The following is a 57,671-nucleotide window of genomic DNA, read 5'->3' on the forward strand; positions in this document are numbered from 1 at the left end:
TGCGCTGTTTGGCTGAACCGGATGGCGGCGGGGCCACCCGTCGCCAATGGGGCCGTACCGGAACCGAACCGACCGCGCGCCGTTCGTTACCCAAGCGATATCAATCGTCTGGAGGATACTCCTCCATCGCATCGGATCACCGGCGGGGACAGCGACATGACAGCAGATGACGTGGCGGGACGGTTGGTACGGCGCGGCGGACACCGTCGGTGACCGCCGCGCCGGTCGCGATCTGTATTCCGGCGCGCGACGAGGCGGAACGGCTGCCGCGCCTGTTCGCCGCGCTCGACCGGCTGATCGTACCGCCGGAGACGGCGTTGACGCTTTGCCTGCTGCTCGACGGCTGCACCGACGCCAGCATGGAACCGATCGCCGCCTATCGCGCGACCGGTCGCCATCCGCTGATCGTCGACAGGGTCGATCGCGCCGCCGCCAATGCCGGCCGCGCGCGCGACCGGGCGATGCGATTGGGGCTGGCGAGCCTGGGGCGGGGGGGTGCGATCCTGCTGACCACCGATGCCGACAGCCTGCCCGCCCCCGACTGGGTGACGGTCATGACGGCGGCGCTGGACCATGCGGACCTCGTCGTCGGCGATGTGGTCCGCAGCGGCCGGGGCGGCAATCCGGATCAGGACCGGATCGAACGCCATTATGCCAGCCTCTACGCGCTGCGCCGCCGGATCGATCCGGTCGCGTGGGAGGCGCCGGCCGTCCATCATCATGCCAGCGGTGCCAATATGGGCCTGCGCGCCACGACCTATGCCACGCTTGGTGGGTTCCTGCCCGTGATGCGGGGAGAAGATGCGCGACTGGTCGACGACGCGGCGCGCGCCGGGCTGCGCGTGCGGCGCGACGCGGCGAGTATCGTCCATACATCCGACCGGCGGGTCGGACGGGTGCGCGGCGGACTGGCGACGACGCTGTGCGATCTGGATCGCGATGGTCTGGGGTCGGTCAGCGTCGCGCATCCCGCCGACCAGCTATGGCAATATCGCCTGCACGCCGCCGCCCGCCGGGCCTTTGCCGGGAGCGATTTCGTCGCGTTGAGCGCGCAGGTCGGTCTCGATCACGACCATCTGCTCGGCGTCGCCCGCGACTGCCCGAATGCGGAGGCGTTCGCGATGCGCGTCGTGCCGGTGCCGCCGGGCGGCATGCGCCACATTCCGTTCGTCGCCGCCGAAGCCGCGCTGGCGGCGCTGACCGCCACGCCGGCGGCAGCGGCATGAGCGACCTGCGCGACCGGATCGCCGGACTGACCACCGAACTGGGCGACCCGGCCGATCCCGTTGATGCGCCGGCGCTGCTTACCCTGTTGCGGCGGCTCTACCGCGTCGGGCGCGCGGACCTGCCGCTCGGGCGGTTGTTCGAGGGGCATCTCGATGCCGCGCAGATCGTGTCGCGCTATGGCAGTGCGGCGCAACGCACCCGACTGACCGCGATCCTGCGCGACGGCGGGGCGCTGGGAGTCTGGAATGCCGACCTGCCGGGCGACGGGCTGCGGCTCGACGGCGACCGGCTCGATGGCGGCAAAAGTTTCGCGTCGGGGGCGGGGGTTCTCAGCCATGCGCTGGTCAGCGTCGATGCGCCGGGCGGGCGGCAATTGCTGCTCCTCGACCTCGCCCGCGTTCCGCCCGCCATCGACCGCAGCTTTTGGCGCGTGGTCGGGATGCAGCGTTCGGAGACGCATATCGTGCGCTGGGCCGGATCGCCGATCGCGCCCGACGACCGCATCGGCGCGCCCGGCGACTATGTCCGCGAACCATGGTTCAGCGGCGGTGCGCTGCGCTTTGCGGCAGTGCAGGCGGGCGGTGTCGCCGGCATCGTCGATGGCGTCCGCGATCATCTGGTGACGACCGGTCGCGCCGCCGATCCGCATCAGGCGGGCCGGCTCGCCCGGCTGTACGCGCTGGGTGAGGCGGCGGCCGGGGCGGTGCGAACGGCGGCGACGGCATGGTTCGCCGACGACGCCGCGCGCCTGCCCGCCGTGTCCGCCGCGCGCGCCGCCGTCTATGCGGCCGGGGGAGAAGCGATCGCGGTCGCGCAGGAGGCGGTCGGCGTCGCCGCGCTGTTCCACGACCATCCGCTTTCCGCGCGGATCACCGACCTTGCCATGTATCTGCGGCAGCCCGGCCCCGATGCGCAGCGGATGCTGGTCGGTGCGGCGGTTGCCGCCGGCACGCTGACGGTGGTGCTGTGATCCGGCCGGGCGGGCTGCTGATGGTCGCGCCGCATCCCGATGACGAGACGATCGGCGGCCATGCCCTGATGGCGCGGATGCGCCGGCGCGGCGTGCCGGTCCGCGTCCTGATCGTCAGCGACGGCGCCGGATCGCATCGCGGCAGCACGACATGGCCGCGCCAGCGACTGGTGCGCGAACGGCGGCGCGAGACGCGGATGGCCCTGCACCGCATCGGTGTGACCGCCCGTGCCATCGGCTTTCTCGACCTGCCCGATGGCGATGTCGCCGCGCATGGTGGCGCGATTTGCCGGGCCATCGCGCGCGCCCTTGCCACCCTGCCGGGACTGGTGCTGGCGCTGGCCCCGTCGCCGCGCGACGACCATCCCGACCACCGCGCCGTCGCCGCCGCCGCCCGCCCGGCGCACGGCGTACGCTGGCTGGCCTATCCGGTGTGGCCGACCGGACAGCGCCTGCCCGCCGCCCGCCCGATGCCGCTGACCGCACAGGAACGCCTTGCCAAGCGGCACGCCATCCGCCGCTATCGCACCCAGACGGGGCATATCACCGACGATCCGGCCGGCTTCGCCCTTACCGCCGCACAGATCGCCGCGTTCAGCCGTCCGAGCGAAGTCTTCGCGGCGATGTGGCGATGAGGGCGATCAGCCTCGACGGGTTCGAACGGACCTTCACCATCGATCCCGATCCGTGGCAGACCTTTCGCAACCGCGACGAGGCGGTGAAACGGCAGGCGATCCTGCACGCGATCGGGCCGGGGCCATGGGGCCGCGTCCTCGAACTGGCGGCGGGCAACGGGTCGAACAGCGTCGCCATCGCGCCGCGTGCGCTCCGCCTCGATGCGACCGAGGCGACGGCAGCGGGGACGAAGCTGGTGGCGAGGGCGCTGGCCGGGACAGGGCGCGCCCGCGCGATCCGTCTGGCGGTGCCAGCGCGACTGCCGCGATCGACCTATGACGGCGTGGTCGTCGCTGAGCTGCTCTACTATCTCGACCCCCACGCGATGCGGCGTACCGCGCGCGACGTCGCCCGCGCGCTGCGACCGGGCGGGACGCTGGTCCTGGCGCATCACCGGATCGACTTTCACGACTTCGCGCAACATGCCGCCCCGCTACACCGGCAGTTCCTGCACGCGACCGGTTGCGACTGGCGGGTACGCCCGGTGCACCGCAACCGCCGCTGGGTGGTGCTCGCCTGTACCCGGGCCTGACTGCTGCACCTGCCGCGGACGCGATGCCGGTGCACGGAGCGTTTACCGAAGTGCAACCCGGTCCGGCGTAAGCATACGGAAATCGTGCCGTTATTGCCGTTGCAGGACTTCGTATGATGCGTTCTTTATCTCCTGCCGGCTCTACTTCCCGTCGCCGGCGTATCCTTCGCCGGGTCGCGCCGTTGCTCCTGCTGGCGCTCGTTCCGGGCTGTGGCGGGGGTAGCACGTCCGGCAGTGGAACGATCGTCGCGCCCGCGGTCACCCCCGCTCCGACGCCCACGCCGACCCCGACGCCATCCCCCGTCGCAACGGTGCGCGAACCGGCCACCGGCGCGGATTTCGCGACCTCGGTCGAACAACTCTATGCCGCCGCTCCCAACATTCCCGCCTGTCAGACGGGGCAGTTGAAACCGGCGGTCGGGGCGCGGGTACTGGCGGTGGTGAATGATATCCGTGCCCGTCACGGCCTGCCCTCCGTCACCTATTCCACTGCCGAGGAAGCGGCGTCGATGCAGTCGGCGCTGATGATGGCCGCCAATGGCCAGCTCAGCCATACGCCGCCGGTCGACTGGAAATGCTATACCGGCGCGGGTGCGACCGCCGCGGGACAGAGCAACATCTATCTCGGCTATGGTTCCGGCCTGCGCTATTCGCAGGATGCCGACATCATGATCGGGTTCCTGACCGACGTCGACAACCTGATCGCGAACAATATCGGGCATCGCCGCTGGCTGCTGTATCCGTTCCTGTCGAGCATCGCCTATGGCCGCGTCGCCGGGGCCGAAGCCATTCGCGGGCGCTCCGACGGGGCATCGATCAAGGTCATCAACACGACCCAGAACACCGCCGGTCCCTTGCCCGATTTCGTGGCCTATCCGTATCAGGACTACCCCACCCGCTATTTCGCCAACGGCGCGCTGTTGTCGTTCAGCGTCATCGCCGACAAGACGCGCAATTTCGGCGCGAACGCGCAGGTCCGCTTCGCCAACGCGGCGATCGCGGTCCGGGCGCGCGACGGGGCGGCGCTGACCGTGGGCAATATCGCCTATGACAATGACGGATACGGGCTGTCGAACAATCTGCAATGGAGCGTGGCGGGTCTGGCGGCGAACACGACCTATGACGTGACGATCAGCAATGTCGTGGTGGCGGGTACGCCGCGAACCTACAGCTATTATTTCCGCCTGACGCCCTGACCCTTGCGGTGCCCACAGGGACACGGGTACGGCACGGCGGATACCGCTGGTGGAGCCGCCATGTCCCGGACGACGTCCCCTTTGCTCAAGGACCTGCTTGGCCCCGGCGCGATCGCGACGATCGCCGATGCCGGCGTCGCGGCCTCACCCCGCTTCGATCGGGGGGCGTTCGTCGCCGCTGCTTCGGCCGGGTTCGACGCGCTGTCGGTCATGGAACGGGTGCGCCATATCGCCGATGCGCTGCATCCCGCCCTGCCGGCAGAGTATGCGGCGGCACTCGACCTGTTGCGTGCCATGGCGCCGCGGCTGACCCATGCGTTTCAGGCGATGGCGATCACCGAATATGTGCCGCGATATGGTCTGGCCGATGTTGACCGGTCGCTGGCGGCGCTGGCTGACCTGACCCGGTACGGCAGCGCCGAATTCGCGATCCGGCCGTTCCTTGCGCAGGATGTCGACGGCACGCTGCGCACGATGCGTCGCTGGACGGTGCACGACGACCCGCATGTCCGGCGTCTGGCCAGCGAGGGGAGCCGGCCGCGCCTGCCATGGGGTACGCGCATCGCTGCGTTCCGGCAGGACCCGACGCTGGCCGCGCCGATCCTCGACGCGTTGCGTGCCGATCCCAGCGCCTATGTCCGCAAATCGGTCGCGAACCACCTGAACGACATCGGCAAGGATCGGCCGGACTGGCTGGTCGCGCATCTGTCGCGCTGGCCGGGCGACGATCCGCAGTCGGCGTGGATCATCCGCCATGCGCTGCGCACGCTGGTGAAACAGGGCGATCCGGCTGCACTGGAATTGATCGGGGCCAGCCACGCCGTCGAGGTCGCCGTCGATCGGTTCGCGATCGAACCGGCGATCATCCGCCTCGGCGAACCGATCACCATCGATGTCCGGCTGCAATCGACCGCGTCGATCGATCAGCGCGTGGTGGTCGACTACCGGGTCCAGTATGCTCGGCCAGGCGGCAAGGTCGCGAGCAAGGTCTTCAAGCTGAAGACGTTCGATCTGTCGGCGAAGGCAGTGGCGACGCTGACGACGCGGCAGATGATCCGTGATTTCAGCACCCGGCGGCATCATGCGGGACGGCATGTGGTCGAGTTGCTCGTCAACGGCCGGACCCGTGCCACCGCGTGGTTCGATCTGGTCGATCAGGGCTGAACGGTTGGTCCGGTAGCCGAACGCCATACCGCGTGCCGGTGGTTCCGACGCCGGATTGGGCGATTGTCCCGGGAAAGACGGGTTGCGACGCATCTTCCCGACCTGTCGCGCTTGCGCAACGGATGCCTGCCATGGTTGGAATGTGACAGGCACGACGAAAGGAAGCTGAATGACGAACCCCGAACTGCCGGCGATGCAGCCGGCCATCACCTTGTCACGGTTCCTGATCGAGCAGCAACGCCGCAACGCGGAAAGCTGTCCGGCCGAGTTGCGCCTGTTGATCGAAACGGTCGCGCGCGCGTGCAAGACGATCGGCCATGCGATTTCGAAGGGTGCCCTGGGCGATGTGCTCGGCGCGCTGGGCAGCGAGAATGTGCAGGGCGAGGTCCAGAAGAAGCTGGACGTGATCGCCAACGAACTGCTGCTCGACGCCAATGAATGGGGCGGCCATCTGGCGGGCATGGCGTCCGAAGAGATGGAGACGATCCATCGCATTCCCAATCGCTATCCCAAGGGCGAATATCTGCTGCTGTTCGATCCGATCGACGGGTCGAGCAACGTCGATGTCGACCTGTCGGTCGGCACGATCTTTTCGGTCCTGCGCGCGCCCGAGGATTGCGCCGGACGCGACGTGACCGAGGCCGATTTCCTGCAGGCCGGGCGCGAGCAGGTGGCGGCGGGCTATGCGATCTACGGGCCGCAGACGCTGCTGGTGCTGACCGTCGGCGACGGCGTCTTCGAATTCACGCTGGACCGCGAGGTCGGTTCGTGGCGGCTGACCGACGGGCGGATGCGTATTCCGGCCGGGACCCGCGAATTTGCGGTCAACATGGCGCGTCGCCGCCAATGGTCGCCCGACATCGCCCGCTATATCGAGGATCGCATTCAAGGGTCGGAAGGGCCGGGCGGCGTCGATTACAACATGCGCTGGACCGCATCGATGGTCGCGGACATCCACCGCATCCTGAAGCGTGGCGGCGTGTTCCTCTACCCTTCGGATCATCGCAACCCCGGCAAGGCACGGCTGCGGTTGCTGTACGAGGCGAATCCGATGGCGATGCTTATCGAGCAGGCCGGCGGCAAGGCGACCGATGGCTATCGATCGATCCTCGATATCGCGCCGGAAGGCCTGCACCAGCGGGTCGGGGTCGTCATCGGCGATGCGTATGAAGTGGATGTTGCCAGCGGCACCGATGCATAGGCGGTTGTACTGACGATTGTCGGAACGGTCCCGGTCCTGTCGTCAGCCGGGACCGGAGCACGGATCGGAAAATGTAGTAGCGGTCGGTTCGAACGGCGCAGATGGCGCATGTTCAACCGGACCCTGCCGCCACCAGATCGCGGGCGCGGCGCCGCGACAGGCAGTATTCGAGGAATGCGGCGACGACGGGCGACAACGACCGGTGTTTGAGATTGGCGATGCCGATCCTGCGCCCGACGCGACTAGGCCCCGCCGCGAAGGGCCGGGTTGATCGATCCGGGACTGTTCGACCAGTGGGTCGGTGCGGACTGGAATGTCGCCACGCGACGAATGTGGGTGCTGCCATTGCCGAGGACGATGCGTTCAACGTCGTGTAGCCCGGTTTGCCCGACTGGCCGCTATCTTCAGCCGCGTCGACGACCTGGGTCGCGATTCAATCCCTGACCCGGAAGGGTACGATCTTCGTTGGCGGCGATCTCGACGACAAGCGGGCATGACCGTTGCCGGCACCGCATACGGTTCTGCGAAAGTGGCCGCTTAGCCAAACACATGATGGCGTCCGGTGTTCGGGGCGACCTTCCCGGCTGTCACGATGCCCGGCACATCATCCCCAAAATTGCTTTTCGTCCTGGAGGCGGACGGGAAGGCAAGAGGCAATGCTACGTGGTTCGATAGCCACAGGAGGGTCGAGGCATCCCGGACCATCGGAGGGTGTATCCTGCCCATGGCTGATCTGTCGGGAAGCGCCATGCGGACGATCGCGCGGCATCCCATGCCCGACGCCGGATCACGTGCTGCTCCAACCCCGCTACACCGCCTTCTTCAGTGGCTCGGGCTTCTTCTCGTCGGGCAGGATCTTGCTGAGATGTTCGTGCACCATCCGCTGGTTGAAGGGCTTGGTGATGAAGGTCGCCCGTTCCGGCATGTCGCCATCCGCCGGGGAGACGTGACCGGACGCGATGACGATCTCGATCTGCGGCCACCGTGCCGCCACGTGCCGCGCAAGCGCGAAGCCGTTGATCGACCCCGGCATGTCGACGTCGGAGAACAGGAGTACGGTGCTTTCCCAGTGTTCGTCGAGCAGGACGACTGCTTCATCGCCGTCGAAGCTCTCCCGGACCCGGAAGCCGGCATCCTCGAGAATATACGTCGTCTCCATCATAATGATGGGATCGTCTTCGACGACGATGGCGTAGGGAACGGTGGACAGGGTCATGACGGCTCAACCGCTGTAGACCATTGGAGTTTCCACTGACGATGTCGTTTCCGGGCACGCCAGCTGTCGACCGCAGGAAAACGGGTACGAACTGGCAGAGGGTCGTCGAGGTTGCGAAGCGCCGGGACGTGTGAAATCGTCATCGCCATGGTTCTACACGGCGTTCACGACTCATACCTCGTTATGCTCTCGACGATCGTCGCGATCACCGCGGCTTTCACGGCGCTCAGCCTTGCCGGGCGAATTCGCGAGTCACGCCGAAGTGCCCGGCGCATATGGCTGGTTGCCGCCGCGACGGCGCTTGGCGGCGGTATCTGGTCGATGCACTTCGTCGCGATGCTGGCGTGCAGCATGCCGGGCGTGGCTGTGCGCTACGACCTCGTACCGACCCTCTTCTCGCTGGCGCTTGCGATCGGATTTACGGGCGGCGGCCTTGCGCTGATCGACTGGTCGGCACCGACGATGCGCCGGACCCTTGTCGCGGGCCTCCTTATCGGTGCGGGTGTCGCGACGATGCATTATGTCGGGATGGCTGCGATGCGGATGCCGGCCATCGTCCGCTACGATCCGCTGTGGGTCGCGATCTCCGTCATCGTTGCGATCGGTGCCGCCACCGGTGCGGTTTGGCTGGCGACGCAGGACCAGCAGGTCGGTCCCCGCGCCATCGCCGCCGTGGTGATGGGCACGGCGATCGCCGGCATGCACTATTCGGGCATGTATGCCGCGACGTTTACCCAGGCGTCCGTGCCCGGTGTCGCGGTTGGCGGCGTGGCAAGTTTCGACCAAGCGTTTCTGGCTACGGCGATCAGCCTGGTCACGCTGATCGTGCTCTTGCTGGCGCTGGCGGCGGTGCAACTGGAGCGCGTGCTGCAGGGCATTGCGCGCCGGGAAACGCGCGTTCGCTTTTTCAGCGATCTCAACGACCGGCTGTTCGTCGCCAGCGGCGCCATGGAAGCGATGACCATTGCCACGACCGCGCTCGGGACCCGGCTTGGTGCTTCGCGTTGCGCCTATGCCGATGTGTATGCCGATGGCGACCGCTTCTGGATCCGAAGCGATTATACGGCCCCCGGGCACGACAGTTCGGCTGGCGAGTATAGCCTCGATCGCTTCGGGCCGGGTGCGGCGGCGGCGTTGCGGTCTGGATCGCCCATCGTCCTGCGCGACATCGCCGCTGACATCGGTCCCGGCGAAGGGAGCGAAATGTTTCACGCGATCGGCATCAACGCGATCATCTGCTGCCCGCTCATCAAGGACGGCCGCCTCGCCGCGATGATGGCGATCCATCAGGATCGGGCGCGGCGGTGGACGGTCGAGGAGATCGACCTTGTCAAGGAGGTGGCCGATCGCTGCTGGGCGCATGTCGAGCGGATCGGCGCGGAGGCAAGACTCCGGACGAGCGAGGAGCGGCTTCGGCTCGCCGTCGATAACGCCGATATCGGCTTCTGGGACGTCGATCTGGTCGCGGACGAGCTGATCTGGCCACCGCGCACGAAAGCGATGTTCGGCATCGCGCCCGAAACGCCGGTGACCCTCAAGGACTTTTACGACGGCCTGCACCCCGACGACCGCGACGCCACGTCGCGGGCGTTCGCCGCCGCCATCGATCCCGCGCGACGGGCATTCTACGACGTGGAGTATCGGAGCATCGGCCGGGACGACGGTGTCGTCCGGTGGGTGGCCGCCAAGGGGCGCGGTATCTTCGACGATCGGGGCAACTGCATCCGGGTGGCCGGCACCGCGCTGGAGATCACGACGCGCAGGGAGGCGCAGGACGCGCTGCGTGAGCTGAATGCGACGCTGGAGGTGCGGGTCGACGCGGCGATCCGCGCGCGGGAAGAGGCACAGGCGGCACTGCGTCAAAGCCAGAAGATGGAGGCGATGGGCCAGTTGACCGGCGGTGTCGCGCACGACTTCAATAACCTGCTCACGCCGATCCTCGGCAGCCTCGACATGCTGCAACGCAAGGGCCTGGGGAACGAACGGGAGCGGCGACTGATCGACGGCGCGGTGCAATCGGCGGAGCGTGCGCGGACGCTGGTGCAACGGCTGCTGGCGTTCGCGCGGCGGCAACCGCTGCAACCCGTACCGGTCGATGTCGCGGCGCTGATCGAGGGCATGGGCGACCTCGTGTCGAGCACGAGCGGGCCGCAGATACGGGTGATCGTCGATGCTCCGGCCGATCTGCCGCCGGCCAAGGCGGACCCGAACCAGCTCGAAATGGCGATCCTCAACCTTGCGGTGAATGCGCGCGACGCCATGCCGGACGGCGGCACGCTGCGGATTTCGGCAAGCCGCGAGTCGATCCGTACGGCGCATCGTTCCAACCTGCGGACCGGACATTATCTGCGCCTGTCGGTCGCCGACACGGGGCAGGGGATGGACAGCGAAACGCAGGCAAGGGCGATCGAACCGTTCTTCTCGACGAAGGGGGTGGGGAAGGGGACCGGGCTTGGCCTGTCCATGGTCCATGGACTCGCATCCCAGCTGGGCGGGGCGCTCACCATCCAGAGCAGCCCGGGTCTGGGCACCAACGTCGAGCTCTGGCTGCCGCAGAGCGCAACGGCGGCCGAAGCCGGTCGGGTGCCGGACGTCGTCGCGTCGACGACGGCATCGGGTGTGGCGTTGCTGGTCGACGATGAAATACTGGTGCGGATGAGCACCGCCGCCATGCTGGCCGACTTCGGCTATGCCGTCGTCGAAGCCGATTCCGGTGAAGCGGCCATGCGGTTTATCGAGGACGGCCGGCACTTCGACCTGGTTGTCACCGACCATTTGATGCCAGGCATCAGCGGGACCGACCTTATCCGGCATATCCGGACGATGCGACCGGGCACGCCGACGCTTCTGGTGTCAGGCTATGCCGATATCGAGGGACTGGACCCGGCCTTGCCGCGGTTGAGCAAGCCGTTCCGCAAGGACGAACTGGCAGCAGGTCTTCGCGAAGCGCAGTCCGGCCGCGTGTCTGCGGAGGTACCTGCAGGCGTCTGATCCCGGTGCCTGCGCTGCGGTCCTGCCAACCCGCTTGCCATTCGCACAACGCCTTGCTGTCACGGCCCTTGTCGGCGATGAGTTCGGCGGATGGTGACCGCGCGGCGATGCAGGTACGGGCCGTCTGCCGCCGCGGATATTTCCCGGTGTCGGTCGGGGTGGCGAAATGCCGAGGAGAGTGTACGCAGATGTTCTACCTTGCCCTCAAGGCGCTGGTCTCCGGTATCCTGATCGCGGTCGCATCCGAAGTGGCGAAGCGGTTTCCGGGCTTCGGCGCGTTGATCGCCTCGCTACCGCTTGTCTCCGTGCTCGGCATGATATGGTTGTGGCGCGACAAGCCCGACGCCGAGAACATGGCCGCGCACGCTGGCGCAACCTTCTGGTACGTCATTCCGTCGCTGCCGATGTTCCTGCTCATTCCCGTGCTGTTGCGGGCCGGGTTGTCGTTCTGGCTGGCGCTGACGCTCGGGTGCATCCTGACGATCATGCTCTACTCGGCGATGACCGTGCTGGCCCCGCGGTTCGGGCTGCGCCTGTGATGTGGGATGCATCCCTCCAGCGGTTCGCCGTTCGGCGTCGTGCTGGCACCCTGCTCGGCGCGCAGGGGTAGCGGAAAAGGATCGTCCACAACGACGATCCGATGCGTGCTGCCTGCGATCCCGGTCGGGTTGCCGACGGCGGAGCGTCAGCGTCCGCTTGCCGTCATCGGCGGACGGATCACGAAGCCACCACGACGGAGCGGATAAGCCTCGTATCTGCAGCGGCGCACCTTCGCCGTTGCAGATATCGCCATTCGTTATGCTTCGCTCGCTGCCGCGCCGCGTGGCTTGCGACCGAGACCGATCGTCTTGGCCATTGCCCGACGGCTTTCGCTGTAGGTCGGCGCGACCATCGGATAGTCAGCCTTCAGATTGTAGCGCTTGCGGTATTCGTCCGCGGTCAGACCGTTGCTGGAGAGGTGGCGGCGCAGCGTACGATAGGGCTTTCCGTCGATCATCGACAGGATGTGGTCCGGCGATGCAAGCGATTTGCGCACCGATACCGCCGGCGTGTATTCTTCGTTCTCGCCCCCAGTTTCCACGACCGCGGTCTCCGGCGCGTCGAGCTTCGTCAACGTTTCATGCATTGCCTGGAGGAAAGCCGGTACGTCGGCCGTCGTCGCGCGCGTGTTGGAATTGCCGAGCCACGCTACCGTCAATTCGGTCGCAAGTTCAATTGTGTTCGTTATTTCAGTCATTCGCTTACATCCGGTACTATTGGTATCTTCTAGCTAGGCCAGAGATGATAACGATTCAATGTCTTCAGCCGTCAACAGGATAGATTAAAGACTGATCCCTCGTCTGATCATCTCGAACTTGGCGATCTCCTTGATCGGATTGTCCGCCTTTGCATCGAAGATATCGGCAAGGTCGAGAAGGTCGTCATTGTCGAGCGCCACGATCGCAGCTTCCATGGCGACGACACGCTGCTCGGTCCGTTCGCTTTTTTCAGCGAGCCGCTTCATTCTGGTTCTCAGCATATTGCAATCCTATGCGGCCGTTTTGGCATATCGTCCAGTGCAATACGAACTCCGTCGATCTCGTTACCGCTGCCGATCTTGATCCGCAGCGGACAACGCGATCGTTAGTCGGGAGTACGGCCGATTGATTGACACTTCATACTGATGCAGGCCGTTTCGGCGAATATCTGGCGTGATATTTTTCTGGCCGGATCGCGCCGACATTAACCGCGATCGGCGTTGCGTCGGTCATCGGCGACCAACAATGCTTCCCTTCGACCACAATGGTGTCGGCCAGTCGGACAGCGGAAGGCGGGACGGATGTTCTGTCGGGGGTTTTGCGGGATGGTCGTCGCCGCGAAGCGAGGCGCGCCGAACGCGATCTTGCCCGCATGGCCCCGTTCACCGATCGTCATCAGGTCGCGGGGCGATCATGCTGTGCGATACAGCGAACCGCCGAAGGATCGACGACACTATCGCTGCCGCCGCCATCCGCCGGTGTCGTGCTGCCGGTCGGTCGGTTCAGGGCTAACAATCCGGCTCCCGCCGTATAGAACAAGCATTGTCAGGAAGAGGATGACCGATATCGTGCAGCATTCGTGGGTTTCTATGCGTACAAGTTGGAACGCTGGCCTGGCCGTGTTCGCGATGGGGATCATCACCGGCTGTTCCGGTGCCGGCAACGCGTCGGGAAGCGTGTCGGCCACGCCAACCGCGACGGTCACGCCGGCACCGATACAGACACCGGCCACGACGCCGTCACCCACGATGACCGCGACGCAGTTCGCTGCGCAGATGGTGCCCGGCTGGAACCTCGGGAATTCGCTGGAGGCGATCGGCAACGCGCCCGCTCCGACCACCGTTTCGCAAGAGACGGCATGGGGTAATCCGGTCGTGTCGCAGGCGCTGTTGAACGCGGTCGCGGCGGCGGGTTTCAAGAGCATCCGCGTGCCCGTTTCGTGGAAGCAATATGCCGACGCCAACGACCGGATCGGGTCGGCATGGTTCGACCGCGTCGCGCAGGTGGTCGATCAGGCGCGACAGGCCGGACTGATCGTCATCATCAACGTCCATTGGGACGGGGGCTGGCTGCAGCCGACCTATGCCGATCAGGCGGCAGCGAACGCGCGGCTCAAGACCTTCTGGACGCAGATCGCGACCCGGTTTCGCGACCAGGACGACCGTCTGTTGTTCGCCGGCACCAACGAAGTCATGGTCAAGGACAATTACAACGCGCCAACCGCCGAGCATTGCGCCGTGCAGAACGGTTTCAACAAGGTATTCGTCGACGCGGTGCGCGCGACCGGCGGCGGTAACGCGAGCCGCTATCTGATCGTGCAGGGCTATAACACCAACATCGATCACACCATCGCGTGCAACGCCACGCTCCCGACCGACAGCGTTGTCGGACGGATGATGATGGAGGTGCATTATTACGACCCCTATGATTTCGCGCTGAACGAGAAGAGCGCGATCTGGCAATGGGGCGCGGGCGCGACCGACCCGAAGGCGGTGCAGGCATGGGGGAACGAAGAGGGGGTCGATGCGGCGTTCCGGAAGGTGAAGGTGACGTTCTCCGACCGGGGCATCCCCGTCATTCTGGGGGAATATGGCGCGATCGCCAAGACGGAGTATGATCCGGCCGGCAAGTACCGGACCGCATGGGACCGCTATGTCACCCGGTCGGCGGTGCAGCACGGCATGGTCCCGATCTATTGGGACAATGGTCCGACCGGCAATCACACCCTCGGCCTGTTCGATCGCGCTACCGCACGCGTGGTCCATGCGGATATCGTCAAGGCGATCGTAGACGCAGCGAAGTGATGAACCTTCCGATATGCGGTTGCGTGCGGCGCGCGATGCTCGCCCCGGCGATGGTGTTGGGCATGGTCCTGACGCCGGCGAGCATCGTTCCGGCGATGGCGCAACGTGCGGCGGCGCGCGAGATCGTCATCGACGTGCGCGGCGAAACCAGACCGCGCGATCGCATGGCGCAGATGTCGATAGGGTCCGACTTCCCCGGCACGCTGACCCGCGAGGACAGTCTGGCGCAGCTGGCGACGGTGCAGAAGGAACTGCGGTTCCGCTACATCCGCTTCCATCACGTCTTCGCCGACGAACTGGGTACCTATCGCGAGCAGAATGGCAGGCCGGTCTATGACTGGACCCGGCTGGACCATCTCTACGACCGGCTGCTCGGCATGGGGCTGAAACCGTTCGTCGAACTGGGCTTCACGCCCGATGCCATGAAACAGTCGGATCAGACCATCTTCTACTGGAAGGGCAACACCTCGCATCCGCAGCCCGAAAAGTGGACGGCGCTGGTCGATGCGTTCGTGCGGCATATGATCGCGCGCTACGGCCAACAGGAAGTCCGCAGCTGGTATTTCGAATTCTGGAACGAGCCCAATCTGGCCGGTTTCTGGGAAAAGGGCGATCAGCAGGCCTATTTCGACTATTATGGCCGCACCGCGCGGACGATCAAGGCGATCGACCCCGCGCTGCGCGTCGGCGGACCGTCGACCGCGGGTGCCGCGTGGGTGCCCGAATTCCTGCGCTATGTGGAGCGCGAGAAGCTCCCGATCGATTTCGTCACGACGCATACCTATGGCGTCGAAGGCGGCTTCCTCGATGAAAAGGGCGAAGGCGACAACAAGCTGTCGCGCAATCCCGACGCGATCGTCAACGACGTCCGCAAGGTGCGCGGGGAGATCGACGCGACGCGCTATGCCGGCCTGCCGCTGTTCTTCACCGAATGGAGCACCAGCTACAATCCACGCGATCCGATCCACGACGATTATCTGGGTGCCGCCTATATCCTGTCCAAGCTGCGCCGGACCGAGGGGCTGGCGCAGGGCATGAGCTACTGGACCTACAGCGATCTGTTCGAGGAGCCCGGGCCGCAGCGCAAGCCGTTCGAGGGCGGCTTCGGGCTGATGAATCCGCAGGGCATTCGCAAGGCGTCGTGGTTCGCGTACAAATATCTGGCGGAACTGGGCGACCGGGAACTCCCGACCGGCGACGATGCGAGCATCGCGACCTTGCGAGGCAATGCGTTGCAGGTGCTGGCATGGCGCGACGTGCTGCCCGACCAAAACGTCAGCAACCGGCCGTTCTTCACCAGGATCCGCCCGCCTGCCGCGGCACCGGACCTGAGGATTCAGGCGCGCGGGTTGAAGCCGGGGGCCTATCGCCTGTCGGTCCGGCGAACCGGATATGAACGCAACGACGCCTATACCCGCTACCTTCGGATGGGCAGCCCGGCGACGTTGACGTCGGCGCAACTCGGATCGCTGCAATCGCTGACGAAGGATGCCGCCGTCGTCCGTAGCATCGCCGTCGGCCGCGACGGCATCGCACGCGTCGATCTACCGATGCACGACCACGACGTCGTGATGATCGAACTGACCAGATCGTAACGCGCTTCGACGGGATGGCGGGCGTCGCGGGGCGTCCTGCCTTCCATTGCCCTTTCCTGCCGGGTGGACAGGATGACGTTCAGCGCAGGATGACGTCGGCGCCGTGTTTGTGCGCGCGAATTTCCGCTTCGCTCAGACCGTTGATCTCGTGCGGGAAGATCAGCCAGTCGTTGGTCTCGTGGACGTAGTAGTCGGGCTTCAGGTCGGTCACGTTGCGCGATGGTTTGAAATACACGGTCGCGACCTTCACTTCGTCCGGGATGTTGTTGCGGCAGCGTTCTTTCAGCTCCTTCAGCACCGCACGGATCGAGCGGCCGGAATCGAAGACGTCATCGATCAGCAGCAGGCGATCCTCGGGGTTGAGGACGTCGATCAGATAGCCGAGGCCGTAGATGCGGACTTGCGGGTCCTGCCGGTCGATGCCGGTGTAGGAGGTGGTGCGGATCGCGATGTGATCGCTCTGGATACCGCGATATTCCAGTAGTTCCTGCACCGCGATGCCCACCGGCGCGCCCCCGCGCCAGATGCCGACGATATGGGTCGGCCGGAACCCCGAATCGAAGACGAGATTGGCGAGGCGAAAGGAATCCTCGAGCAGGCGATCGGCGGACAGATAGACTTTGGTGACCACAAGACTTCCAGTATCGTTGCACGGTTGGCGCGCGCGAAAAATCCGTCCGAAACGCCGCGATCATATTGTCGGCCGTCCGCCGAAAGCGCAAGCAGCCCGACCCCTGCCGAGACGAAGGACGGAACCTGCCTAGTCGGCGGTCCGGGCAAAGGCATTAAGGCTGGCGAGGTGGCCGGCGATCGCGGCATCGTCCATGAACGACCCGAGAAAGCTGTTGCGCGCCAGCGTCACGAGGTCCGCACGGGAGAGTTGGCGGGACCGGGCGACGGCACGGTAGTTCGCCGCGACATAGCCGCCGAAATAGGCCGGATCATCCGAATTGATCGTTGCGCGCAGCCCGAGGGCGAGCATCCGGTCGATCGGATGATCCGCCATGTCCTGCACAACGCACAATTTGTGGTTGGATAGCGGACAGACGGTCAGCGTCATCGCTTCGCGGGCGAGGCGGGCGGTCAGCAACGGGTCTTCGAGCGCGCGGTTGCCATGGTCGAGACGGTCGATCCGCAACAGGTCGAGCGCTTCATGGACATAGGCGGGCGGCCCTTCCTCGCCGGCATGGGCCACGCGTTTGAGACCGGCATCGCCGGCGGCGGCGAACACCCGCGCGAATTTCGACGGCGGGTGGCCGACTTCCGAGGAATCGAGCCCGACGCCATCGATGCGGTCGAGCCACTTCTCCGCCTGCGCGAACGTGGCGAAGGCGGCGTCCTCGTCGAGGTGACGCAGGAAGCACAGGATCAGCCTCGACGTCAGGCCATGGCGTTGCTGCGCGTGGGTCATGCCGGCGAGCAGTCCCTCCATCACCACGTCGAACGGGATACCGCGATCGGTATGGGTTTGCGGATCGAAGAAGATTTCGGAATGCACCACGCCATCGGCCGCCGCCCGGTCGAAATAGGCCACCGCAAGGTCGTGGAAATCCTCGGCGGTGCGCAACACGTCGGCACCGGCATAATAGATGTCGAGAAAGTCCTGCAGGTTGGAGAAGGCATAGGCGGCGCGGACTTCGTCCACCGAACGGAACGGGATGTCGACGCGGTTCCGCCGGGCAAGGTCGAACATCAGTTCCGGTTCGAGACTGCCCTCGATATGCAGATGCAGTTCGGCCTTGGGCAGGGCGGTGATGAAATCGTCATCGGTCATGCTGGCAGGCTCCATCGATTGCGCATCGTGGCGCGATGCATGCCCACCATGCGCAATCGCCGCCGCCGGCGATAGCCTCCCGACCCGAGATTTTGCCGGTGATCGGCCGGATGCGGCATCCCGGCGGCGAGCGATGCCTTTTCTCGATCGCTTCGTGCCAGAAACGGCGCTGGTGGCAGGCGGTTCGATGCCGATACCATGACCGTCATCGATCAGTGGACGGAGACCCACCCCATGCAATCGGCGACGACGGAGTTGCCCCTCGCGGGGCGGGGGCTGGCCGATGCTGCGTTCGCACCGGCGGACGACCGGAAGGCGGACGGCGTCGATGCGGTGTTGCCCGCCCGGCGACTGGTACCGCTGGCGCTCCAGCATGTGCTGGTCATGTATGCCGGGGCGGTCGCCGTGCCGCTGGTGGTCGGCCGTGCGCTCGACCTGCGGCCCGCGCAATTGGGGCTGCTGATCAGCGCCGATCTGGTCGCCTGCGGCTTTGCCACGTTGATCCAGACGCTGGGCCTGCCCAAGGTCGGCATCCGCCTGCCGATCGTGATGGGCGTGACCTTCGCGTCGATCAGCCCGATGCTGGCGATGATCGCCACCGGCCATGCCGAAGGATCGCCGCCTGAGACGGTGCTGCGCGGCATTTACGGGGCGGTCATCATCGCCGGGCTGTTCGGGTTCCTGATCGCGCCGTTCGTCGGCCGGGTGTCGCGCCTGTTTCCGCCGGCGGTGACCGGAACGGTGATCCTGTCGATCGGATTGAGCTTGATGCGGGTCGGCATCAACTGGACGGCGGGTGGACAGCCGACCGATCCCGGATATGGCGCACCCGCCCATCTGCTGCTCGCGCTGCTGACGCTCGGCGTCGTGCTGTGCCTGATGCGGTTCGGGCATGGCCTGTTGCGCAGCGGTGCGGTGCTCGTCGGCACGGTCGCAGGGACGGTCGTCGCCGGGGCGATGGGGCATGTCGATCTGACGCCGGTCCGCGATGCGCCGTGGTTCGCGCTGGTGCGTCCGTTCCAGTTCGGATGGCCGACGTTCGAAGTGCCGGCGTCGATCGCAATGTGTCTCGTCATGATGACGGTGATGATTGAATCCTTCGGCATGTTCATGGCGGCGGGGCAGATGGTCGGCCGGCCGGTCGATCGCGGGCAGATGGTGCGCGGGCTGCGCGGCGACGCGGCGGGCACGCTGCTGGGCGGGGTGTTCAATACCTTCCCCTACACCTCGTTCGCGCAGAATATCGGGTTGTTGAGCATCACCGGCGTGCGGTCGCGCTTCGTCTGTGCAGGGGCGGGGGGCATCCTGCTTGCGCTCGGTCTCTGTCCGAAGCTGGCGGCGCTGGTCGCGGCGGTGCCGTTGCCGGTGCTGGGCGGCGCGGCATTGGTCATGTTCGGGATGATCGCGGCGACCGGCATTCGCATCCTGGGGTCGGTCGACCTGACCTTCGAACGGCTGGTGACCGTCGCGGTATCGATCGCCGTCGGGCTAATCCCGGTCCTGTCCGACCGGTTCTTTCAGGCGATGCCGAGCGCGCTCGCGCCGTTGCTTCATTCGGGCATCGTGCTGGCGTCGATCAGCGCGGTCGGACTCAATGCCTTTTTCAGCGGGCGGTCGAGTAGCGACGACCCAATGGCGTAAGGATCAGGGCGCTTGGAGCCGCGCGATCGACCGGCGGGCGTCGGCAAGGATCGCGGGCAGCGGCGCGCTGCGCAACGCGCCGCCGGCGACGATGGTCCGCCCCTCGACGAACAGGTCGCGGACGCCGGCGGGCGGGCAGAGCACCAGCCCGGCCACCACGTCCCACGCGCCGGTATTCGACGCGGTCGCCACGTCCCATACCGCCAGATCGGCGCGGCGGCCGACGGTCAGCGCGCCGCAGTCGTCGCGTCCCAGCATCTCCGCGCCGCCGCGTGTCGCGAGCCGTAGCGCGGCACGCGGGCATACCGCTTCGGCACCACCGACCACGCGTTGGAGCAGCACGGCCTGCCGCGCCTCCTGCAACAGATTTCCGCTGTCGTTGGAGGCCGATCCGTCGACGCCCAGTCCCAGCGGCACGCCCGCCGCCAGCATCCGCGGTACGGGCGCGATTCCTGCACCCAGTCGACAGTTCGAGCAGGGGCAGTGGGCGACACCGGTGCCGGTCGCGGCGAACAGCGCGATCTCGTCGGCGTCGAGCTTGACGCCATGGGCCATCCACACGTCCGGCCCGGTCCAGCCGAGCCGTTCGGCATAGACGCCCGGCCGGCAGCCGAACCGTTCGAGCGAGAAGGCGACGTCGTCGTCGTCCTCCGCCAGATGGGTATGTAGCATCACGCCCTTGTCGCGCGCGAGCAGTGCCGCGTCGCGCATCAGCCCCTCGCTGACCGAAAAAGGCGAACAGGGCGCGACGCCGATGCGGACCATCGCGCCGGGGGCGGGGTCGTGGAACCGGTCGATCACGCGGATGGTGTCGGCAAGGATCGCGGGTTCGCGCTCGACCAGCGCGTCGGGCGGCAGGCCGCCGGCGCTTTCGCCGACGCTCATGCTGCCGCGGGTGGCATGGAAGCGCAGGCCGATATCGGCGGCGGCGGCGATCGTGTCGTCGAGGGTGACGCCGTTCGGGAAGAGATAGAGGTGGTCGCTGCTGAGCGTGCAGCCCGACAGCGCCAGTTCGGCGAGGCCCAGTCGGGTCGCGGCATGGACGTCGTCGGGGCGATAGCGCGCCCAGATCGGGTAGAGCCGTCGCAGCCAGCCGAACAGCGAGGCATCGGTCGCGCCGGGGACCGCGCGGGTCAGCGACTGGAACAGGTGATGGTGCGTGTTGACCAGCCCCGGCGTGACGACGCAGTCGCGCGCGTCGATCGTCCGGTCGGCGCGCTGGCGCAGCGGTGCCAGATCGGCGGTCGTGCCGATCGCGGTGATGACCCCGTCCTGCCACGCGACCGCGCCGTCGGCGATCTCGCGCCCGTCATCGTCCATGGTGACGAGCATGGCGGCCGAATGCAGGACGGTCAGGGTCATTTCGACAGCGTCATTTGGGCGGCGTCTTGCCGTAGCGATCCCAGTGGGTGAGCAATTCGGTCACCACCTTGTCGCCGACCCGGTACAGGCTCTCGACCGACGCGTTCAGACCGGCATAGCCTTCATTCTCCCGCAGCAGATAGTCGGCGGCGGTGACGCCGGGCGGCGGCAGGGTATAGTTGCTGCCGGTGCGCAGGACGAGGACGCGATCCTTGTCGACCCGGCCGATCCGCGACAGGTACTCGATCGCCTGCAGCGTCCCGGTTTCCTCCATCGCGCTGGTCACGAACTGCCCCTTGCCCTGCGTGAAATAGCGGGTGTGGTCGTTGGCCCAGCGATTGAGGAGCGCGCCATGCCAGAAGGTCATCGCCGAGAACTGGTCGCCGATCAGCACGAAGGGCGGCTTTCGCGCATTGGGATGGTCGGTATAGCGCGCGCGTTCGCGGGCGATGCCCGGATCGTCGGGCAACGCCACGTCGCGGGTCAGCCGATAGGCCCACTCGGTCAGATCGGGGTTGAGCGCGAAAACCTCACCGCCATCGGTGCGCGGCGGGGCGGGATCGTCCGGCCCCTTGCGATCCAGCGGGAAATAGCCGCTTTTCCAGTTCTTGGGAATTTCGCGCGCGTCGATCTCATGCGCCAGATCACCGTCGACGACATAGCGTGCCCATGCCGCCGAACCGATCGAGGCATCTTCCGGATCAATGCCGGCGATGCCCGCGACCAGCCAATAGGCGCGCGACAGGTCGAGCCGGGTGTCGAGGCCGAGCGCGGTGATCGCCGCCGCCGACCGTACCGATCCGACGCCGGTGACGACGCCCAGTATCTGCGTGTCCGGGTTGTAATACAGATCGTGAAAGCCGTGTGGGAAGGGAATGCGCTGGTGCAGATTGCGCCGCGTCTTCCACAACTGGAACTCGCCGGCGGTGTCGCCTTCGTCCTTGCCGATTTCGAACATGGTCACGACGACCATCCGCACCGGCAGCGGCCTGGCGCAGGGTGCGGCGATGGCGCACAGCGGCGCGGTGACGGCGGGCGGCGCGGCGGGCGCGGCCTGTGCGGACGGAGCGGGCGCGGCTGCGGCAAGCAACAGGCCGGTGACGAAAGCATGCATGATCGATACTCCGGCGGGCGGGGAGGGGGCGTTCGGCCACCTCCCCGGAAACGCCATCAGAATTTATAGACGGCGGACGCGAGGAAGCTGCGCGGACGCTCGGGCAGGACGATCGTGCTGCCGAACAATTCGGTGAAGTTCGCGCGGAAATAGCGGGCATTGGTCGCGTTCTTGACGACCCCGCGGAACAGCCACGGGCCGGTCTGGTACGAACTCGACAGGTCGAGCAGCGTATAGCCGGGCAGGCGTACCGCCTGCGACTGACCTGAAAACACCGAATCGACCTTCACCAGACTGCCGCTGAACGACAGGCCGTTATCGAAGCCATAGGTCGCCGTCGCCGAATAGAGATTGGCGGGAATGCCGGCGCGTCGCGCGTCGCTGCGGCTGTTGATCGGGACCAGCCCGATCGGTTGCCCGCCCAGATGCAGCGTCGGGTTGGTGACGTTGACCAGATCGTCGATGCCGAAGAAGCTGAACAGCGATCCGTTTTCCAGCCCGGTCAGGTTGACCACTTCGGTATGGGTATAGGCGGCGGTGATGAGGAGATGACGGTCGACCGCCCAGCGCGTTTCCGCTTCCACGCCTTTCGTCTCGACCGCCTGATTGACGGTGATCGACTGGATGTTGAAATCGGTCCGGTTCTGCTTGTAGACCGACAGCGCCGCATAGAGCGTGTCGTTCAGCCAGCTTCCCTTCACGCCGCCTTCGTACAGGCGCGAGGTCGACATGAAGCCCGATGCCACGGCTTCGGGAAGGACTTCGGCACCCTGACCGACGACGATCGTCGACTGCTGCGACGCGGTCGCATAGGGGATGATGCCGAACGGCAGCTTGTACGACGCGCTCGCGGTCCACGACCAGCCATCGTCGCTGCCCTTTGCCGAATTGAGGGTCGGCACCCGGTCCATCACCGATGCGTCGTAGCGCGACGATGCGTCGACCTTGTCATACCGCCCGCCCAGCAGCAGATCGAGCCCGAAGGCGAAGTCGAGGTCGAACAGCCCGGCGATGCCATAGTCGGTGGTGTGGCCGAAGACCCGGTCGGTATAGCCGCAATTGCATTCGTTCGCGAGCAGCCGGTTCGATGCGGGGGTGTACCCCTGGATCAGGTCGACACGGTGAAAATATTCGAAGTCGAAATCGTCGCCATAGTCGAAATTGACGTAGCGGATCGAAGGCGACACCTGTGCCGAGAATTTGCCGACGCTCGTCTCGATCGATTTGGCGACGACGATCTTGTCTTCGATGACATAGGATTTCACCCGCTGGGAAAATCCGTAATCATTGTTGTTGATGTTCTGCGTATTGTCGAAAAACAGCTGGTTCTTGACCGTTAGATTGTCGGCACCATCGTAGGTGACGTCGTAATAGAGTGTCGTCTGCTTGTTGGTCAGTTTGTCGTTCACGCCGGTCAGCACGTCGCGGCGGCTGAGTTTGGTCGTGCCGGTGTTGACGAGGTTGAGCTGCGGATAGGTCTGGGTGAAGCAGGCGTCGGTAAAGCCGCTGGCGAACGGGCTGAAACTGCTGTTCGGGCAGGTGAAGTTGCCGAAGATCGACAGGCCGCCGGGGATCGACGCGTTGATCTCGCCCTGCGAAATCTGGCCGTCGCCGCTGGTGTCGAGCGGCTTGGCGGTGCCGGTGATGTAGGTGCCGTCATCGACCAGCTGCTGGGTCAGGCGGTTCCAGCCGCCATTTTGCTGCCCTTTGAAATTCTGGTACTGACCGCCGAATTCGATGCGGATGCGGTCGGTCAGCTGGTGGTCGAACGAGCCCTGCAAAATCGTCTGTTTGGTCGACATGTTGCGGTAATAGCTGCCCGAATCCTCGATCTCGGCATACAGGCTGTAGCCGAGATCGGTACCAAGGATACGCACCGGTCCGCGGACTTCGGCCCGCAGATTGTTGCGGTCCCAGCTGCCGCCGGTGTAGCTGACTTCGCCCCGGGGCGAACTGAGCAGCGCGCCGCCCGCGACCCGCGCCGATTTGGGCACGAAGTTCAGATAACCGCCGGTCTTGGACGGGCCGTAGATGGGCGAGGCCGGGCCGCGGACGATATCGATCCGGTCGGCCGCGGCGATCGGCGTCGGATAGTTGCCGGCATTGTCGAGCCGGCGGACGCCGCGGAAATAGGTTTCGCCCGGCGTGCCGCGGATATCGAGCGCGCCGCCGACCCCGAAGAAGGAGTTAGTGAAGGTGCCGGGCGACTGCGCGACCAGATCATAGATGTCGGTGATGCCGAAGCGTTCGATCTGTTCGTCGCTGATCGTCGAGGCGGAGCGCGGCGTTTCGACCAGCGTCTTGTCGAACCCGAAGACCGATCCGACGTCCTTGACCGGCAGCGCGTTCAGCGAGCCGGTGACGACGATCTCGTTGCCGTCCTGCGGCTCGGTTTCGGCAGAAGTTGTGGTTGCCGCCGTTTCCTGGGCCTGTGCCGGCGCGGCGAGTGCGGTCCCGCACAGCAGCGACAGGAGCAGCGCGGCGCCGGTGCGACGTGTCGATTTCGGATCGTTGCGGACGATGGATACCGAACGAGCAAGCATGGTCATGGTCAGCCCCCCTATGACGTCCGATCGGTTCCCCCGGATCGGTCCGTCGCTGTTGTTCCCCGCCTCTCCCGGCATGTGCGCGGCGTTGTCCGCCGTCGTCGCAAGCCCGTTTCGAACGGGCAGCCAGACGGCGACCGCGTCACAATTCTGACTTCATAATTGACGTACGGGGGGCGATCGTTGCATTCAAACGCAATGATGACGACGATCCGTTGCAAAAATTAGTGCATGCCGGCCCTATCGCGGTTCATCCGGTATTTCATGGCGGTGGGGCGGCTCGGGTCGATCCGGCGCGCCGCCGATGAACTGTCGGTATCGGCGTCGGCGATCGACCGGCAGATCCTGAATGCCGAAGCGCGACTGGGCGTGCAGTTGTTCGAACGCCTGCCGACCGGTCTGCGGCTGACGGCGGCGGGCGAGGTCATGATGTCGGCGGGCGGACGCTGGCAAAAGCAGCTGGGCGACACGCTGTCGCAGATCGAGGATCTACGCGGGCTGAAGCGCGGTCATGTCGACATCGCGGTGATCGATGCGCTGGCAAAGGGGTATATGCCCGCCGCGATCCATGCGATCCAGCAAAGCCATCCCGGCATCACCATCGGCGTGCAGGTGCTGGGCAACGAGCAGGTGCGCCGTGCGATCGCCGCCAACGACGTCGATTTCGGCATCCTGTTCGACCCGCAATCCTATCGCGAGCTGACGGTTCGCGCCTTTGTCGATGTCGTGCTGGGGGTCGTCTCGCCGCCCGACCATCCACTGGCGCAGCGGTCGGACGTCCGGTTCTCGGACTGCGACGGCGAGTCCGTGATCCTCCCCGCCGCCCCGCTGGCGGTGCATCAGCAGGTGGACATACTGCAGGCGACGTCGGGTGTCTCGCTCCACCGCCGGGCGACGTCCGACAATATCCAGATGATCGCCTCGCTGATTCAGGAGGGGGGAAGCGTAGGCATCCTCACCTCGCTGGACGTGTCGACCGAGGTTCGTGCCGGCACGCTAGCTTTCACCCGCATCGTCGACAAGGTGCTGCGCCCGATGACGCTGGCGCTGTGCACCGCGACCGCACGTACCCCGTCCTATGCCGCCACGATGGTGTTGCGCGAGATCGAGGCGGGGTTCACCCAGTTCGCCTATATCCCGCCGGCGTAGGGTCGAGCGACGTTCGGTAAGGTTTCGACTTCTCCCTCCCTTGTCAGCGAGGGAAGAAGTTCGCTGGCCTTGACAGCGGAAGGTCGATCGGTCCTAGCGCACGGCAGGACGGGACAACAGTCGCAGCATCATCGCTTCCAGCCGGGCGGGGTCGATCGTGCGGATCACCTCGGCGCGCTGTTCGCCGATGCCCGGTTGATAGCCGGCGCTCCACGACAGCATGTCGCCGTAATTCGGCCCGAACTGCGTGTCGTAATCGACGAAGGCGGTGTCGCGCGCGGTGACGATGGTCGGGTCGAGCCAGACGCCGGCGGCGATCTCGTCCCACAGCGGAAAGCCGGGTTCGAGCGCGGCGATCCATGCGGCGACGGCGGGCGGCGACTCGCCCCGCAGCCGGGCGATCAGCGCGGGCGTCAGTTCGGTCGCGGTCGACGGATCGGCGGGGATGATCGTGATATGCCGCCACGAGCTGCGCGAGACGATGCTGGCCGCTTCGGGATCGAAGCGCGCGTTGAATTCGCGGCGCGGGGAGTGGAGAAATTCGCGAGCGAACTGGCTCGCCGAAACGCTGTCGCGCACCTGTCGGGGGTTCAGGCTGCCGCCCATATAGACCAGCTCCTTCGCAAGGCCGGCAAAGGCGGGGTCGAGCCGCTGGGCCAGCGCGAGGTTGGTGAGCGGCCCCATCGCGATGATCGTCACCTGACCCGGATGTTCCCGGACCATCCGCAACAGGAAATTGGCGGCGATTTCGGGCGAGGGGCGGGTGGTCGGATTGCCGCCGGGCAGGTCGACCGGATCGTCGGCGCGGTAATAGGGGGGCGTGCTCTGCCGGGTCGGTTCGACCCATTGCCGCATCCATGCGCCTTTCCACGTCAGCTTGCCGTACAGGCTTTCCCAACGCTCCGTCAGCACCTCGGAATTGACCAGCGGATAGGTCGCGCCCTGCATGACCGGGACGGTCCGCTCCATCCGCTCGACGCCCTTCAACGCCATCGCCGTCGCGCGATTGGCCCAGACGTTGCCGGTCACGGTGGTGATGCCGAGCACCTCGACATCGGGGGCGTCGAGCAGCATCGCATGGGCAAGACCGAAGCCTTCGTCGTCGATGATGACGAGGCGGCGTGCCGGTTGCGCCTGCGCGGGCATCGTCGCCACCAGCAAGGCCATCAGGCCGAACAAGAACTTCCGCATCAACCCGTCCCTCGATCCCAGGCGCACTCGCCCATGATGTACGTTCGTCGCACGGTGCGGTCGTCGCCCAGCACCTGCATCGCGAACAGCCGCGCCGCGAGATCGGCCCCGGCGGTGCGCCGCGCGAGCAGCGGCGTGGCCGCGTCGTCCAGCACGACGAAATCGGCCTCCTGTCCCGGCAGCAGCGCACCGACCCGGTCGGCGATGCCGAGCAGCGCCGCGCTGCCCCCGGTCGCCAGATAGAGCGCGCGGAACGGATCGAGCCGCATCTCGCGGGCGAGCGCGGCCTGATAGGCGACGCCGGCGGTGTGCAGCATCGAAAAGGACGTGCCCGCGCCGATATCGCTGCCAAGGCCCAGCCGCATCCCGTGCGCATCGGCCTGTCCGAAATCGAAGAAGCCCGAACCGAGGAAGAGATTGGAGGTCGGGCAGACCGCGATCCCCGCGCCGGTTTCGGCGATCCGCGCGCAGCTGCGATCGGTCAGGTGGATGCCGTGCGCGAAGACCGACCGGGGACCGACCAGCCCGAACCGGTCATAGACGTCGAGATAGTCGTGCGCCGCGGGGAAGCGTTCGGCGACGGCGGCGCACTCATATCTGTTTTCGGCGAGATGCGTGTGGAGCAGAACATCCGGGTTGGCGTCCAGCACGGCGGCGGCTTGTCGCAACTGTTCGTCGGACGAGGTCAGCGCGAAGCGCGGCGTCACCGCATAGCCGAGCCGCCCGCGCCCGCGCCACCGCCGGATCAGCGCCTCGCTGTCGGCGCGGCCCGCTTTGGCGGTGTCGCGCAGGCCGTCGGGGCCGAGGTCCATCAGCACTTTCCCCGAGACGATCCGCATCCGCCGGTCGAGCGCCGCGTCGAACAGCGCGTCGACCGATGCAGGATGTACGGTCGGGAATACCAGTGCGCTGGTGGTGCCGTTGCGCAGCAGCTCGGTCAGAAACGCGTCGGCGACGGTGGCGGCATGCACCGGATCGGCGAACGCCATTTCGGCGGGAAAGATATGGCGTTCGAGCCAGTCGAGCAGCTGTTCGCCGTGCGATGCGATCCGGTCCATCTGCGGATAATGGACATGCGCGTCGACGAAGCCGGGGACGACGATGCCGGGCAGGCGTTCGACCGGCAGGCCGTCGAACCGCGATGCCAGTGCTGCATGATCGCCGCGGGCGACGACCAGCCCGTCCTCGACCACCAGCAGCCCATCGGGTTCGTGCCGGATCGCACCGGGATCGTCACGGTGATCGGCCGAAACCGACAGCAGTTCGGCGCGGAAGAGGCGGAGGGTCATGCATACTCCGGCGTGATGCGCGCGTCGGCGTTGGCGAGGGTGAGAAGCTGGGCGAGGAGCGACAGGGCGATGACGTCCGGTTCCTTGCCGGGGATCGTCGCCAGCCCGATCGGACAGGTGAGGCGTGCGCGGGCGTCGGTCGAAATCCCTTCGCGGGTCAGCCGGGCAAGGAACCGGGCGCGCTTGGTCGCCGAGCCGATCAGTCCGACATAGGCGAGCGGCGCACGGGTCAGGGCGGCCCTGGTCAGTGCATAGTCGAGCGCGTGGTCGTGCGTCAGGATCACGACCGCCGCCTCGTCGGGCACATCGGACAGGCAGGCGGGCAGGCGATCCGCGTCGACGATCGTCACGCCCGGTGTATCGGCCAGTTCGGGACGGCTGTCGAACCAGGCGAGCCGCAGCGGGAGGCCGGCGGTCCGGCGGGCGATCGCCTGCCCGACATGGCCGGCCCCGAACAGATACAGCGGCCGCTGCCACGCGCCGAGCCGTTCGGACCATGTCGTTCCCGCTGCGGGGCGCGCGCCACGGGCCGATAGCGGCAGGATCGCCTCCGTCGGATCGGGTGTGTGCGCGATGTTTCCGGGGCGCAGCGTCGTAGTCAGCGTCGTGCCGGCCGCCGCCGCATCCAGCCATTCGAGCGCCGCCGGGTCGACCCGCTCGATCAGCAGGCGCACCCGCCCGCCGCAACATTGGCCGAGCAAGGGGCCGAGCGGATAATCCTGCACCCGCCAGCTACCGGGTGGATAGGCGAGGATCGCACGTGCCTGCTCGATCGCCTGATGCTCCAGCGCGCCGCCGCCGATCGTGTCGAACGACGCCGCTGCGTCGACCGCCATCCGCGTGCCTGCGCCGCGCGGGGCCGATCCTTCGGTGGCAAGGACGGTGACCAGCGCGACCGGTTCCTCCGGCGCGGCACGGCGCAGACGCGCGATCCAGTCGCCGGTCATGCGCGATGCGCGGCGATCGCGCGCAGGATCGCCTCCGGCGTGGCGGGCGCATCGAGCGGGGGAAAGGCGCGTCGATCGGGGACGGTCGCCGCCACCGCTTCGCCCAGTGCCGACAGGACGCACTGGGCCAGCATGAACGGCGGTTCGCCGACCGCCTTCGACCGGTTGATCGTCGGTTCGACATTCTCCCCGTCCCACAGCGCGATCGACAGGCGGTCGGGGCGGTCGCCGGCGGTCGGGATCTTGTAGGTCGCGGGCGAATGGGTCAGCAACCGGCCATCGTCGGCGAACACCAGTTCCTCGGTCGTCAGCCAGCCCTGTCCCTGCACGAAGCCGCCCTCGATCTGCCCCAGATCGATCGCGGGGTTCAGCGACCGGCCGACGTCGTGGAGGATGTCGACCGCCAGCACGCGATGTTCGCCGGTCAGCGTGTCCACCACCACTTCGGCACAGGCCGCGCCATAAGCGAAATAGTAAAAGGGGCGGCCACGATGGGCGGCGCGGTCATAGGCGATGTGCGGGGTCGCGTAGAAGCCGGTCGACGACAGCGACACGCGCGCCAGATGCGCCTTGCGACACAGGGTGGCGAAGGGGATCGTCTCGGCCCCCGCGACGATCCCCGCCGCGGTGAAGCGCACGGTGTTGGGTTCGCAGCCCCCGATCGATGCGGCGACGCCTGCCAGCCTGTCGCGGATCGTGCGCGCGGCTTCGAACGCCGCCATGCCGTTCAGGTCGGCCCCCGACGAGGCGGCGGTAGCGGAGGTGTTGGGCACCTTGTCGGTGCGCGTCGCGGTGATGCGGACGGCGCTTGCCGGCACGGCGAACACGTCGGCCACCACCTGCGCGACCTTGATATACAGGCCCTGCCCCATTTCGGTGCCGCCATGGTTCACCTGAATACTGCCATCGGCATAGACGTGCACCAGCGCCCCGGCCTGATTGAGATGGGTCGTCGTGAAGCTGATCCCGAACTTCACCGGGGCCAGCGCAATCCCCTTCTTCAGCACCTTATGACGCGCGTTGAAGTCGCGAACGGCGGCGCGGCGGGCGTCATAGTCGCTGTCGCGGCGCAGCCGGGCGATCAGCGCGGGCGCGATATTGTCGGTGATCGTCATGCCATAGGGGGTTACGTCGCGCCCCGGCCCGTACAGGTTGGCGATGCGTACATCGAGCGGGTCGCGCGCCAATGATGCGGCGACGACATCGATGACCCGTTCGATCGCCAGCATCCCCTGCGGCCCGCCGAAACCGCGAAAGGCGGTGGCGGAAACGGTGTGAGTCTTCAGCCGTTCCGACAGGATCTCGACTGCCGGCAACCAATAGCTGTTGTCGGCGTGGAACATGGCGCGATCGTTGATCGCCGGCGACAGGTCGACCGTCGCGCCGCACCGCGACGCCAGCCGCAGGCTGAGGCCGAGGATATGGCCATCGTCGTCGAAGCCGACATCGTAATCGACCGTGAAGTCGTGGCGCTTGCCGGTCAGCACCATGTCGTCGTCGCGGTCGCAACAGAATTTGGCGGGCCGACCGGTTTTGGCCGCGACCAGCGCGGCGGCGGCGGCGAAGGGCGCGGCCTGCGTTTCCTTGCCGCCGAACGCGCCGCCCATGCGGCGGACCTCGACCGTCACATCCGCCGACGTGACGCCGAGCAGATCGGCGACCAGATGCTGCACTTCGCTGGGATGCTGGGTCGAGCTGGCGATATGGACCTGTCCGTCCTCGCCCGGTCGGGCGAGCGCGACCTGACCCTCCAGATAGAAATGATCCTGTCCGCCCATCGCGAAGCTGCCCGAGCGACGATGCGGTGCGGTTTCCAGCGCGGCGGCGGCATCGCCGCGTGCCATGCGCTGGGTCGGTTCGATCAGCGAGGCGGCGGTGCGGGCGTCGGCGATCGTCAGCATCGCGGGGCGGGGGGCGTATTCGATCTTGCCGCGCCGCGCCGCCCGCCGCGCCGCAACCCGGCTGGTCGCGGCCACCAGAAACACCGGCTGGCCGCGATACAGGACTTCGCCATCGGCGAGCAGCCGGTCGTCATGCGCGACCGGGCTGACGTCGTTATGGCCCGGTATGTCCTTTGCGGTGAAGACCGCGACGACACCGGGCGCGGCGCGCACCGCCGACAGGTCGACCGCGACGATCGCGGCATGGGTCTCGGTCGACTGGCCGAAGGCAAGGTGCAGCAGGTCGGCGGCTTCGGGTTCGTCGTCGATATAGCGTGCAGCCCCGGTGACGTGCAGCAGCGCGCTGTCATGCGGCAGCGACGGCTTTACGTCGGATCGGACCGGGGGCGGCACGGCACGATCGGCCATCACAGTGCTTCCCGGACCGAAACCGGTTCGCCCTGTTCGCGGTGCCATAGCCGCCACAGCAGATTGCCGGCGGCTTCCTGTCGATAGGCTGCGCTGCCGCGGACGTCGGTCAACGGCGCGAAATCCTCACGCAGCGCCGCGACGGCGCGGGCGATGGTGGCTTCGGTGAACGGCGCGCCGGTCAACGTCGCCTCGCACGCCGGGGCGCGACGCGGGGTCGCGGCCATGCCGCCAAACGCAACCAGCGCCTCGGCGATGACCCCATCACGCAACGTCAGATGGAACGCGCCGCACACCGCCGAAATATCGCTGTCGAACCGGCGCGACAGCTTGGCGATGTGGACGATCGCGTCGGGGGCGGGGCGGGGGATGTGGATACGCTCGACGAACTCGCCGGGTGCGCGGTCCTGTTTGCCATAGGCGAGGAAATAATCCTCCAGCGCCAGCGTCCGTCGCTGATCGCCCCGGCGCAGGACCAGCGTCGCGCCAAGCGCGATCAGCGCGGGCGGACCGTCGCCGATCGGCGAGCCATTGGCGATGTTGCCGCCGATTGTGCCGGCATTGCGCACCTGCAACCCGCCGATCCGCCGTACCAGCTCGCCGAGATCGGGATGCAGCCGGGCGAGCACATCATGCGCTTCGGCATAGCGGACCGCCGCGCCCAGCGTGACCCCGGCGACATCTTCGGTGATCGTGCGCAATTCGGCCACGTCGCCGATGAAGATCGGCGTATCGATGTCGCGCAGTCCCTTCGTCACCCACAGGCCGACGTCGGTGGCGCCGGCGATCAGCCGGGCATGCGGATGTTCAATCAGCAGCGCGGCGAGTTCGTCGGCCGATCGCGGTGCGAACCATGTCGGCTGCGCTTCCGGTGCAAGACCGCGCAGCGCGGCGGCCAGTTGCCGGTCGTCGCGATCGATCCGGGGGACGTCGCGTGCGGCGTCGAGGATCGGGCCATAACCAGTGCACCGGCACAAATTTCCCGCGATCACATCGGCGACGGGCAGGTCGTGCCCCGCCGCCCCGACCGCGCGACCATACAGCGACATGACGAAGCCCGGCGTGCAGAAGCCGCATTGCGAGCTGCCGTTGCGTGCCATGCACGACTGGAGCGCGGTCGGCGCACCGCCCTGCGACAGGCTCTCGACGGTCAGCACCGCCTTGCCGTGGATCATCGGCAGGAACAGGATACAGGCATTCACCGCCCGCCACGCGACGCCGTCATCGACCGGCTCCCCGACCAGCACGGTGCAGGCCCCGCAATCGCCCTCGGCACAACCTTCCTTCGTTCCGGTACGGCGCAGGCGATAGCGCAGGTGATCGAGCAGCGTCGCGGTCGGTGCGGCATCGGCGATCTCGACGATCGTGTCGTCGAGGAGGAAGCGGACCGTCATGACCTCACGCCGCCCCCATCCATGCGAAGCGCGCGATGAAGAGCGCGGCGAGCAGGAACAGGAACCAGTCGGCGCGCGTCGCCTGTCCGCGCATCGCCTTCAGCACGGCATGGGCGGTGATGCCGAACGCAAGGCCATTGGCGATCGAGAAGGTCAGCGGGATCATCGCCACGGTCAGGAACGCGGGGATCGCCGCCAGCGGATCGTCCCATTGCACCTCAACCAGCGGCAGCAGCATCAGCCCGCCGACGACGATCAGCGCCGGTGCGGTCGCGGCCAGCGGCACCAGCTGCGCATACGGGGCGACGAACATGGTCAGCAGAAACAGGATGCCGGTGACGACGGCGGTCAGGCCGGTGCGCCCGCCCGCCTGTACGCCCGCCGCGCTCTCGACATAGCTGGTGACGGTGCTGGTGCCCGCCACCGCGCCGACCATGGTCGCCACGGCATCGGTCAGCAGGATGCGGTTCAGCCGGGGAATGCGGCCGGCCGTGTCGATCAGTCCGGCGCGCTTGGTCACCGCGACCAGCGTGCCGATATTGTCGAACAGGTCGACGAACAGGAACACGAACAGAATTTCGAACAGGCCGAGCCCGTGCCGCCCGCCCGCGCCGAACACGCCGGCCAGATCGATCTGAAACGCGGTCTGGGTCAACATGGTCAGGCTATAGGGTTCGGGCGCCATGGTGACCTGCCCGGCCATCCACGCGACGGCGGTCGTAATGACGATGCCGATCAACATCGCGCCGCGCACGTTCCAGATGCTCAGCACCGCGATCACCAGCAGGCCGAGCAGCGCGAGCAGCGCGCCGGGCGCGGTGAGCGGACCGAGCGCGACGAGGGTCGCAGGGCTGGCGACGACGATGCCGGCATTGCGAAGCCCGATAAAGCCGATGAACAGGCCGATCCCGCCCGCCACCGCCGCGAACAGATGCGGGGGAATGACCGAGACGATCAGCTGTCGCACGCCGGTCAGCGTCAGGATGAGGAAGCAGAAGCCCGAAATGAACACGCAGCCGAGCGCGACCGGCCAAGGAATGCCCATCTGCTGCACGACGGTGAAGCTGAAATAGGCGTTCAGCCCCATCCCCGGCGCGAGGGCCAGCGGCACATTGGCGACCGTCCCCATCAGGATCGAGGCGAAGGCGGCGGCGAAGCAGGTGGCGGCGGCAACCGCCGCGACCGGCATCCCGGCCTGTCCGAGGATCGCCGGATTGACCAGCACGATATAGGCCATGGTCAGGAAGGTGGTGGTGCCCGCCAGCACCTCGGTCCGGACCGACGTGCCGCGTCCGGTCAGGTCGAATCGGCGCTCCAACAGGGTCGCTGCCGGTGTTTCCGTCGCTACCGTCTGTGTCATATCATTCCCCGCCCGCCCTGCGCCTGTCATGCCAGCGGGTAGCCGCCCGATCTACATCAATGATCGGCATTCCGCGTTGCAAAAATGAGCGCACCGTCAAGCTCGTACGGTTCGGCGGGGTTCGTCCGGGCGCGCGTTTTACGGCAACGCGACGTCCCGGATATTGCGATGGGCGCGCCACGATCCGTCCCATAGACAGGCGGCAAGGGTGCCTGCGCCACGACCGGCGGGCATCATCAAAGGGGAATGGCGATGAACGCCCGTTGGAACGACGGCCGCATCCGCGCGCGCTTCGGCGCGGTACAGGCGGGATGGATGCTGGCGGCGGCGATGCTGTGCGGTGCCGCCACGCCGCGCGACGCGGTGACCCCCGAAGCGAGGACCGCCGCGTATCTCGACCGGATCGCCGACAGTCCGCCACGGCTGCGCATGTTCCTGCAGACCATGCCCAAGGGGGGCGACCTGCACAATCATGCCGGCGGTGCGATCTACGCCGAGGACATGCTCGGCTGGGCGGCGGCGGAGGGGCTGTGCCTGTCGATCGATCCGGCGGGGATGGCGCCGCCGCCGTGCGACGCGCCCGGCCGGGTCGCGGCGGCGGATCTGGTGCGGGATTATCCGCGCTATGCCGCCTTCGTCGACGCCTTCTCAACGCGTGGTTTCGAAGGCGGCACCGGCGATCCGCGCGTGTCGGGCTATGATCGCTTCTTCTCCACCTTCGGCGCGTTCTGGCCGATCGCCGCGCGTCATGGGGGCAAGGTGATGGCGATCAGCCGCCAGCAGGCCGCCGCCGACAACCTGTCCTACGCCGAATTGAGCACCGGTTCGGCGGCGACGCAGCCGTTGCTGGCGAAGATCGGCGACGGCGACGTGCGCAACCTGGCGGCGCTGTACGCGCGGATCGCGCCCGAATTGCCCGACGCGGTGCGGACGACGCGCAAGGAATATGACGGCTATGACGCGGAAATGGCGGCAATCGACGGCTGCGCGACGCCCGTGCCCAAGCCCGCCTGTGCGACCGAAATCCGCTATCAATATGCCGCGATCCGCACCCGGCCGCCGGCGCAGGTCTTTGCCGAACTGGCGCTGGGCTTCGCGCTGGTACAGGCCGATCCGCGCTTCGTCGCGGTCAACATCGTCGCGCCCGAACATGACCCGGTCGCGCTGCGCGACTATGCGCTGCACATGCGGATGCTGCGGTTCCTGAAGGAACGCTATCCCGTCGTGCCGCTGTCGCTCCATGCCGGTGAACTGACGCTGGGGCTGGTGCCGCCGCGCGACCTGTCCTTCCATATCCATGATGCGGTGGCCGTCGCCGGGGCGCGGCGGATCGGCCATGGCATCGACATTTCCTACGAAACCGATGCCCGCGCGCTGCTGGACCGCATGGCGCGCGACGGGGTGGCGGTGGAAATCAATTTGACCAGTAACGCCGTCATTTTGGGGGTGAAGGGGCGCGACCATCCCCTGTCACTCTATCGGCAGGCGGGGGTGCCGGTCGTGCTGTCGACCGACGACGAAGGCGTTTCGCGCAGCGACATGACCAACGAATATCTGCGCGCGGTGACCGAGCAGAAGCTGCGCTACCGCGATCTGAAGCAGATTGCCCGCGATTCGCTCCATTATGCGTTCCTGTCGGGCGACAGCCTCTGGCAGGATCGGGCGGGCGGTTCCCGCGTGCCGGCGTGTCGGCTTCTCGATTCCGACCCCTGCCGCATTTTTACCGCCACCCATGCGAAGGCGCGTCTCGAAGTGCGGTTAGAGCGCGACTTCGACCGGTTCGAGCGGCAGCGGTTCGACTGATCCCGCCGGCCAATGGGGTGCGCGAAAAATGCGCGCACTCGAAGCGCAATATTGTGCTTCCGATACGTGATTCGTCACCGCTACCAAGGGGGCGCGCTGCGGTCCGGTGCGGCACGCGATGGGAGATACTGGCATGACCCCGGCAACCGACGACGAACGGCGACTTGCCCTGCTGCTGGCCGATCGCCTCGGGTTGACGATCCCCCCGTCGGCGCTGGACGGCGTGGTCGCCAACCAGCGGTTGCTGGCGCGGCATCACGCCGCCGTGCGCGGGGATGCGCGATGAGTGATCCCGGCACGGCGACGGCGATCGCCGCCGATGTCCGCTCAGGGCGGCGCTCCGCGCACGCGGTCGCGACCGAAACGCTCGACCGCATCGCGCGCCACGACCGGCTGAACGCCGCGACCCGGCTGTTGCGGCAGCGGGCGCTGGCGGACGCGGCGCGGGTCGATGCCGCCGTCGCCGCCGGGCGCGATCCGGGACCGCTGGCCGGCGTCCCCTTTGCGGTAAAGGACCTGTTCGACGTTGCCGGCGAGCCGACCACGGCGGGCGCACGACAACGGGCGACTGCCCCTGCCGCGACCCGCGATGCGCCGGTCGTCGCCCGGCTGTGCGCGGCGGGGGCCGTGCTGGTGGCGACGACCAACATGGACGAATTCGCCTATGGCTTTTCGACCGAGAATGCGCATTTCGGCACCACCCGCAACCCGCATGATCCCGACCGGCTGGCGGGCGGATCGTCGGGCGGATCGGCGGCGCTGGTCGGGGCCGGGCTGGTGCCGCTGGCGCTGGGGTCGGACACCAACGGATCGATCCGCGTACCGGCCAGCCTGTGCGGCATTTACGGCCTGCGTCCGACCTTCGGCGCGGTGCCGGTCGAGGGGGTCTATCCCTTTGTCGAGCGGCTCGACACCGTCGGATGGTTCGTGCGGTCGGTCGAAGACCTTGCCATCGCCCATGCGGTGATGGCCGGCACGGTACCGGCATCGGACCCGATCGAGTCCCCGCGCGTCGCGGTGCTCGGTGGATGGTTCGCGACGCGCGCCGATGCCACGATTCTTGCCGGGATCGATCGCATCGCGCGTTATTTGCTTGCCGGACCAGCGGTCGTGCTGCCCTCCGCCGCCGCGGCGCGGTCGGCCGGTTTCGTGCTGACGGGGGCAGAGGGGGGGCATCGCCATCTGTCGGCGCTGCGCCGCGATGCGATGGCGTTCGATCCGGTCACGCGCGACCGGCTGATCGCCGGGGCGCTCCAGCCGGTCGCCGCCGTCCGCGAGGCCGAAGCGGTCGCCGATCGCTTTGCCGGCGAAGTCGCCGACGCGCTGGCCGGGCACGACTTGTTGCTGGCCCCCGCAACGCCGATGGCCGCACCGCGGACCGATGCGACGACGGTCGTGATCGACGGCGAAACGCTGTCCGCGCGGGCCGATCTGGGCCTGCATACCCAACCGCTGAGCATTGCCGGCGTGCCGATCCTGTCGGTGCCGCTGCGCCAGCGCGACGGCGCGATGCCGATCGGCGTGCAACTGATCGCCGCGCGGGGACGCGAAGCGTTGTTGTTCGACACGGCGGCGGCGTTGGTCGCGGCCGGGCTGGTCGCCTGTACGCCGGCACCGCGATGGGCGCAGGCCGCATGACGCGCGCGACGCCCCGGTCGCTGCGCGGCATGGTCAGCGCGCCGCATCATCTGGCGGCGCAGGCCGGGCGCGATGTGCTGGCCGATGGCGGCAGCGCGGTCGAGGCGGCGGTGGCGACCGCCGCGTGCCTTGCCGTCGTCTATCCGCACATGACCGGCATCGGCGGCGACGGCTTCTGGCTGGTCGCCGAACCGGACGGCCGCAACTGGGCGATCGACGGCAGCGGCGCGGCGGCAGTGGCGGCGGATCGTTCCCTGTACCAGGGCCATGCGACGATCCCGTGGCGCGGGCCGCTCGCGGCGAACACCGTGGCGGGGACGGTCGCGGGATGGCGGGCGGCGCTGGCACAGAGCGATGCCACGCTGCCGTTGGACCGGGTGCTGCGCGATGCGATCCACCATGCGCGGGCCGGGGTGGTCGTCACCGCCGGTGGCGCGCAGGTCGCCGCCGCCGTGTCGGATGCGCTGCGCGACCTGCCCGGCGACTATGCCCGCATCTTCGAAGCCGAAGGTCGGCCGCTGATCGAAGGCGACCTGTTGCGGCAACCGGCGCTGGCGACGACGCTGGAACGACTGGCGGGTGACGGGCTGGACGGTTTCTATCGTGGCGGGCTGGCACAGGCGATCGCCGACGATCTCGTGCGGCTCGGCAGTCCGCTGGTGGCCGCCGACCTTGCGGCGTTCGATGCGCGGCCGGTGGAGCCGCTGGCGGTGGCGATCAGCGGTGCGCGGCTGCTGAACCTGCCGCCGCCGACGCAGGGGGTCGCGTCGCTGCTGATCCTCGCGCTGTTCGACCGGATGCGGGACGTCGAGCGTGACGGGTTCGGCCATGTCCACCGGTTGGTCGAGGCGACGAAACAGGCGTTTCGCTGGCGCGACGCGCATGTCGGCGATCCGGCGACGATGGCGCAGGACGCGCAGGCGCTGCTGGGCGATGCCGCCGCGATCGACCGGATGGCCGGTATGATCGATCTCGGGCGGGCGGCACCATGGCCGCATCCGCCGGCACTGGGCGACACGACGTGGTTCGGCGCGGCGGATGCGCGGGGTCAGGTCGTCAGCTGTATCCAGAGCACCTATTTCGAATTCGGATCGGGCATCGTGCTGCCGCAGACCGGCATCGTCTGGCAGAACCGGGGTTGCTCGTTCGCGCTCGACGGCGATGGGCCGAACCGGCTGCGGCCCGGTGCGCGGCCGTTTCATACGCTCAATCCGGCGCTGGCGCGGTTCGACGATGGTCGCGTCATGGCCTATGGCACGATGGGCGGCGAGGGACAGCCGCAGACGCAGGCGGCGGTCTTTACCCGCCACGCGCTGTTCGGTCAGTCGTTGCAGGCGGCGGTGGATGCACCGCGCTGGCTGCTGGGGCGGACGTGGGGCGATCAGAGCACCACGCTGAAGATCGAGGCGGGGTTCGATCCGGCGCTGTACGAACAACTGGCGGCGGCGGGCCATGCGGTCGAGCGCGTGGCCGCAGGGTCGTCGATGATGGGCCATGCCGGGGCGATCGTGCGGCATCCCAGCGGCGTGATCGAGGGGGCGACCGATCCGCGCAGCGACGGGATGGTGGCGACATGGTGACGACGCCCCCCTCGGGAGCCCGGGCGGCGGCACGCTGTCTCGACCTGTCGCGCGCGCCCTATAGCGACCGCGCGGACCGGCTGTTCCGCGGTTGGCTGACCCCGGCCTATCGCGCGACGATCGAGCGGGTCGGGGCATGGATGGAAGCGGCGGGCATGACCGTGCGCCGCGACGCGGCGATCAACCTGATCGGCCGCTATGAAGGCACGCACCCGGACGCGCCGGCGCTGGTGATCGGTAGCCACCTCGACAGCGTGCGCGATGGTGGGGCCTATGACGGTCCGCTGGGGGTGATGCTCGGCATCGAATGCGTCGCGGCGCTCCATGCCGAAGGACGTCGCCTGCCGTTCGCGATCGAGGTGATCGGCTTCGGCGACGAGGAAGGATCGCGCTTCCCGGCCGCAATGCTCGGCAGCCGCGCGGTGGCGGGAACGCTGACGCCCGGTGCCGCCGACATGGCCGATGCGGCGGGGATCGGCGTCGACGCGGCGCTGCGCGAGTTCGGGAGCGAGGCGGCGGCGCTGGCCTCCGCACGCCGGGCACCGGGCACCATGCTCGCCTATCTCGAAACGCATATCGAACAGGGGCCGGTGCTGGAGGCGGAAGGGCTGGCGCTGGGCACCGTCACCGGCATCGCCGCGCAACTTCGTCTCGAAGTGACGGTCGGCGGGGTGGCGGGACATGCCGGTACCGTGACGATGCCGCTCCGCCGCGACGCGCTGGCCGCCGCCGCGCGCATGGTGTCGGCGATCGAGGATATCGCGGTCGCCGATGCGTCCGATCTGGTCGCGACGGTCGGACGGATCGAGGTCGCGCCAGGGGCGGCGAACGTCATCGCCGGCGAGGTGTGCTTCACCGTCGATATCCGCGCGGGCGCGACCGACCGGCGCGACCGGGCGGCCGCCGCGATCGGGGCGGCGATGGATGCGATCGCCGGGGAACGGGGCGTGTCGATCACCGTCGCGACGGTCCACGACCTGCCGCCATGCCCGTGCGACCCGAAGCTGATGGACCTGCTGGACGCCGCCATCGTCGCCACCGGGCAACCGTCGCGGCGGTTGATGTCGGGGGCGGGGCATGACGCGATGGCGATGGTCGCGCTGGGGCCGGTGGCGATGTTGTTCGTGCGCTGCGCCGGCGGGATCAGCCATCATCCGGCCGAACATGTCGATCCGGCCGACGCCGACGCCGCCTTCGCCGCGATGCGCGGCTTCATCGACCGATTGGGAGAAGACTATCGTGACGCCTGACCTGTTCGGCGAGATCGACCCGCCGCAGCGGCTGTTGATGGGGCCGGGTCCGGTCAACGCCCATCCGCGCGTGCTGCGTGCGATGAGCGCCGACCTGCTCGGCCAGTTCGACCCGGAAATGACCGGCTACATGAACCAGGTCATGGCGCTGTACCGCCCGGTGTTCGGGACGGAGAACCACTGGACCTTCCTGATCGACGGCACCGCGCGCGCGGCGATCGAGGCGTCGCTGGTCTCGCTGCTGGCCCCCGGCGACCGGCTGCTGGTGATCGATTTCGGCCGGTTCGGATTGCTGTTGCAGGAGATCGGCGAACGGATCGGGGCAACGGTCGAGCGGCTGTCGGTGCCGTGGGGGCAGACCGTGCCGATCGACGCCATCGCCGACGCGATCGAGCGTACCGCGCCGATGGTCGTCGCCTGCGTCCATGGCGATACATCGACCACCATGGCGCAGCCGCTCGACGGGGTGGGGGCGTTGGTCCGTGCGGCGGGGGCATATCTGTACGTCGACGCGACCGCTACGATCGGCGGTATGGAGATCGCCACCGATCGCTGGGGCGCGGACATCGTCACCGGCGGGTTGCAGAAATGCCTTGGCGGTCCGTCGGGGTCGGCCCCGATCACCGTGTCGCCGCGCGCAGCGGAACGCATTCTCGGGCGGCGGCATGTCGAGAAGGGGATTCGCCGCGACGACCTGACCGATGCCGGCGGGGTGCGGATCGGCAGCAACTATTTCGACCTCGCCATGATTATGGATTACTGGTCGGACAAGCGGCTGAACCACCATACCGAAGCGACGACCATGCTGTACGGCGCGCGCGAATGCGCCCGCGTGGCGCTGGGCGAGGGGTTGCCGGCGCGGTTCGCGCGCCATGCGGCGGCGGGGCGGGCGGTGGTGGCGGGGGCGCGGGCGCTGGGGCTGGAGGTGTTCGGCGACGACCGTTTCCGCATGACCAACGTCACCGGCATCGTCATCCCGCACGGTGTCGACGGCGAGCGGGTCCGCGCCCGGATGCGCGAGGATTTCGAGATCGAGATCGGGACCGCGTTCGGACCGCTCCAGGGCAAGGTCTGGCGGATCGGCGCGATGGGATATAACGCCATGAAGCACAAGGTGCTGCTGACGCTGGCCGCGCTGGAGGCGGTGTTGCGCGCCGAAGGGCTGGCGCTGCCGTCCGGGGCCGGGGTCGATGCCGCGCTCGAAAGCTATGCCGCATGACCGCCGAACGCGATCTGATCGGATATGGCGCATCGCCGCCCGATCCGCGCTGGCCGGGTGGCGCGCGCGTCGCGGTCCAGTTCGTCGTCAATGTCGAGGAGGGGGCTGAGAACAGCGTTCTGCACGGCGATGCCGGGTCGGAGGCGTTCCTGTCGGAAATGGTCGGTGCGGCGAGCCATCCGGCGCGGGCGATGGCGATGGAAAGCCTGTACGAATATGGTTCGCGCGCCGGCTTCTGGCGGCTGCACCGGCTGTTCGTGGAGCGGCAGGTGCCGGTGACGGCGTTCGCGGTCGCCACCGCGATGGCCGCCAATCCGGCGAGCGTCGATGCGATGCTGGCCGCCGAATGGGAGATCGCCAGCCACGGCCTGCGCTGGATCGATTACCAGCGCGTCCCGCCCGAGGTGGAGCGCGCGCATATCGCCGAGGCGATCGCGCTGCACGCCCGGCTGACCGGCGCGCGGCCGCTGGGCTGGTATCAGGGGCGGACCTCGCCCGCGACCGCCGCGCTGGTCGCTGCCGAGGGCGGGTTCGTCTATGACGCCGACAGCTATGCCGACGATCTGCCCTATTGGGACCGTCGCCATGCCGTGGCGAATGGCGGGCGGGCGCAGTTGATCGTGCCCTATACGCTCGATGCCAACGACATGAAGTTCGTGGCGTATAACGGCTTTGCCGATGGCGAACCGTTTTTCCGCTATCTGCGCGACACGTTCGAGCAATTGCGAAGCGAGGGCGGGCGGATGATGTCGGTCGGGTTGCACGGGCGCATCGCCGGCCGACCCGGCCGTACAGCGGCGCTGGCCCGCTTCGTCGATCATGTGATCGCCAGCGGCGACGCATGGATCGCGCGCCGCATCGATATCGCGCGACACTGGCAACAGGTGCACCCGGCATGACGATCGACGACCCGCACGTGGTGGCCGAGGTGACTGCCGCGTTCATGGCCTATGAAGCGGCATTGATGGCTGACGACGTGCCGGCGATGGACCGGCTGTTCCACGATCATCCGACCACCATCCGCTATGGCGTGGGCGAGGTGCTGTACGGCGCGGACGCCATTCGCGCATTCCGTGTCGGGCGTGGCGGATCGCCGCAGCGCCGGTTGGGCACGGTCGCGATCCACAGCTTTGGCCGCGACCACGCCACCGCCAATGCCGAATTCTTCCGCGAGGGCGATGCGCGGCGCGGGCGACAGAGCCAGAGCTGGGTCCGCTTCGCCGATGGCTGGAAGGTCGTCGCCGCGCATGTCTCGATCGAGGGGGCGGGATCATGACCGAGCGTGATTTCAACACGTTGTCCTCCGAAGCATTCGTCCAACGCTACGCCGCGATCGTCGAGCATTCGCCATGGGTTATCGAACGCGCGGCGGCGCGGCGCCCCTTTGCCGATCTGGCGGAGGGGATCACCGCGACGCTGGCCGATGCCACGCCCGACGAGCGGCTGTCGGTGATCCGCGCCCATCCCGAACTGGCCGGCCGCGCCGCCATCGCCGGTACGCTCACCGCCGAATCGCAGAGCGAGCAGGCGTCGGCCGGGCTGGACCGGATGACGCCTGACGAGTTCGAACGATTTCATGCGCTCAACGCCGCCTATCGCGCGCGGTTCGGCTTTCCCTTCCTCATCTGCGTCCGGCGGACCGACCGGGCGGGCATCCTGCGGGCGATGGCCGAGCGGTTGGGCAACGACCCCGCGACCGAGATGGCGACCGCGCTCGACGAGATCGGCCATATCGTCCGCCTGCGACTGGAGACCCTGGCATGACCCGACCCATCGGCCTTGCCGCCCTCGCGGAGCAGGTCGGAAGCGACCTCGAACGCCTCGCGCATGGTGGCCCGGCATGGACCGTGCCGCAGGAAAGCGCGGAGGGCCATGTCCATGACGTCGTCATCATCGGCGGCGGGCAGAGCGGGCTGGGCGCGGCGTTCGGGCTGCTGCGAGAACGGGTGTCGAACATCCTCGTGCTCGACGAAAATCCGGCGGGCTATGAAGGGCCGTGGGACACCTATGCGCGGATGATGACGCTGCGCACGCCCAAGCATCTGACCGCGATCGACATGGGGTTACCGTCGCTGACCTTTCGCGCGTTCTGGGAGGCGCAGCACGGGCGCGCGGGCTGGGACGCGCTCGACAAGATCCCGCGCCGGGACTGGATGGCGTATCTGCGCTGGTATCGCGCCGTGCTGAAGCTGCCGGTGCGCAACGATGCACGCGTCACGCTGATCGAGCCGCTGGGCGGGCGGTTCCGGCTCCATCTGGCCGAGGGTGCGCCGCTGCTCGCGCGCAAGGTCGTGCTGGCGACCGGGATCCAGGGCGGTGGCAACTGGCACGTACCGCCCTTCATCCGCGATCGGCTGCCGGTGACGCGCTATGCCCATACCTCGGCCGCGATCGACTATGCGGCGCTGGCGGGCAAGCGGATCGCGCTGCTGGGGGCGGGGGCATCGGCGTTCGACAACGCCCATGCCGCGCTGTCCGCCGGTGTGACGCAAGCGCATGTCTTCGTTCGCCGCCCGGCGCTGCCGCAGGTCAACCCGATCCGGCATATGGAGCGCAGCGGGATCATCGGGCGCTTCCCGGCGCTGGACGATGCCGCCAAATACCGGATGATGGTCGCGTTCTTCGACCGCAGCCAGCCACCGACCAACGACACGTTCGAACGGGCATCGGCGCTGCCCGGCTTTCACCTGCATCTCGGGACGCCTTGGCTCGACGTGGCGGACAGCGCCGAAGGGGTCGTGGTCACGACGCCGGGCGGGACCGAGACGTTCGACTTCCTCGTGCTGTCGACGGGGCTGGTCACCGACCCGGCGCTCCGGCCCGAGCTGGCGCTGGTTGCCGACGGCATTGCGCGATGGGCCGATCGGTATCGCCCGGCGGACGCGGCGGCCGCCCATCCGCTGATCGATGCCCATCCCTATCTGGGGCCGCAATTCCAGTTCCTGCCACGTGACGCGGATCATGCGGACAAGCTGCACGGCCTGTTCGCGTTCAACTATTCGGGTCTCATCAGCCTCGGCCTGTCGGCATCGGCGCTGTCGGGATTGCGCCACGCGCTCCCGCGATTGGTGGCGGGCGTGGCGGACCAGCTGTTCCTCGACGATCGCGAGGCGATGATCGCCGCGTATCTGGCGTATGACGAGGTCGAATTCGTCGGTTCGTGGCCGCGCGGGGAGGCGGCGGCATGAGCGTGACCCTGTCGACCCATATCCTCGATACCGCGCATGGCAGACCGGCGGCCGGGGTCGCCGTCACGCTGCTCGACGGGCGCGGCACGGTGTTGTTCGGCGGCGTGACCAACGCCGATGGTCGCTGTCCCGACCTCGCCGCGTTGCGGCTGTCGGCGGGTCGCCACGCGCTGTGCTTCGCGGTGGCCGATTATTTCCGTGCCGCCGGGGTGACGCTGGCCGATCCGCCGTTCATCGACCGGGTGACGATCGATTTCGGAATGGCGCAGGACGGCGGCCATTATCATGTGCCGTTGCTCGTTTCCCCTTACGGCTATTCCACCTATCGGGGCAGTTGATCCCGTGTTGCGTACCGGAGTGCCCCGATGATCCGCCGATTGTTCGCCACTATCGAACCCTATGTGCTGATGCTGCTCGCGACCGTCGTGATCGCGACGCTGTTGCCGCCGCGCGGGGTCGGCGTGCCGATTTTCGACATCGCCGCCGATACCGCGATCGTCGCGCTGTTCTTCGTCCATGGCGCGAAACTGTCGCGCAGCGCACTGCTGGCCGGGGCGCGGCACTGGCGACTGCATGCCGCGATCCTCGCGACCAGCTTCGTCGTGTTTCCGCTGCTCGGCCTCGCCATTACCGGCAGCGGCTTGCCGGCACCGGACCTTGCCACCGGATTGCTGTTTCTGACGCTGCTGCCCTCGACGGTGCAATCGTCGATCGCCTTCACCGCGATCGCGCGCGGCAACGTCGCGGCGGCGGTATGCAGCGCGTCGCTGTCCAACCTGCTCGGCATCGCGGTCACGCCCGCGCTGGCCGCGTTGCTGCTGCCGGGGACCGGCGGGGTGAACCTGTCGTTCGGCAGCGTGCAGGCGATCGTGTTGCAGTTGCTGGTACCGTTCGCGGCGGGGCATTTGCTGCGCCCGTGGATCGGCGACTGGATCGCGGCCCGCAAGCGGCTGGTGACCACGCTCGATCGGGGGTCGATCCTGCTCGTCGTCTACACCGCGTTCGGCGCGGCGGTGACCGAGGGGCTGTGGTCGCAGGTCGGGGCGGTGGAACTGGCCGAACTGGTCGGATGGTGCGCGGCGCTGCTGGCGGTGGTGCTGGTGCTGACCGGGCTGATCGCGCGGGCGATGAAGCTGGACCCCGCCGACGCGGCGGTGATGCGCTTTTGCGGTTCGAAAAAAAGCCTCGCGACCGGGGTACCGATGGCGGGGGTGCTGTTTCCGCCGGCGCAGGTCGGCGTCGTGCTGCTGCCGGTGATGGTGTTCCACCAGTTGCAGCTGATCGCCTGTGCGTTTCTGGCGCGGCGACTGGCGGACGCGGCCGATGCCACCGATGCGGTCAGGCCAGTGTCGGTGCCGGTGTCGCCAGCAGCGCGAACTCTTCCTTGAGCAGGTCGACGAAACTGCTGAGATAGATCGGCATCACCCGCCCGCGTTGCAGCAGGATCGACATACTGGCCGGGCGGACCACGCCCTCCGCCAGCGGCACCCAGCAAAGCTCGCCCGCCGCCAGCTCGCGCTCCAGCCCGATCCGCGACAGGAACGCGATGCCGATCCCCGCGCGGACGAGGTTCTTGAGCGTGTCGATCCGCTCGACCGTCGCCACCCGTTTCAGCGGCATATCGCTCGCGTCGAACAGGTCGTGCAACACGCTCTGCTTCAGCCAGTCGTCGTTCGGCGTCACGATCGCATGGGGAATACAGTCGGGCAGGGTGATCCGGTCGAGCGCGGCCAGCGGATGGCCGGGCGGCACGATGACGCCGATCGGCGTCTGGACATGGGCGATGGTCGCGGTGCGCGACGTTCCCGTCAGATCGAACGCGCAGATCACGTCGGCGTCCTTCGACAGCAATTCGGCCTTCACCCGGTGATTGTCGCCCGCCAGCAGCGAAAATTCGATCAGCGGAAAGCGCGACTGATACCGGGCGATGGTCCGGGGCACGAGGTCGTCGGCCAGACTTTCGGCGGCGGCGATGCGGATCAGCCCGCGCTCCCCGCCGCGCAGCCGCAGCATCTCGTGACGCAGCGCGACGCTCTCGCGCTTCCACCGCCGGATATAGCCGAGCAGTGCCTCGCCCGCGGCGGTCGGGCGGATCCCGCGCGGCATCCGGACGAACAGCTGCACGTCGAGCTCTTCTTCCAACTGCAACAGCTGGCGATTGACCGCCGACGACGCGATGTTCAGCGTTTCCGCCGCCTTGCGGATCGAACCATGGCGGATCGCCTGATCGAAATAGAGTAGCCCGGTCTTGATCAGGATCACTACCTCCGCACCGAACCGGCCGGCTCATCCGTCATCGACCGGAAGCCGTTACCGGTCGCTGGTCTGCGACAAATCGGAGCCGCCGTCGAGACGGTGTCGGGCTTGCCGATCGCGACGATAGCCTTATTTACATAATATCTCTTATCGAATTTGGCCAAAGTTGCAGCCGACGGTCAAACGGACCGAATTGCGACGCGATGCATCGACCGCTTTGTTCTTTGCCGCCCGCGGATTTTGTCATATCATTCGGGGATGATTGATCGGCGCACCGTCCTCGGCTCTTCCCTCGCGCTCGGCGCTACCGCGGCCATGCCCGCGCCGTCGGCCAATGCCGGCCGGCTCAAACAGTCGGTAAGCCGCTGGTGTTACCAGGATATTCCGCTCGACCGGCTGTGCGCGGCGGCGGCGGGCATGGGCTTGCAGGGCATCGACCTGTTGCAGCCCGCCGAATATGACGTGCCGCGCCGCTACGGGCTGCGCTGCACGATGGGCTATGCCGCCGACGTGATGACGATCGCGAACGGCCTCAACCGCCGCGAGAACCATGCGGCGATCGAGCAGGCGTTCCGCGTCGGCATCCCGCAGGCGGCGAAGGCGGGCGTGCCCAACGTCATCGCCTTTTCGGGCAATCGCCGCGGCCTGTCGGACGAGGAAGGCGCGGCGAACGCCGTCATCGGCCTGAACCGCGTCAAGCGGATCGCCGAGGATCACGGCGTGACGATCTGCATCGAACTGCTCAACAGCAAGGTCGACCATGCCGACTATATGGCCGATCACACCGCATGGGGGGTGCGCGTCGCCAGCGAGGTCAATTCGCCGCGCGTAAAGCTGCTCTACGACATCTATCATATGCAGATCATGGAAGGCGACCTGATCCGTACCATCCGCGACAACATCCGCTGGCTGGGCCATTTCCATACCGGCGGCGTGCCGGGGCGTCACAATCTGGATGCGACGCAGGAAGTGAACTGGCAGGCGGTGGCCCGCAGCATCGCCGATCTGAAATTCGACGGTTATTTCGCGCATGAATTCGTGCCAGTCGGCGATCCGCTGACCGCGCTGGCTCAGGCGGTGCGTACCTGCACGGTGTGAGCGACGGGACGGTTTCGTTCCAGTTTCCTTGACGTCACGCCGGAATTGATCCGCCGTGCCGATGCACGATCGATGCCGCGACGTTTTCGAACGCGTCGTATGGCGGCGGTTTCGTTGCGCCACCTCCCGAACAGGCCGCCCGAAACGGCAGACGCGTCCGGCGGCAGGGCGGCATACAAAAAATTGTTTTCACAATTCCTTGGGTCCTTAAAACGTTGGTAACGACCCCGGCAATAACGGACCCACCGTGTCGTGACGAACGACGCATGGGGACAGGCGGTACATCCGTCGCGTTATTTGAGGGAAATTCTCGGTGCATCTGTTCAACTCGGTATCCGCCACCTTGCGTTGCGGGATCTCGACCACTGCCTTACTGACCGCGACGGCTTTTCCGGTGCATGCGCAGCAAGCGGTACCGGCACCGGTCGCTACCACCGCCGATCCCGCAGAAGTGCCGCAGGTCGATGGCGCGGCAGCAGCGCCCGTCGATGCCGGGCTGCCCGCGACCATCGTCGTCACCGGTACGCTGTTCCGCGATTCGAACGCGAGCTCGATCTCGCCGGTGACCGTGCTGACGTCGGAGACGCTCGAACGCGCCAACATCACGACGGTACAGGACGCGATCCGTTCGGTTTCGGCCGACAGCGCCGGTTCGATCTCGACCGGATTCCGCAACGGCTTTTCGGCCGGCGGTGCCGCCGTGTCGCTGCGCGGCCTCGGCGTTTCGTCGACCGTCGTGCTGATCGACGGGCTTCGTTCGGCGAACTTCCCGCTGAACGATGACGGGCACAACGCCTATGTCGACCTGAACTCGATCCCGTTCAGCGTCGTCGACCGGGTCGAGGTGCTGAAGGACGGCGCGTCGTCGACCTATGGCGCGGACGCGATCGGCGGCGTCGTGAACCTCATCAGCAAGAAGCAGTTCCAGGGCGTCGAAGGCTCGATGCAGGGCGGCACGACCGAAAAGGGCGACGGCTCGCGCTACCGTGCCACGATGACCGCCGGCTATGGCGATTATCGCGAACAGGGCTTCAACTTCTACCTGAACGGCGAATACACCTACGACGCGTACATCACCAACAACTCGCGCGGCTATCCCTTCAACACGCTCGACCTGCGGCGAAGCGGCCTTTCCGACCGCAATCTCAACGACGAATCGCTGGTCGCGCAGAACCCGCAGGCGGTCGTGGTCCGGGTCAGCCAGAGCGATCTGAACAACCCGCTCTCGGGCAAGGTCGGCGCCCCGCTCTCGAACCAGTATCAGCTGCTCAATCCCGGCTCCTGCCCGTTCGGCACCTATACGGTGAACACGACGGCGGCACAGGGAACGGGCTGCGCCCACAACCTGCCCGACGAATATTCGATCATCCAGCCGCAGCAGCAGCGCTATTCGACCACCGGTCGCCTGAGCATCCGCCTGAGCGACAGTTTCGAAGCCTTCGCCAGCGGCAGCTATTCGCATTCCGAAGTCGACATCAAGGGCGCGCCGACCGGCATCCGCCAGACGCAGCCGTTCGGCGGGTCGGCGGCGCTCGCGTCCAGCAGCCCGGGCATCGTCCTGCCGGTCTATGTCTGCGCGGCCGGCGTCAATTGCGCGACCGCGGCCGACCGACGCCTGAACCCCAACAACCCCTATGCCGCCGCCTTTGCCAACAATCCCGGTCAGGGGGCGGCGCGCATCTATTATTCGTTCGGCGACATCCCGGCGAACAGCCACCGCTATGTCGACGTGTTCCGCACGACGGCCGGTATCTCGGGCGATCTGGGCGGCGGTTTCAAGTTCCGTCTGAACGGCGTCTATGCCCGCGACAATTTCAGCGTCACGCAACGCGGGTTCCTGAACATTCAGGGCCTGCTGAACGCGGTCAACACCGGCAGCTACAATTTCGTCAATCCGGAGCAGAACACGGCGGCGGTGCGCGAACAGGTTTCGCCCGATCGCACCACGCCGTCCTATTCGACGGTCGCGACGATCGGCGGTTCGCTGCTCAAGTCGGTGATGGTGCTGCCCGGCGGCGACCTGAACGCCGGTGTCGGTTTCCAGGTCCGTCGCGAGACGCTGATGAACCGCAACCAGAACCGCGATCTCAGCTATTACGGGCTGAACACGTCGTCGGCGCGGGGCGCGCAGACGGTGACCGCGGGCTTCTTCGAAATCGACGCGCCGTTCTTGCGCGAATTCGACCTGAACGTGTCGGGCCGCTACGACAGCTATTCGCAGGGCTATAGCCGTTTCTCGCCGAAGGTCGGCATGAAGTTCATGCCGATCGACCAGTTCTCGCTGCGAGCGACCTATTCCAAGGGGTTCCGCGCGCCGACCTTCGCCGAAAACAACCCGGCCAGCAGCTATTCGGGCTTCTCGTCGTTCACGCCGCCGGCCAGCTTCGTCGCGGCGCATCCCGGTAACACGGCCTATACCGCGACCTACAGCATCGGCGGCGGTTCGACCGGCAATCCCGACATCCTGCCCGAAGTCTCGCGCAGCTTTTCGGCCGGCGCCATCTTCAAGCCGGTGCGCTGGTTCAACCTGACCGTCGACTATTACAACATCAAGAAGTCGGACCTGATCATCAGCGGCCCGTTGCGCGCCAATGCGATCAAGGCCTATTACGAGCAGACCAATGCGACCGCCAGCTGTGCCGCGCTCGCGGCGGTGGGCGACGGCTATCGGTGCAACGTCATCGACGCGCCCGATCCCAACAACCCGGGTGCCCTGCCCCGCCTGCTCGTGTTCAACGTACCCTATGTCAACGCGAACTATCAGGTCAGTTCGGGCGTCGACATGCAGGCGAACCTGAACGTCGCGCTGTCGGATCGGGTGCGCCTCATCAGCCGGCTGGACATCACGCAGGTCATCAATCTCAACCTGGTGACCCCGGCGGGCGTGGTGCAGAAATATGCCGGTACGCTGGGGCCGTACCAGCTGTCGTCGGGCGGCGGTACGCCGCGTACCCGTGGCAACTGGCAGAATTCGGTCGAAATCGGCAACTTCGCGCTGACCTCGACCACCTATTATGTCGGCCGGATCAAGCAGGTTGCGGCCGACCAGATCCCCGACGTCAACGGGGTGATCGACCTGTCGTGCAGCAAGGCGCTGACCGCGCAATGCTATATCCGGCCGTTCATCTATGCCGATCTGAATGCCGCGGTGGCGGTGAACGATCAGTTCCGTTTCTTCGTCAACGTCCAGAACGTGACCAACAACCGGGCACCGCTCGCATCGGGGGCCTATACCAGCAATCCGAACTATCTGAGCAGCTGGCACTATGCGGGTCTGGTCGGCCGGGCGTTCAGCGCCGGAGCCAACTTCAGCTTCTGAGCGTAACCGTCGCTGCGTCCAGCGTCAGTCATCACCGACCGCAGCGATGCGGTCGGTGACGACATCGTCGAAGTGGAGCGTCACGCGGAAACCGGGTCGGGTATTGCGGAACTCGATCCGGCCGCCCAGTCGCTGGGTTGCGGAGCGGACGATCGCGAGACCCAGGCCGCTCCCTTCGCGACCCGCGCTCGTCGCAAGCCGCACGAAACGTTGTCCGACCCGGTCGAGATCGGCATCGGGCAAGCCAGGACCGTTATCGGCGACGCTCAGCGTCACGCTGCCGCCTGCTTCGGCGATGCCGATCGTGATCATGCCGCCGTCGCCATTGTACCGGATCGCGTTGTCGAGCAGGTTCGACAGGATCTCGAACAACAGCGTGCGGTGGCCGGCGATCGCCACGTCGGCTTCCGGCGCATCCAGATGGATGTCCACTCCCGCCTCGATCGCCTGACCGATCCGGCGATTGATGACGGCCACCACCACCTCGCGCACGTCGACCCGCGCGCGGGGGGGCGATGCACCGGCTTCCTCGGCCCTGGCTAGGGCAAGAAGTTGCGTGACGAGGCGTTCGAGCCGGTCGGCCGCATCGGCGATCTCGCCAAGCGCCGCCGGATCGCCGCGTCGCGCCAGCGCGACCTGTACCTTCAGCACCGCTAGCGGCGTGCGCATCTGATGCGAGGCGTCGGCGGTAAAGCGGCGGATTCCGGCCGTTGCGGTGTCGAGGCGGGCGAGGAGGTGGTCGAATGCCTCGGCAAGCGGAAATAGTTCCACCGGGAGCGGACCGGTAGCGAGGGGCGACAGATCGGGGGTCGCCCGCGTGTCGCGCGCCGCCACCGTGCCGCGCAGCCGGGCGAGCGGCCGCAGGCTCCAGCCCAGCGCCGGGCGGATCAGCAGCATCGCCACCCCGACCAGCAACACCTCGCCCAGCAGCAGCGCGACCAGCAGCCGGCGTTGCAATGCGCGGCGTCCGTCGAGCGTCTCGGCGACCTGCACGATCACCGGCCCGTCGATGCGCGGCAGGTCGCGACGCACCTCGGCGATGCGGATCGGCTGATCGCGATAGCTGGCATAGCGGAAGCGCGGCGTATCGATCGCGAGATCGGCGATGCGCGGTGCCGACAGGCCGGCATAGCCGGTCAGCAGCCGCTCGCCGACCGCGATCCGGTAATAGACATTGTCGCGTTCGCTGTTTTCCAGCATCCCGAACGCGGCGGCGGGCAGGTCCATCGTCACCTCGCCGCGTTCGACCTGCACCGTTTCGGCGACCGCGCCCAGCGCGCCGCCCAGCACCCGGTCGTTGGTCCGCCGCACGACATCGGCGATCAGCGTCGCCCCGGCCAGACCCAGCAACACCGCGATGCCCAGCAGGGGGGCCAGCATCGCCGCGAGCAGCCGGGTGCGCAGCGCCAGCGCACGACCGCGATGGTTTTCGGTGCCGGCAGGACGCTCAGCCGGCATCGAGCAGATACCCGACGCCGCGCACGGTGCGGATCGCCGGCCCATCGGGAGCGAGCTTTCCGCGCAGCCGGGTGATGTTCACCTCGATCGCGTTGGGACCGACCGGATCGTCATAGCCGAACACTTCGGATTGCAGCGTTTCGCGCGGCACGATCTGTCCGGCACGCGCCGCCAGCGCGTCGAGCACCGCCCATTCGCGCCGCCGCAGGTCGAGCACGCGGTCGCCGATCTGTGCCTGTCCCGTCGACCGGTTGAGCACCAGCGATCCGATCACCAGTTCCGGTGTCGGATCACCGCCGCGCCGGCGGCCGAGTGCCCGGATGCGCGCCTCCAGTTCCTCGGGCGCGAAGGGTTTGCGCAGATAGTCGTCGGCACCGAGATCGAGCCCGCGCACCCGGTCGTCGAGCGCGTCGCGCGCGGTCAGCATCAGCACCGGCACCTTGTCGCCGCGCCGGCGCAGCGCCTGCAAGACCGCGAACCCGTCGATGTCCGGCAGCCCGACGTCGAGAATGACCAGCGCATACGGCTCGTCGGCCAAGGCGATGAGCGCGTCCTCGCCCCGCGCGACCGGATCGACCGCGTGGCCGGCGCTGCGCAGCAACGCGACGATGCTGCGCGCCAGCGCGGCATCGTCCTCGACGATCAATATTCGCATCGGAAACCAATCCGGTGAAAGGTGGCTGACAGGTTCGATGCGTACGACATGCCCCAGTGCTTACCCGAACCGAGAGACGGGAAGCGAGAGGATGTGCATGAAACGACTCCTGATCCTGTTGATGACGCTGATCGGTCTGGCCGGGCCGGCGGTGGCGCAACGCCCGGCGGGGTATCCGCAGTCGTACGACGCGCTGATCGAGGCGGCGCGGGCCGAGGGGGGCGTGCGCGTCTATGGCAATGCCGATGCGGCGGCGATGGCGGCGCTGATCGCCGCGTTCCGCCGCACCTATCCCGGCGTCGCCGTGCGGTACGAGGTACTCGAGTCGCGCGACATCTATCGCCGCGTCGTCACCGAAGCGCAGCGCCGGGTCCCAAGTGCCGACCTGATCTGGTCGTCGGGCATGGATTTGCAGGCCAAGCTGATCAACGACGGCTATGCCCAGGCCTATCACAGTCCCGAAAAGCCCGCCCTTCCCGCCGATGCGGTGTGGAAGAACATGGGATATGGCGTCACCGCCGAGCCGGTCGCGTTCGTCTACAACCGCCGGCTGATCCCGCCGGGGCGGGTGCCTCGTACCCATCAGGCGTTCGAGGCATTGTTGCGCGCCGGCCGCGTGCCGCTGACCGGCAAGGTCGCGACCTATAATCCGGCGCGATCGAACGTCGGCTATCTGTATCTGGCCGAGGATTATGCCATCACCCGCGACACCCGCTCGCTGGTACAGGCGATGGCGGCGACGCGGCCATGGCTGTCGCCGCAGACCGAACCGATGCTCGCGGCGGTCGCGGATGGCCGCATCGCCATCGCGTACAACGTCGTCGGCCCTTATGCGCTGGCCGCCGCGCAACGCGACCGCCGCATCGGCGTGGTGTTTCCGCGCGACTATACGTTGATCGCCTCGCGCGTCGCCTTCATCGCGCGCGATGCGCGGCGTCCGGCAGCGGCCAAGCTGTTCCTCGATTTCCTGCTGTCGCGCACCGGGCAGACGCTGCTGGCCCGGCAATGGCTGTTGCCGGTGCGCAGCGACGTGCGCGCGCCGCGCCTGTCGGCCGGACAGCAGCGCCCGATCCGCGTCGGGCCCGAACTTCTCGTCAATCTCGATACGATCAAGCGCCGCCGCTTCCTGGCCGACTGGCGCGCGATCCTCACCGAAGGAAGCAAATGATGAAGCTTTTCCGAAGCGGTTGCGCGCTCGTCGCGCTGGTCGCCGCCACCCCGGCGCTGGCACAGACGCCGAGCGCCGCCGAACTGGCCGAACTGGTGCGCGCACAGGCCACCGAGATCGCGACGCTGCGCGCCCGGCTCGACCGGTTGGAGAGCGCAAGCGCCGTTGCCGCCCCGGCCACGCCCGCCACGCCCGCCGCCGTCGCACCACCGCCGGCACAGCTTGCGCAGGTGCCGTCGCAGTCGGGCGGCAACGTCACCAGCCCGTTCGCGCCGCAGTTGGTTCCCCCCGGCCCGGCCGAACGCGACGTCGCGCAGGCGCGGCAGGCCAATGCCGCCGGCGTTACCACCGAATGGGGCGCGGGCCTGCCCGTGTTCCATTCGGCCGACGGCATCTATACCTTCAAGCCGCGCGGCCGCATCCTGACCGATGTCAGCTCGACCTTCGGGTCGGACTATACCGCGCGCAACATCACCACCACCGGCATGCGCGCGCTGCGCCTCGGCCTCGAAGGCGGGGTCGGCACGCACTTCTTCTACCAGTTCGAAAGCGACTTTTCGGAGAACGAGGTCGACATCGTCACCGCGTTCATCGGGTGGCGCAACCGGATCGCGCCGGGCATCGATTACGACGTCCGCGCCGGCCACCTGTTCAACGATCGCGGGTTCGAAGGATCGACGGGTTCGGATTCGACGCCGTTCATGGAACGCACCGTCGTGTCGACCGCGATCATCCCGCAGCGTGGCTTCTATGGCATCGGCATCATGCCGCGGGTGTTCTGGAAGACCGGCCACGCATCGTTCACCGTTACCGGCGACCGGATCGACGGTAACCAGTCGGGCAACGACAGCCGCACCGTGCTGGCCCGCGCCCATTGGAACCCGATCAAGACCGGCAACAGCGTCCTGCATCTGGGCGCATGGGGGTTCGACGAAGGGCTGGCCGCGGGCGCGACCACGCTGACCCGCAACACCGTGATCGGCGGCCGGTTCAACGGTGCGCTGCGCGTATCGTCGGGCGCGCTGACCGGCGGCACCGGCACCACCGGCTATGGCCTCGAACTCGGCGGCTATGTCGGCCCGGTGTGGCTGATGGGCGAAGCGGGGCAGCGCCATGCCCGCCTCGACGCCGGTCGCCCCGATTTTGTGAGCAAGGCGTGGAGCCTGTCGGGCGGGTGGTTCGTCACCGGCGACCTGCCGCCCTACAATCCGCGCCTCGGCAGCTTCGGACAGCCGCGCGTGCTGCGTCCGATCTTCGAAGGCGGGCCGGGCGCGATCGAGATGACCGCACGCTATGAAAATCTCGATTACGCCGATCTGCTGACCGGTGGACAGGGCTGGGCCGCGACGATCGGTGCCAACTGGTATCTCAACAGCTTCACCCGCTTCCAGGCCAATCTGGTCCACTGGAACACCGACAATCGCGCCGGCGCCTATGTCGGGCCGGACGACGGCCAGACCGTCATGACCCGCATCGCCGTCACCTTCTGATCCCTCGGGGAGCATTACGCATATGGATCTCGCCCTGCTCGGCTTCCTGATGGTCGCCACCTTCATGACGCTCATCATGACCAAGCGGATGACCCCGCTGGTCGCGCTGATCACCGTCCCCACCGCCTTTGCCCTGCTCGCCGGTTTTGCCGGCGGCTTGGGCGATATGATGATCGACGGGATCAAGAACCTCGCGCCGACCGGCGTGATGCTGTTGTTCGCCATCCTGTTCTTTTCGATCATGACCGATACCGGCCTGTTCGACCCGCTGGTCAACCGATTGCTGAAGGTCGTGCATGGCGATCCGATGCTGATCCTGATCGGCACGGTCGTGCTGTGCGCGATCGTCAGCCTCGATGGCGATGGGTCGACGACCTACATCATCACCATCGCCGCGCTGCTGCCGCTGTACAAACGCTATGACATGAACCGGCTGTATCTGTGCTGCCTGCTCATGAGCACCAGCGGCGTGATGAACCTGACGCCATGGGGCGGCCCGACCGCGCGTGCCGCCAGCGCGCTGAAGATCGATCCCGCCACGCTGTTCCTGCCGCTGATCCCCGGCATGCTCGCCGGTCTCGCCTTCCTCATCGGTCTCGCCATCTGGTTCGGCCGCAAGGAACGCCGCCGCATCGGCCATGTGAAGGCCAACGGACCGACCGCCTTCACCGGCATGGCGGTGTCGCAGTTCCCCGAAGCGCGCCGCTACCACCTGCGCTGGTTCAACGGTGCGCTGACGCTGGCGCTGATCGTCGGGCTGGTGGTCGGTCTGCTGCCGCTGTCGGTGCTGATGATGCTGGCGTTCGCCATCGCCATGATCGTCAACTATCCGCAGGTCGCCGAACAGAAGGAACGCATCGCGGCCCATGCCGGCAACGTCCTGTCGGTCGTGTCGCTGATCTTCGCCGCCGGCATCTTTACCGGCATCCTGTCGGGCACCGGCATGGTCGAAGCGATGAGCAAGGAAGTCGTCGGCTTCATCCCGCCGGCGCTGGGGCCGTATATGGCGCCGATCACCGCGCTGCTCAGCCTGCCCTTCACCTTTTTCATCTCCAACGACGCCTTCTATTTCGGGATGCTCCCGATCCTCGCGGAAGCCGGCGCGCATTATGGCGTGTCGCCGATCGCCATCGCCCGCGCGTCGCTGATGGGGCAGCCGGTCCATCTGCTCAGCCCGCTCGTCCCCTCGACCTATCTGCTGGTCAGCCTTGCCGGTATCGACCTTGCCGATCACCAGCGGTTCACGCTGATCCCGGCGACGGCGGTCTGTGTCGTGATGACGCTGGTCGGGATGATCGTGCTCGCCTTCCCGTTCGTCAGCTGAATCGATGACCGAACTTTGGAACCATATCGTCGCGGACTTCGCCAATATCGGCAGTCCGTC

Annotated in this window: 47 protein-coding genes and 1 pseudogene (1 of these 48 cut by a window edge); 31 read left to right on the forward strand and 17 right to left on the reverse strand. The window is 67.3% G+C overall.

Translation table 11 applies throughout. The features are described 5' to 3' along the window. Positions 1–209 precede the first annotated feature (209 nt). The 7 genes from ASE91_RS18790 to ASE91_RS09820 all read left to right on the forward strand — a co-directional run bounded on the left by ASE91_RS18790 (position 210) and on the right by ASE91_RS09820 (position 6,965). Positions 210–1,226 carry a glycosyltransferase gene (locus ASE91_RS18790; protein ID WP_156357768.1) on the forward strand — a complete coding sequence of 339 codons (1,017 nt, stop codon included), beginning with the start codon at positions 210–212 and terminating at the stop codon, positions 1,224–1,226. Next, positions 1,223–2,197 carry a hypothetical protein gene (locus ASE91_RS09795; RefSeq protein WP_056625597.1) on the forward strand — a complete coding sequence of 325 codons (975 nt, stop codon included), beginning with the start codon at positions 1,223–1,225 and terminating at the stop codon, positions 2,195–2,197. The genes ASE91_RS18790 and ASE91_RS09795 overlap by 4 nt, the downstream gene beginning before the upstream one ends. Continuing rightward, complete coding sequence (locus ASE91_RS09800) at positions 2,194–2,832, forward strand: PIG-L deacetylase family protein (protein ID WP_235530405.1); 639 nt, start codon at positions 2,194–2,196, stop codon at positions 2,830–2,832. The genes ASE91_RS09795 and ASE91_RS09800 overlap by 4 nt, the downstream gene beginning before the upstream one ends. After that, a complete protein-coding gene (locus ASE91_RS09805) occupies positions 2,829–3,404 on the forward strand; it encodes a class I SAM-dependent methyltransferase (RefSeq protein ID WP_056625600.1) in 576 nt (191 codons plus the stop codon). The genes ASE91_RS09800 and ASE91_RS09805 overlap by 4 nt, the downstream gene beginning before the upstream one ends. A 311-nt stretch (positions 3,405–3,715) precedes the next feature. Continuing rightward, the gene (locus ASE91_RS09810; RefSeq protein ID WP_056625603.1) at positions 3,716–4,600 is read left to right on the forward strand and encodes a CAP domain-containing protein; all 885 of its coding nucleotides are present in this window, start codon (positions 3,716–3,718) and stop codon (positions 4,598–4,600) included. 60 nt (positions 4,601–4,660) lie between these two features. After that, the gene (locus tag ASE91_RS09815; protein WP_056625606.1) at positions 4,661–5,764 is read left to right on the forward strand and encodes a DNA alkylation repair protein; all 1,104 of its coding nucleotides are present in this window, start codon (positions 4,661–4,663) and stop codon (positions 5,762–5,764) included. A gap of 193 nt (positions 5,765–5,957) precedes the next feature. Beyond that, a complete protein-coding gene (locus tag ASE91_RS09820; protein ID WP_055998089.1) occupies positions 5,958–6,965 on the forward strand; it encodes a class 1 fructose-bisphosphatase in 1,008 nt (335 codons plus the stop codon). 808 nt (positions 6,966–7,773) lie between these two features. On the opposite strand, the gene ASE91_RS09825 is transcribed toward ASE91_RS09820, so the two are convergent. Then, positions 7,774–8,181 carry a response regulator gene (locus tag ASE91_RS09825; RefSeq protein WP_055998092.1) on the reverse strand — a complete coding sequence of 136 codons (408 nt, stop codon included), beginning with the start codon at positions 8,179–8,181 and terminating at the stop codon, positions 7,774–7,776. A gap of 183 nt (positions 8,182–8,364) precedes the next feature. Here ASE91_RS09825 and ASE91_RS18795 point away from each other — a divergent pair, with 183 nt between their 5' ends. Together ASE91_RS18795 and ASE91_RS09835 are read left to right on the forward strand one after the other, a co-directional pair. Further along, positions 8,365–11,172 carry an MHYT domain-containing protein gene (locus tag ASE91_RS18795; RefSeq protein WP_162233646.1) on the forward strand — a complete coding sequence of 936 codons (2,808 nt, stop codon included), beginning with the start codon at positions 8,365–8,367 and terminating at the stop codon, positions 11,170–11,172. Positions 11,173–11,360: 188 nt separating this feature from the next. Then, the gene (locus ASE91_RS09835) at positions 11,361–11,711 is read left to right on the forward strand and encodes a DUF3147 family protein (RefSeq protein WP_055998095.1); all 351 of its coding nucleotides are present in this window, start codon (positions 11,361–11,363) and stop codon (positions 11,709–11,711) included. A 257-nt stretch (positions 11,712–11,968) separates the two neighbouring features. Here the strand turns inward: ASE91_RS09835 and ASE91_RS09840 are convergent, their stop codons facing one another. Together ASE91_RS09840 and ASE91_RS09845 are read right to left on the reverse strand one after the other, a co-directional pair. Beyond that, positions 11,969–12,409 (reverse strand): MucR family transcriptional regulator, encoded by a 441-nt coding sequence (locus ASE91_RS09840; protein ID WP_055998098.1) that lies wholly within the window; start codon positions 12,407–12,409, stop codon positions 11,969–11,971. Positions 12,410–12,493: 84 nt separating this feature from the next. Next, the gene (locus ASE91_RS09845) at positions 12,494–12,676 is read right to left on the reverse strand and encodes a hypothetical protein (RefSeq protein ID WP_055998101.1); all 183 of its coding nucleotides are present in this window, start codon (positions 12,674–12,676) and stop codon (positions 12,494–12,496) included. Positions 12,677–13,318: 642 nt separating this feature from the next. On the opposite strand from ASE91_RS09845, the gene ASE91_RS09855 reads away from it, so the two are divergent. Both ASE91_RS09855 and ASE91_RS09860 read left to right on the forward strand, forming a co-directional pair. Next, positions 13,319–14,494: a glycoside hydrolase family 5 protein gene (locus ASE91_RS09855; RefSeq protein WP_235530412.1), complete on the forward strand. Its 1,176-nt coding sequence runs from the start codon at positions 13,319–13,321 to the stop codon at positions 14,492–14,494. Then, positions 14,494–16,089: a GH39 family glycosyl hydrolase gene (locus ASE91_RS09860; RefSeq protein ID WP_156357771.1), complete on the forward strand. Its 1,596-nt coding sequence runs from the start codon at positions 14,494–14,496 to the stop codon at positions 16,087–16,089. The genes ASE91_RS09855 and ASE91_RS09860 overlap by 1 nt, the downstream gene beginning before the upstream one ends. A gap of 79 nt (positions 16,090–16,168) precedes the next feature. Here the strand turns inward: ASE91_RS09860 and ASE91_RS09865 are convergent, their stop codons facing one another. Together ASE91_RS09865 and ASE91_RS09870 are read right to left on the reverse strand one after the other, a co-directional pair. Next, positions 16,169–16,720, reverse strand: coding sequence for a phosphoribosyltransferase (locus tag ASE91_RS09865; protein WP_055998110.1), 552 nt, complete (start codon positions 16,718–16,720; stop codon positions 16,169–16,171). A 129-nt stretch (positions 16,721–16,849) separates the two neighbouring features. Next, positions 16,850–17,863 carry an adenosine deaminase gene (locus tag ASE91_RS09870; RefSeq protein WP_056625612.1) on the reverse strand — a complete coding sequence of 338 codons (1,014 nt, stop codon included), beginning with the start codon at positions 17,861–17,863 and terminating at the stop codon, positions 16,850–16,852. 198 nt (positions 17,864–18,061) lie between these two features. Between ASE91_RS09870 and ASE91_RS09880 the strand changes: the two genes are divergently transcribed. Further along, entirely contained in the window at positions 18,062–19,504 is a 1,443-nt protein-coding gene (locus tag ASE91_RS09880) for a nucleobase:cation symporter-2 family protein (RefSeq protein ID WP_200911232.1), read from the forward strand. Positions 19,505–19,507: 3 nt separating this feature from the next. Here ASE91_RS09880 and ASE91_RS09885 read toward each other — a convergent pair whose 3' ends face one another. From ASE91_RS09885 to ASE91_RS09895, 3 genes are read right to left on the reverse strand one after another with little or no spacing between them, the layout of a single operon-like run. After that, on the reverse strand, positions 19,508–20,866 hold the full coding sequence (locus tag ASE91_RS09885; protein WP_056625615.1) for an 8-oxoguanine deaminase: 1,359 nt from the start codon (positions 20,864–20,866) through the stop codon (positions 19,508–19,510). 10 nt (positions 20,867–20,876) lie between these two features. Beyond that, positions 20,877–21,980, reverse strand: coding sequence for a purine nucleoside permease (locus ASE91_RS09890; protein WP_082453947.1), 1,104 nt, complete (start codon positions 21,978–21,980; stop codon positions 20,877–20,879). 56 nt (positions 21,981–22,036) lie between these two features. After that, on the reverse strand, positions 22,037–24,529 hold the full coding sequence (locus ASE91_RS09895) for a TonB-dependent siderophore receptor (protein WP_082453948.1): 2,493 nt from the start codon (positions 24,527–24,529) through the stop codon (positions 22,037–22,039). Positions 24,530–24,757: 228 nt separating this feature from the next. On the opposite strand from ASE91_RS09895, the gene ASE91_RS09900 reads away from it, so the two are divergent. Then, complete coding sequence (locus tag ASE91_RS09900; protein WP_056397339.1) at positions 24,758–25,675, forward strand: LysR family transcriptional regulator; 918 nt, start codon at positions 24,758–24,760, stop codon at positions 25,673–25,675. Between the two features lie 93 nt (positions 25,676–25,768). Here the strand turns inward: ASE91_RS09900 and ASE91_RS09905 are convergent, their stop codons facing one another. From ASE91_RS09905 to ASE91_RS09930, 6 genes are read right to left on the reverse strand one after another with little or no spacing between them, the layout of a single operon-like run. After that, positions 25,769–26,866, reverse strand: a complete 1,098-nt coding sequence (locus ASE91_RS09905; RefSeq protein WP_082453949.1) for a nucleoside hydrolase — start codon at positions 26,864–26,866, stop codon at positions 25,769–25,771. Then, positions 26,866–28,155: a guanine deaminase gene (gene guaD, locus ASE91_RS09910; RefSeq protein WP_056625618.1), complete on the reverse strand. Its 1,290-nt coding sequence runs from the start codon at positions 28,153–28,155 to the stop codon at positions 26,866–26,868. Before guaD ends, ASE91_RS09905 begins: the two co-directional genes overlap by 1 nt. Beyond that, positions 28,152–29,102, reverse strand: coding sequence for a xanthine dehydrogenase accessory protein XdhC (gene xdhC / locus ASE91_RS09915; protein ID WP_056625620.1), 951 nt, complete (start codon positions 29,100–29,102; stop codon positions 28,152–28,154). The genes guaD and xdhC overlap by 4 nt, the downstream gene beginning before the upstream one ends. After that, complete coding sequence (gene xdhB / locus ASE91_RS09920; RefSeq protein WP_056625623.1) at positions 29,099–31,411, reverse strand: xanthine dehydrogenase molybdopterin binding subunit; 2,313 nt, start codon at positions 31,409–31,411, stop codon at positions 29,099–29,101. The genes xdhC and xdhB overlap by 4 nt, the downstream gene beginning before the upstream one ends. Further along, positions 31,411–32,805 (reverse strand): xanthine dehydrogenase small subunit, encoded by a 1,395-nt coding sequence (xdhA, locus tag ASE91_RS09925; RefSeq protein WP_056625626.1) that lies wholly within the window; start codon positions 32,803–32,805, stop codon positions 31,411–31,413. The genes xdhB and xdhA overlap by 1 nt, the downstream gene beginning before the upstream one ends. 4 nt (positions 32,806–32,809) lie before the next feature. Continuing rightward, positions 32,810–34,165 (reverse strand): NCS2 family permease, encoded by a 1,356-nt coding sequence (locus tag ASE91_RS09930; protein WP_056625629.1) that lies wholly within the window; start codon positions 34,163–34,165, stop codon positions 32,810–32,812. A 252-nt stretch (positions 34,166–34,417) separates the two neighbouring features. Here ASE91_RS09930 and ASE91_RS09935 point away from each other — a divergent pair, with 252 nt between their 5' ends. The 12 genes from ASE91_RS09935 (at position 34,418) to ASE91_RS09985 (ending at position 46,231) form a co-directional block, all read left to right on the forward strand. Next, positions 34,418–35,968: an adenosine deaminase family protein gene (locus tag ASE91_RS09935; RefSeq protein WP_235530406.1), complete on the forward strand. Its 1,551-nt coding sequence runs from the start codon at positions 34,418–34,420 to the stop codon at positions 35,966–35,968. A 133-nt stretch (positions 35,969–36,101) separates the two neighbouring features. Further along, positions 36,102–36,254 carry a hypothetical protein gene (locus tag ASE91_RS19335; protein ID WP_156357772.1) on the forward strand — a complete coding sequence of 51 codons (153 nt, stop codon included), beginning with the start codon at positions 36,102–36,104 and terminating at the stop codon, positions 36,252–36,254. Then, positions 36,251–37,606, forward strand: a complete 1,356-nt coding sequence (locus tag ASE91_RS09940) for an AtzE family amidohydrolase (RefSeq protein WP_056625632.1) — start codon at positions 36,251–36,253, stop codon at positions 37,604–37,606. The genes ASE91_RS19335 and ASE91_RS09940 overlap by 4 nt, the downstream gene beginning before the upstream one ends. Then, positions 37,603–39,186 (forward strand): gamma-glutamyltransferase family protein, encoded by a 1,584-nt coding sequence (locus tag ASE91_RS09945; protein ID WP_056625635.1) that lies wholly within the window; start codon positions 37,603–37,605, stop codon positions 39,184–39,186. The genes ASE91_RS09940 and ASE91_RS09945 overlap by 4 nt, the downstream gene beginning before the upstream one ends. Continuing rightward, positions 39,180–40,436: an allantoate amidohydrolase gene (locus ASE91_RS09950; RefSeq protein ID WP_056625638.1), complete on the forward strand. Its 1,257-nt coding sequence runs from the start codon at positions 39,180–39,182 to the stop codon at positions 40,434–40,436. Before ASE91_RS09945 ends, ASE91_RS09950 begins: the two co-directional genes overlap by 7 nt. A gap of 37 nt (positions 40,437–40,473) precedes the next feature. Continuing rightward, positions 40,474–41,655, forward strand: coding sequence for a pyridoxal-phosphate-dependent aminotransferase family protein (locus ASE91_RS09955; RefSeq protein ID WP_200911238.1), 1,182 nt, complete (start codon positions 40,474–40,476; stop codon positions 41,653–41,655). Further along, positions 41,652–42,554, forward strand: coding sequence for an allantoinase PuuE (puuE, locus tag ASE91_RS09960; RefSeq protein WP_056625644.1), 903 nt, complete (start codon positions 41,652–41,654; stop codon positions 42,552–42,554). Before ASE91_RS09955 ends, puuE begins: the two co-directional genes overlap by 4 nt. Next, entirely contained in the window at positions 42,551–42,931 is a 381-nt protein-coding gene (gene hpxZ / locus ASE91_RS09965) for an oxalurate catabolism protein HpxZ (RefSeq protein ID WP_055998152.1), read from the forward strand. Before puuE ends, hpxZ begins: the two co-directional genes overlap by 4 nt. Beyond that, on the forward strand, positions 42,928–43,419 hold the full coding sequence (uraD, locus tag ASE91_RS09970) for a 2-oxo-4-hydroxy-4-carboxy-5-ureidoimidazoline decarboxylase (RefSeq protein WP_055998155.1): 492 nt from the start codon (positions 42,928–42,930) through the stop codon (positions 43,417–43,419). The genes hpxZ and uraD overlap by 4 nt, the downstream gene beginning before the upstream one ends. Beyond that, on the forward strand, positions 43,416–44,843 hold the full coding sequence (locus ASE91_RS09975) for an FAD/NAD(P)-binding protein (RefSeq protein ID WP_156357773.1): 1,428 nt from the start codon (positions 43,416–43,418) through the stop codon (positions 44,841–44,843). The genes uraD and ASE91_RS09975 overlap by 4 nt, the downstream gene beginning before the upstream one ends. Continuing rightward, entirely contained in the window at positions 44,840–45,181 is a 342-nt protein-coding gene (uraH, locus tag ASE91_RS09980; RefSeq protein ID WP_056625648.1) for a hydroxyisourate hydrolase, read from the forward strand. The genes ASE91_RS09975 and uraH overlap by 4 nt, the downstream gene beginning before the upstream one ends. 27 nt (positions 45,182–45,208) lie before the next feature. Continuing rightward, positions 45,209–46,231, forward strand: a complete 1,023-nt coding sequence (locus ASE91_RS09985) for a bile acid:sodium symporter family protein (RefSeq protein ID WP_056625650.1) — start codon at positions 45,209–45,211, stop codon at positions 46,229–46,231. Here ASE91_RS09985 and ASE91_RS09990 read toward each other — a convergent pair. Next, positions 46,182–47,105, reverse strand: coding sequence for a LysR family transcriptional regulator (locus ASE91_RS09990; protein WP_056625653.1), 924 nt, complete (start codon positions 47,103–47,105; stop codon positions 46,182–46,184). The genes ASE91_RS09985 and ASE91_RS09990 overlap by 50 nt on opposite strands. Positions 47,106–47,414: 309 nt before the next feature. Between ASE91_RS09990 and ASE91_RS09995 the strand changes: the two genes are divergently transcribed. Both ASE91_RS09995 and ASE91_RS10000 read left to right on the forward strand, forming a co-directional pair. Beyond that, positions 47,415–48,197 (forward strand): hydroxypyruvate isomerase family protein, encoded by a 783-nt coding sequence (locus ASE91_RS09995; protein ID WP_200911233.1) that lies wholly within the window; start codon positions 47,415–47,417, stop codon positions 48,195–48,197. A 313-nt stretch (positions 48,198–48,510) separates the two neighbouring features. Next, positions 48,511–51,516 carry a TonB-dependent receptor domain-containing protein gene (locus ASE91_RS10000; RefSeq protein ID WP_235530407.1) on the forward strand — a complete coding sequence of 1,002 codons (3,006 nt, stop codon included), beginning with the start codon at positions 48,511–48,513 and terminating at the stop codon, positions 51,514–51,516. 24 nt (positions 51,517–51,540) lie between these two features. Here ASE91_RS10000 and ASE91_RS10005 read toward each other — a convergent pair whose 3' ends face one another. After that, positions 51,541–52,974, reverse strand: coding sequence for a sensor histidine kinase (locus ASE91_RS10005; RefSeq protein ID WP_056625659.1), 1,434 nt, complete (start codon positions 52,972–52,974; stop codon positions 51,541–51,543). Beyond that, complete coding sequence (locus tag ASE91_RS10010; RefSeq protein WP_056508059.1) at positions 52,964–53,629, reverse strand: response regulator; 666 nt, start codon at positions 53,627–53,629, stop codon at positions 52,964–52,966. Before ASE91_RS10010 ends, ASE91_RS10005 begins: the two co-directional genes overlap by 11 nt. Positions 53,630–53,726: 97 nt before the next feature. Here ASE91_RS10010 and ASE91_RS10015 point away from each other — a divergent pair, with 97 nt between their 5' ends. From ASE91_RS10015 to ASE91_RS20610, 4 genes and pseudogenes are all read left to right on the forward strand, one after another. Beyond that, a complete protein-coding gene (locus tag ASE91_RS10015) occupies positions 53,727–54,797 on the forward strand; it encodes an ABC transporter substrate-binding protein (protein ID WP_056625662.1) in 1,071 nt (356 codons plus the stop codon). Further along, positions 54,794–56,287, forward strand: coding sequence for an OprO/OprP family phosphate-selective porin (locus ASE91_RS10020; protein ID WP_056625665.1), 1,494 nt, complete (start codon positions 54,794–54,796; stop codon positions 56,285–56,287). Before ASE91_RS10015 ends, ASE91_RS10020 begins: the two co-directional genes overlap by 4 nt. Positions 56,288–56,309: 22 nt before the next feature. After that, a complete protein-coding gene (locus ASE91_RS10025) occupies positions 56,310–57,611 on the forward strand; it encodes a CitMHS family transporter (RefSeq protein WP_055998178.1) in 1,302 nt (433 codons plus the stop codon). Positions 57,612–57,615: 4 nt separating this feature from the next. Next, positions 57,616–57,671 (forward strand): annotated as a pseudogene (locus ASE91_RS20610) (TerC family protein); its annotated part runs 43 nt beyond the window's last position; the annotation flags it as partial.

The organism is Sphingomonas sp. Leaf62 (assembly GCF_001421915.1).
In the GTDB taxonomy this organism is placed as follows: Bacteria; Pseudomonadota; Alphaproteobacteria; order Sphingomonadales; family Sphingomonadaceae; genus Sphingomonas.

Bases quoted from the DNA above. Each gene is read 5' to 3' on its own strand.
- ASE91_RS09795 (WP_056625597.1), top strand. From the start codon at position 1,223: ATGAGCGACCTGCGCGACCGGATCGCCGGACTGACCACCGAACTGGGC.
- ASE91_RS09805 (WP_056625600.1), top strand. From the start codon at position 2,829: ATGAGGGCGATCAGCCTCGACGGGTTCGAACGGACCTTCACCATCGAT.
- ASE91_RS09815 (WP_056625606.1), top strand. From the start codon at position 4,661: ATGTCCCGGACGACGTCCCCTTTGCTCAAGGACCTGCTTGGCCCCGGC.
- ASE91_RS09820 (WP_055998089.1), top strand. From the start codon at position 5,958: ATGCAGCCGGCCATCACCTTGTCACGGTTCCTGATCGAGCAGCAACGC.
- ASE91_RS09825 (WP_055998092.1), bottom strand. From the start codon at position 8,181: ATGACCCTGTCCACCGTTCCCTACGCCATCGTCGTCGAAGACGATCCC.
- ASE91_RS18795 (WP_162233646.1), top strand. From the start codon at position 8,365: ATGCTCTCGACGATCGTCGCGATCACCGCGGCTTTCACGGCGCTCAGC.
- ASE91_RS09835 (WP_055998095.1), top strand. From the start codon at position 11,361: ATGTTCTACCTTGCCCTCAAGGCGCTGGTCTCCGGTATCCTGATCGCG.
- ASE91_RS09840 (WP_055998098.1), bottom strand. From the start codon at position 12,409: ATGACTGAAATAACGAACACAATTGAACTTGCGACCGAATTGACGGTA.
- ASE91_RS09845 (WP_055998101.1), bottom strand. From the start codon at position 12,676: ATGAAGCGGCTCGCTGAAAAAAGCGAACGGACCGAGCAGCGTGTCGTC.
- ASE91_RS09855 (WP_235530412.1), top strand. From the start codon at position 13,319: ATGGGGATCATCACCGGCTGTTCCGGTGCCGGCAACGCGTCGGGAAGC.
- ASE91_RS09860 (WP_156357771.1), top strand. From the start codon at position 14,494: ATGAACCTTCCGATATGCGGTTGCGTGCGGCGCGCGATGCTCGCCCCG.
- ASE91_RS09870 (WP_056625612.1), bottom strand. From the start codon at position 17,863: ATGACCGATGACGATTTCATCACCGCCCTGCCCAAGGCCGAACTGCAT.
- ASE91_RS09880 (WP_200911232.1), top strand. From the start codon at position 18,062: ATGACCGTCATCGATCAGTGGACGGAGACCCACCCCATGCAATCGGCG.
- ASE91_RS09885 (WP_056625615.1), bottom strand. From the start codon at position 20,866: ATGACCCTGACCGTCCTGCATTCGGCCGCCATGCTCGTCACCATGGAC.
- ASE91_RS09890 (WP_082453947.1), bottom strand. From the start codon at position 21,980: ATGCATGCTTTCGTCACCGGCCTGTTGCTTGCCGCAGCCGCGCCCGCT.
- ASE91_RS09895 (WP_082453948.1), bottom strand. From the start codon at position 24,529: ATGACCATGCTTGCTCGTTCGGTATCCATCGTCCGCAACGATCCGAAA.
- ASE91_RS09900 (WP_056397339.1), top strand. From the start codon at position 24,758: ATGCCGGCCCTATCGCGGTTCATCCGGTATTTCATGGCGGTGGGGCGG.
- ASE91_RS09905 (WP_082453949.1), bottom strand. From the start codon at position 26,866: ATGCGGAAGTTCTTGTTCGGCCTGATGGCCTTGCTGGTGGCGACGATG.
- guaD (WP_056625618.1), bottom strand. From the start codon at position 28,155: ATGACCCTCCGCCTCTTCCGCGCCGAACTGCTGTCGGTTTCGGCCGAT.
- xdhC (WP_056625620.1), bottom strand. From the start codon at position 29,102: ATGACCGGCGACTGGATCGCGCGTCTGCGCCGTGCCGCGCCGGAGGAA.
- xdhB (WP_056625623.1), bottom strand. From the start codon at position 31,411: ATGGCCGATCGTGCCGTGCCGCCCCCGGTCCGATCCGACGTAAAGCCG.
- xdhA (WP_056625626.1), bottom strand. From the start codon at position 32,805: ATGACGGTCCGCTTCCTCCTCGACGACACGATCGTCGAGATCGCCGAT.
- ASE91_RS09930 (WP_056625629.1), bottom strand. From the start codon at position 34,165: ATGACACAGACGGTAGCGACGGAAACACCGGCAGCGACCCTGTTGGAG.
- ASE91_RS09935 (WP_235530406.1), top strand. From the start codon at position 34,418: ATGAACGCCCGTTGGAACGACGGCCGCATCCGCGCGCGCTTCGGCGCG.
- ASE91_RS19335 (WP_156357772.1), top strand. From the start codon at position 36,102: ATGACCCCGGCAACCGACGACGAACGGCGACTTGCCCTGCTGCTGGCC.
- ASE91_RS09940 (WP_056625632.1), top strand. From the start codon at position 36,251: ATGAGTGATCCCGGCACGGCGACGGCGATCGCCGCCGATGTCCGCTCA.
- ASE91_RS09945 (WP_056625635.1), top strand. From the start codon at position 37,603: ATGACGCGCGCGACGCCCCGGTCGCTGCGCGGCATGGTCAGCGCGCCG.
- ASE91_RS09950 (WP_056625638.1), top strand. From the start codon at position 39,180: ATGGTGACGACGCCCCCCTCGGGAGCCCGGGCGGCGGCACGCTGTCTC.
- ASE91_RS09955 (WP_200911238.1), top strand. From the start codon at position 40,474: ATGGGGCCGGGTCCGGTCAACGCCCATCCGCGCGTGCTGCGTGCGATG.
- puuE (WP_056625644.1), top strand. From the start codon at position 41,652: ATGACCGCCGAACGCGATCTGATCGGATATGGCGCATCGCCGCCCGAT.
- hpxZ (WP_055998152.1), top strand. From the start codon at position 42,551: ATGACGATCGACGACCCGCACGTGGTGGCCGAGGTGACTGCCGCGTTC.
- uraD (WP_055998155.1), top strand. From the start codon at position 42,928: ATGACCGAGCGTGATTTCAACACGTTGTCCTCCGAAGCATTCGTCCAA.
- ASE91_RS09975 (WP_156357773.1), top strand. From the start codon at position 43,416: ATGACCCGACCCATCGGCCTTGCCGCCCTCGCGGAGCAGGTCGGAAGC.
- uraH (WP_056625648.1), top strand. From the start codon at position 44,840: ATGAGCGTGACCCTGTCGACCCATATCCTCGATACCGCGCATGGCAGA.
- ASE91_RS09985 (WP_056625650.1), top strand. From the start codon at position 45,209: ATGATCCGCCGATTGTTCGCCACTATCGAACCCTATGTGCTGATGCTG.
- ASE91_RS09995 (WP_200911233.1), top strand. From the start codon at position 47,415: ATGCCCGCGCCGTCGGCCAATGCCGGCCGGCTCAAACAGTCGGTAAGC.
- ASE91_RS10005 (WP_056625659.1), bottom strand. From the start codon at position 52,974: ATGCCGGCTGAGCGTCCTGCCGGCACCGAAAACCATCGCGGTCGTGCG.
- ASE91_RS10010 (WP_056508059.1), bottom strand. From the start codon at position 53,629: ATGCGAATATTGATCGTCGAGGACGATGCCGCGCTGGCGCGCAGCATC.
- ASE91_RS10015 (WP_056625662.1), top strand. From the start codon at position 53,727: ATGAAACGACTCCTGATCCTGTTGATGACGCTGATCGGTCTGGCCGGG.
- ASE91_RS10020 (WP_056625665.1), top strand. From the start codon at position 54,794: ATGATGAAGCTTTTCCGAAGCGGTTGCGCGCTCGTCGCGCTGGTCGCC.
- ASE91_RS10025 (WP_055998178.1), top strand. From the start codon at position 56,310: ATGGATCTCGCCCTGCTCGGCTTCCTGATGGTCGCCACCTTCATGACG.